We start from the raw sequence: 57,466 nt of genomic DNA on the forward strand, positions 1-57,466 counted from the left end.
GGACAGCGGCTTGGTCGTCAGCATCGCTCTGAGAACCTTATCGAATTCCTTCGCTTCTACGGCCTTAACCTTCATCGCTTCATCCTAACCGCCCCACTGCACATGCGTGTTCGGGATGATCATTCCACTAAGCAACTGACGCGTTGCCGGTAACCCAGACTAACGACCTTCCGCATCCCTTTCGCGAATCGTCTGGGCCAGGTGGCAGGCCAATTGGTACGATTCCTGATTAAGGATCAATCGTGGACAACTTCCTGAGGTTGGAAAACCGCCATACCGGCGAGGTGTTAGTGATGCGCCGCATGCGCGACGCTCAGGGACAAACTGTTCTAACCCTCGATGGCACCTTGCCGCCGGGAACGAGCGGCCCACCACTGCACGTGCATTTCCATGAAAACGAGGAAGGCATCGTGAAAGCAGGTACGCTCGGCGCTCAAATCGGGAACGACAAGTTCGTTGTACCTGCCGGGGGAACCGTAGTCCTGCCCGCAGGCCGCCCTCATCGATGGTGGAATGCGGGCGACGATCTGCTGGTGTTTAGCGGCCACGTAGTTCCGGTGGACTTGGATCGCTATCTCCAGGCGGTGTTCGCTGTTCTGAACGCCTCTGATGGCAGGCCACCGATCTTTTATTTAGCCCATGTGCTCTGGCGCCATCGCGACACACAATTGCTTTTAATTCCTCCGCCACCCATGCAACGAATCCTCTTGCCTGTCGTGTTGATCATTGGACGCATTCTGGGCAAATATAGCGGCTCGAGCTTGCCGGGTTCGCCCGAGTCGTGCCCAGGGGCGCCGCTTGTTGATGGGGAAGCATAAATCGGCGCAGGTGTGAGGGTTCAGAGACCAAAGAACAGAAACCAGGAATCGCAAAATTCACACTTGACTTTCACCGACAATCCACTACCATACGGTTGTGGATAGATTGGGTACAACGTTTGCGGCTCTGTCTGACCCAACCCGGCGGGCGATGATCGAACGACTCTCCCGTGGTCCTGCCTCTGTGCATGGATTGACGGAACCGTTTGCACTTTCGCAGCAGATGATTTCAAAACATATTGCTTACCTGGTCCGCGCCCGGATTGTGATCAAGACGAAGCGTGGACGAGAAAGTGTGTGCACGCTCAGGCCGGAGGCGATAAAGACAGTCAGCGACTGGGCGATTCGCTATCGCCGGTTCTGGGAAGAGAGTTTCGACAAGCTGGAAGTGGTAGTCAACGAAATGAAAAGAAACGGAGGTCAGAGATGACAAAAGACGCGGTTAACGAGATAGAGCGGATGGTTATCACAAGAGTTTTTGATGCCCCACGCGAGTTGGTTTGGAAGGCGTGGACAGACCCGAAATATGTAATGCAGTGGTGGGGCCCGAAGGGCTTTACTTCGCCTGTTTGCAAAATGGATGTTCGCGTTGGAGGAAAGTCTCTCCTCTGCATGAAGGCGCCGGATGGGTACGAGGGCTGGAATGCGATTGAATACCACGAGATTGTTCCGTGCGAGAAGATCGTTTCCTCCATGTACTTCTCCGACTCGGAGGGAAACAAGATTGAGCCTGCGGAATTAGGACTAGAAGATGAGGCCATCGAGGGTGCGTACGATGTGACCCTCTTTGAGGATCTCGGAAACGGCCAAACCAAGCTCACCCACATTGGCAATGAACCCATGGAGAGCGCGAAGAACAGCGGTCAATTCGAGGGCTGGAACGAGACACTCGAGAAAGTTGCCGCAGTTGTTGCGGAGCTGGCGCAGGCGAAATAAGAAGTTGAAGTTTTGATTCGCGAAACTCAATCATGGAGAAAGAAATGAAAAGAATCCCGTTTCTCGCTATCGTCCTGCTGGCATTCGCATTTCCCGCGCATGCCCAGGACGCGATGAAGAAAGATGCAGCCATCAAACCTGCCGATCCGGAATTGAAAGTCGTGCTCGATTCCTGGAATGAGATTGGCCGCAAGCTGACGGCGATGGCCGAAGATTTTCCCGAGGACAAATACGACTTCAAGCCGACACCCGCGCAGCGGAGCTTCGCCGAGCAGTTGCTGCACGCGGCGGGCTCATGCTACTACTTCACGAATCCTGTGATGGGGCTGAAGCTTCCCGCGGCAGAAGATCCGAAGCGCGACCAATACAAGTCCAAGGCCGACATCATTGCGTTCGTCAAGAAATCCTTCGCCGACGGCGCAACCGCCCTCCAGTCGAAAGGCGAAAAGGGCCTGACGACGGAGGTTGTTTATTTCCCAGGGCAGAAATCGCGCGTTCTCGACATAGCAAACGGCATCATCGAACATAGCGGTGAACACTACGGCCAGCTCGTTGTGTACTACCGCCTCGCAGGTCTTGTGCCGCCGGAGTCGCGGCCCAGGAAGTAAAGCCCAAGAGACCAGATACCCCGTCCTCGTCGCGCGCCGTTTGCGCGAAAGGGCGGGGATTTTGGTTTTTGGGACCTTCAATATTCAATGCGGCGGGTGGCCCCGATGTCGAGGCGCTATCCAGTTGAGGGACCCCTTCGACAAGCTCAGGGCAGGCTCGGGCACCCTCGGCGTGGTTGAAAACGATCTTCGGGACCGGGGCCACCCGCCGAGTCCGCTTTCTTGCTATTTCGACTGACAAATAGGCCGCAAACCGCATCGGACCAGCTTTTAGCTATTGCTCCGTTTTGGGGAATGCGCTGCGGTCATTGCCTTAAGCGCGGCCAGTCGGTCGAACTGATTCGTCTGCTCCTGCTGGGACTTCGCAACTGCTGAGTCAATAAGATGCTGAATTGTGTCAGTCGCTAATGGGCTGTTCCGATGTTCTCCTACCGCAACCACGAACTCTCTTACTCGGTTAATGACCGACAATGCTTCCTCTTTCTTGTACCATCGACGCGTATGCGATAGCTCATTCCGCCATATATCCTTCATGTACTCGCAATGATCAGCGGCGTTTGAAAGGAACTGTAATTCTTCCTCTCGTTTGGGGCCGACTGGGCGCTGGCGAATTTTCTTAATCTTGTTTTGAATAGCCGAAATCACGTCCTGCCAAGTGCCATATCAATCGGACATGGGCGACGGTTTTTTGTGAGTTTGACCCGAAGATTGCGATTAGCAGCGAGCTTCCTTAATCCATATTCGGCCACACGCATGCAATGGAAGACGCAGGCTGTGTATTGACTCGCTGCGTAGCAGTTCCCAGCGGAAAGACTTTCCCGAAAAGCATTTACGGAATATTTGTCTTTGAAAGACTCACCAAATAAGCGGAAATTGTTGTAAAAGCCTGCCTCTTCGTCCGAAAAGAAGAGGAACTTCTTCTTTGAAAGATTGTGCGCGATTGCATCCAGAACCCCTTCGATTTGCGCAAGGATCACAGCTTCTCGTCTGTCCGCCGAGTGCTCCGCGAAAGACTTTGATAGTGCGTCAAGGTGGACCACCAATGTTGAATCTGTACCTAAATTTTCGCAGGCCGACTTCAGGCCACCGAAAATTTTGCCCAAGATCTCAAGAAAGTCGTCATTGCAAACTGATCTCCCAAGAGTATCCGCATTTTGCAGGGTCCCATGGCAGGTTTCAAGAGTCTTTATGCGCAACACGAGTTCAGAAACGCCAAATTCTTTCATGTTTTGCCCCAGACTCACATTATCGCTGAGCGTCAATCCCCTAAGAATCGTTCTGGGTGGATGGTGGACAACCAGTCAGTGGACAACCAGTGGACAACCAGTGACAACCAGTCAGTTACTTCTCAACAAACAGGATAGCCGCTGACGGACCCCACAGCGCCGAGCAGATTAGTGTGTTCCCGTGACAGGCCCAAGTAGCAGCAGGAAGCTGCAATGGGTGGCAGCATTCGTACCTTCGAGCACTGGACGAGCTAACCCTGGTGCTGGCTTTCGTACGTCTCGTCGAGCAGACCTCATGATCTCGCGATACCATTAGCCCTGATCGCGGGGGCGCTCAAACAAACCCTGAACACTGGCGGGTGGCCCCGGTCCCTCGCATTTGGGGACCGGGGAGGGCCGTCACCACCGACAGTAGATTTGAGTTGCCGCCCTATGCCTTCCCTTTCCATCCCAGCCAATCCAGAATCCACCGCCAGCTGCTATCGAGCGTGTGTGGCGACGGAGGCGGCGGCAAAGTTGCGGTTGGAAAGACAACCGGCTTGCCGCGATAGGTTTCGGCGAGTTGTTTGAAGACGCGGCCAGCGGGTTTCACTTTTCCGTCGTTGGTGAGCAGGCCGAGCGTGTACTCCAGCGGGTTGAAGTCGTACTTGCGATCGACATCGTGGCTATCCCAGTAGCTGAACCAGCTCACACCCTGCTCGATCGCCGCGTGCACGGCCTTGTCGAGCCACTCCGCCTGCTGCTCGTCGGTCAGTTCCTTGATGCAGGTGTTGAACTCGCCTGCCCACACCGGCTTCTGTTGCGTCCCCGCGTACGACCGGATCAGCGCCGCCATGGCCGCCAGCAGCTTCACGCTGGGCGGATCCATCGCACCGCCATACTTCACCGCGCCCGTCCAGAACGGATAGCAGTGCATCACCGGCATGACCTGGTCGGCGACAAGCGCCTTCGGAGAGAACGTGTCATCGGCGAACCATGGCTTGTGATCGACTCCGTTCACATGCAGCCTGCCGGGAAGCGTTGCGTTCATCTGCGCAAACATCCGCTTCATCCACGCGTCGCCCACCTCTAACTTCGCCTCCCAGCAGGTGTTGATCTCGTTGCCTTGATCGAAGCCGATGAGATTGTCGTGGCGGGAAAGCGTCCGCCCCAGCTCGCCAACGAAAAGTTCCTGCGCGGCCAGCGTCATCGGGTCCGTAAAAAACCCATCGGACTGCCGACGGAACGGCGGCAGAAAGTACCAGCCGCTCAGCTGTCCTGTAAATACGGTGACCAGCGCATCAAGGTGTCTCTCGCCCATCAGCGTGACGAGTTGATCGAGCCGCTCGAGATGCGCCGGACTGACCCACTTCGGATTGGGCTGGAAGAACGCCCAGATCAGCAGGATGCGCAGGTGATCCGCGCCCAGCGCAGCGATCGCATCAAGATCGCGCCTGATCGGATCGGAATCCCAGTCGTTCCAGCAGAACCACCAGTTATGCGAGGGCGTATAGTTGACGCCGAAACGATGACGCAGCGGATCGAGCCGAGTTGATGGATTGTCCGTGGCTGCCAACACGCGCGCAATCGAACTTCCTGGTCCCACCATCGCCGCCGTTGCCGCGGTGCTCGTTGCCATGAATTTTCGTCTGTCCAATTTGCCCGTCCTCTTAACGACAACAAAGCTAATTCCCGACGGTGAAGCACGTCCAGCAGACGCTCCGGCTCCAGGCGTCAAGCCCCTTGCACTCATTTTTCCGCTAAGTCCCTGAATCTACGCGCACGATTTTCGCTGTCCATTTGCAGGTTATTTCCCGCTTCCGGAGCACAATAACACTATGGCGAGTTTCCGCCCACAGCCGATCTCCTCCCGCAGTGGTGCCAGGTCGTCTGAGTGCTTTGCTATGAATTATCTACGGCTAAGTCTATTCGCTTGACGACTTTGCATCCACCTCCCTTCCGCAAGTCGCTGATTCCAGCGAAGTACTCGATAGAGGGGTAGGGAGGGGGGAGGGGGGGGGTAAAGGGCAACCAAATGGTTGCATATATCTTACCGGCTGTGATGCAGCACTCGATTGCCGGAATCTGTGCCCCGAAGAGTTCGCCGCCAGACGTCACTCTTTCGGAAACACCTCCGCGTACGATCCACAACCCCGCCGACCTAGAATGAGATGTGCGCAAAGTCCTCCGTTTTGTACTTCCGCTTGTAACCCTCGTTTCTACTGCCATTCTCGTGGGCTGTTCCTCCGCACCCGCGATTGACTTGCCAACGCCCGTGACCACCATTGGGCAGGCGACGCCGGTAAGCGTTCACGTCACCGATCCGCACGGCGTTCGCAGCGTCTCCGCGACCGTCGAGCAGAACGGCGCGAGTTATCCCGTCTGGCAGATGTCGCAGCCCTCCAAGGCAAAGGAAGCGACGTTCAATTTCACCGCCGGCGTCAAAACCACGCCGCAGCTCAAGGACGGCAAGGCAAAGCTCGTCGTCGAGGCGACGTCGAGTGGCATGCTGCACAAGTCATCACGCATTGAGCGCGACGTAACCGTGGTGACACAGCCGCCGACGATGAGCGTCGACTCGGAGCAGCACTATCTCTACATTGGCATGGCCGACTTGGCGACGTTCAATGTATCGGGAGCCTACACGTCGGCCGGAGTGCGCGTGGGCGACCAGTCGTACCGCGCGTGGCCCTTGCCGGGCGGCAAACCGGGCCTGTTCTCGCTATTCGCCTTTGCGTGGAATATGCCGCAGGGTACGATTCCGCTTGTCTTTGCCTCGAACGGCGCGGGCAACGATGTAACCAGCCCCATCACGGTCATCTTCCCCAAGAAGGAGCAGCCTCATTACACCGTCCATGACCTGCAGGTGAGCGAGGCTTTCATGCAGAAGGTGGTTGGCGAGCTTGATCCAAACGGCTCCGGCGACATGGTCACGCGCTTCGTCAGGATCAATACCGAGATGCGCAAGTCAAACAACAAGACGCTATCCGATTTACGCTTCAAAACAGCGGATCACTTCCTGTTTACGCAGACCTTTCAGCGCCAGCCGCACTCGCAGGCTGAGGCGAACTTTGCCGATCTGCGCAACTACATCTACCAGGGCAAGAAGATCGACCAGCAGGTCCACCTTGGCTACGACCTTGCCGTCACGCAGCATGTCGGCGTGGAGGCATCGAACGACGGTCGCGTCGTGTGGGCCGCGCCGCTAGGCATCTACGGCAACTGCATTGTGCTCGATCACGGCTATGGCCTGCAGACAATTTACGGCCACATGAGCCACATCGACGTCCACGAAGGCGACCTGGTGAAGCGGGGCCAGGTCATGGGCCAGAGCGGCATGACGGGCATGGCCGGCGGAGACCATATTCACTTCGCCATGCAGCTTGACGGCGTACAGATCGACCCCAAAGAGTGGTGGGACCCGCACTGGATCCAGGACCACATCACGAAGCGCATCGATGCAGGTATGGCGCCCGCCTCCGACGTGGCGACTAAGCCGGCGCAAAGGCGAAGACGCCCAGCCAAGTCCAGAAGGCGGCGATAACGGCTCTTGGGTTCGCGCCGACTTCGCCGCAAACCTGCCAGCGCCCGATGAGCGTGTTCATCGCTATGGCGGCATAAGCCTCGGGAATGCTATGCTTTCCCGCTATGAAGTCGAGGCCGTACTTTGCACTCGCTTGTTTTCTTGCCGCATCATTTGGAGCCGGATGTTCAACCTTCGCCCAGCAGCCTGATCCTGCGATTGCCACGCTGCAGGCTCGTCCATCGCCCGCATGGCTGAAGTCGGGAACCATCTATCAAATCTTCGTGCGCTCGTTTTCGCGCTCGGGCGATCTGAACGGAGTAACCGCACGCCTCGACGACCTGCACAAGCTGGGCGTGAACATCCTGTGGCTCATGCCCATCCACCCCGACGGCCAGGTAAAGAAGAAAGGCTCTCTGGGAAGTCCGTATGCGGTTCGCGACTACTACGCGATCGACCCCGCGCTCGGCACCAGGGAAGACCTGCATCGGCTGGTCGAGGAGGCGCACAAGCGGCAGATGAAAGTCATCATCGACGTGGTGGCCAATCACACCGCGTGGGACAGCGTCATGATGGCGCATCCCGAATACTACAAAAAGGATAAGGAAGGCCGCGTGACTTATCCCTACGACTGGACCGACGTCGCGGCGCTTGATTATTCCAATCCCAAGCTGCGCCGCTATATGACCGATGTACTCCTGTACTGGGTAAAGGACTTCGACCTGGACGGCTATCGCTGTGACGCCGCGGACGAGATTCCGACGGATTTCTGGGAAGAAGCGCGCAAGGAACTTGAGCAGGTAAAGCCGGACATCATGATGCTGGCCGAAGCATCGAAACCGGAACTGCTGCGCAGCGCATTCGATATCGATTACGCATGGCCCATGCTGCACACCGTCGACGACATCGCAATGAACGGCGAGCCTGCGACCAAAGTCCACGACATGATGGAGCAGCAGGACGCATTGTTTCCCAAGGGCGCGCTGCACATGCGCATGAGCGATGACCACGACGAGCTGCGGGCGGTAACGCGTTACGGGTTTCCCGGCGCAATTGCGGCGTCGGCGCTGATGTTCACGTTGAATGGAACGCCGTTGATCTACAACGGCATGGAGGTCGGCGATTCCACACAGTCGCGCGATCCGGCGCTCTTCGAGCCCCAGAAAATCTTCTGGGGCTCCGAGAAGTGGCATCCGGAGTATCCAAAGTTCTACGCATTCATGACAGCCTTACGCCGCGAACATGCAGCACTCCAGCAAGGCGCAACTATCTGGTTGCACAACACCGACGAGCAACATGTGGTTACGTATTTGCGTCGTGCGGGCTCTGAGGAGTTCCTGATCGCCGTGAACCTGTCGAATACGCCATTTCGCGGAAGCGTGGAAGCCGCCGGGAACTGGAAGGAGATCGAACTTCCAGTCTCGAAACCTGAATCTGAAGCCGTTCCGTTTATCTCGCTGAACGCGTTCGAGGCTCGCATCTTTCAAAAGCAAGCCCGGTAGGAAGAACTCATGACCACTTCACAAACCGAACCGGTGGGCGCGAAGACTGTCACATACTTCCGCAAGCCCGAGCGCAGCTTCTGGCAGATTTGGAACATGAGCTTCGGCTTCCTCGGCATCCAGTTTGGCTGGGGCTTGCAGATGGCCAATATGAGCGCCATCTACGAATACCTGGGCGCGCGAGCAGACCAGATTCCGATTCTCTGGCTCGCCGCGCCGCTGACAGGACTGCTGATTCAGCCGCTCATCGGCCACGCGAGCGACCATACGTGGGGGCGTCTGGGTCGCCGCCGTCCGTACTTCCTTGCCGGCGCGATCCTGAGCTCACTCATGCTTGTCTTCATGCCGAATGCATCGGCGCTGTGGATGGCCGCAGGCATGCTCTGGATTCTGGATGCCTCGATCAATGTGAGTATGGAACCGTTTCGCGCGTTTGTTGCCGACATTCTGCCGGAAGGCCAGCGCACCGCAGGCTTCGCTATGCAAAGTCTGTTCATCGGGCTCGGTGCATCGTTTTCATCGGCGTTGCCCTACATCCTCACGAACGTCTTCCACATGCAGCAGAAAGTGGGAGACACGCGCGCGGTGCCAACCGTCGTGCGCATTTCGTTCTACGTGGGCGCCGTGGCTTTCATCGGCGCAGTGCTTTGGACGATCGTCACCACCAAGGAATATCCGCCGCAGGATATGGAAGCGTTTCGCCGCGCGAAAGCTGAAAAGACAAGTCTCGCCGCGAGTGCGCGTGAGATATTCGCGGCCATCGCCGAAATGCCCGACACCATGCGCAAGCTCGGCCCCGTGCAACTGCTTACGTGGCTGGGGCTCTTCTGTATGTGGCTCTATTTTCCTGTCGCCGTGGCACACAATGTCTTCGGAGCCAACGATACGAGTTCGCCGCTCTACCAAGCAGGAGTCGAATGGGGCGGCAACTGTTTTGCCATTTACTCGATTGTCTGTTTCGCCTTCTCATTTGCGCTGCCTGGTCTGGCCCGCAAACTCGGGCGCAAGAACACGCACACTGTCTGCCTGATTTGTGGAGCGCTGAGCCTGATGTCGGTCGCTGTCATTCACAACAAATATGTACTGCTGCTGACCATGGTCGGCGTCGGCATCGCCTGGGCCAGCACTCTGTCGATGCCATATGCAGTGCTCGCGGCCTCACTACCGCCTGTCCGGACCGGCGTGTACATGGGCATCTTCAACTTCTTCATTGTGACGCCCGAAATTCTGGCTTCGCTGTTTTTCGGCTGGTTCATGATCCACATGCTGCACAACAATCGCATCTACGCCATCATTGCCGGGGGCGTTTTCATGCTGATTGCTGCCCTCCTGATGCAGCGTGTGCGTGATCCCCAGACCCTGAGCGTACAGGACATCTAAGGACCCTATTGCTTCAATCACCGTTACTCCTGCCGCATTCTCTATCGCGTCCGGACAGAGAAAGCAGCTTTCCGCACTCGGCGTTTACAGCGATGGCAGCTCACACGATGTGACCGGCCAGGTTACGTGGAATGCTCTCAGTACCTCTTATGCGACGGTAAACTCCACGGGTTTGGTGACGGGCGTCGCCGCTGGCAGCTCGACTATCACGGCAACGATTGGATCGACGACAGGTTCGGCAACTGCGACTGTAACCGCCGCGCAAGCTCGGGAGCCGTGACGTCAGTGCCTGCAACGCTGACGGTGACCGCGGCAGTGCTGACGGAGATCGACATCTCGCCGGATGGCCAATACATCCCGGCCGGCAGTCAGCTCCAGTTGGCAGTGACGGGCACGTATAGCGACAACACAACGCAGACCCTCACGAGCGCGACCTGGTCTTCTTCCGATTCGACTCTTGCTTCTGTAGATCCGAATACCGGTGTCGTAACGGGCGTTGCCAACAGCAACAACAACCCGGTCACGATTACGGCAAGCTACGGCGGAATGACCGATACCGCGACCGTGTACGTCACGGCAGCTGTGGCGGAGTCACTACAACTCACTCCAACCTCCGCCTCGATCGCAAGCGGAACCACGCAGCTATTCGAAGTAAATGAGGTCTACAGCGACGGAAGCATCCAGCCGGTGACGGCCGGGCTCTCGTGGCTCTCGTCTTCGCCTTCGGTTGCAGGAATCGATACGAACGGGCTTGCCACCGGTCTTGCTCCGGGTCAAGCAACGATTACTGTCGGCTATCAATCCATGACGGCCACCGCATCGCTGACCGTAACCTCTGCAACATTGGCAAATATCGTGGTCACACCGGTGACAACGGTAGTGGGCATCAACGGCAACGTTCAGTTCACAGCGACTGGCGCCTTTACGGATAACAGTACGCAGGATCTGACTGCGCAGGTTATCTGGAGTTCATCGAATGCCAGTTTCGCGTTGATCAACGGAGGTGGCCTGGCGAGCGGCTTGAGTGCCGGCGCAACCACAATTACTGCAACATCCGGCAGCCTAAGCGGTTCCGCCAGCTTGACCGTGACTACGGCAACGCTGGTCTCAATCGCCATCACACCTTCGAATCCGATTGCGCCACCGCGCTCGAGGATTCAGCTAACCGCGATTGGGACTTTTAGCGACGGTTCACAGCTTGTCCTCTCGGGCGTCTCATGGCATACCAGCTCAGCGAGGTATGCGATGGTAAACGGAAACGGCGTGCTGCGCACCAAGAAAGCCACCAAACAACCCGTGCCGGTGTACGCAAAGCTCAATGGCATCACGGGACAAACCACACTCACCATTACGTCAATGACGATTCAATCGCTGGTGGTTAATCCAGCCACTCCGACGATTGCCGTCGGCACCACGCAGCAGTTCTCATTGATTGGCACATTCAGCGATGGCGTGACGACGGTCGATCTTACGGCATCGGCTCGTTGGCAGACCTCGAACTACCAGGATGCGGTGATCAACCGGCAAGGTATTGCAACCGGTGTGGCAGCCGGCTCGGTGACGGTTACCGGCTCGATCAATGGTCAGACGGCTGCAACAGCCTCACTGACCATCTCGAATGCAACGATTCAGAACATTGCGGTGACGCCGGCGACGCCAACCATCGCACTCGGCGCTCTGCAGCAATTTGCTGCGAGCGGCTTGTTCAGCGATGGCTCGACGCAGGACATCACCTCGGTGGTGACCTGGTCTTCGTCGACTCCCACCGTTGCGGTGATCAATCAAAAGGGAGTTGCATCCAGCGCAAGCCACGGGCAGACGAACATCAACGCAACACTCAAAGGCGTGACCGGTTCAACTCTTCTGAACGTTAATTAAATCGCAAAGTGTACGAGTTCCCTGGATCGCGTCGCAGTGGAGAAAGGGCTCACCCGAACCGGGGTGGGCCTTTTCTGTTGTCGCGATCGGATAATTGGCGCAACTCTGCGGCAACAACATCCGATCAGGCAAGCGGTGAGCCTGAGACTGGAGTTGCGCTTCACGCTTTCTTTTGTTCTTTCCGGGACATCTGCAGATCGGCTGCAAGCGGACAGTGCGCGCAATCGGGAGTCTTTCTGCAGTACGCTTTGCCAACGGCGACTGTGAGCGCGTGGAAGTCATTAAAAAGCTGCGCGTAATTCGCGTCAGGGTCGAAGGCAAAGGCGCTGCGGGTAAGTTGGACGAGCGCCTCGTAACCCTTGCGATTCTTTCCTGGCGCAGGGTCAAGAAGGCCATGACGGACTGCGATGCGGCGCAGGTATTCGTCTGCGACCGGAACGGGATGGCCGAGCGCATAGAGCAGAATCGCATCGGCTGTCTCAGTACCAACGCCTGGCAGCGCGAGCAGCCGATCTCGCAAAGCTGCAGTCGGCGTATCGCCCAATTTATCGAGCGATCCTCCAAACTCTGCATCGAGCATGGCGATGAATGCCTTGATAGCCGGCGCTTTGCGGGTATAGAAGCCCGACGGACGGATCAAGTCTCGCAGATGTTCGATGGAGAGGGCGCGGAGTCCTTCGACGTTGAGCGCGCCTGCGTTCCGGAGATTGGCAAGAGACACTTCGACGGCTTTCCACGAGGTATTCTGCGTGAGGTAAGCGCCAAGGATAACTTCTATGGGCGTCTCAGCGGGCCACCAACGTTGTGGACCGTAGGCACGCTCAAGTTCATCGTGCATCCTGCGTAAGCGTCGCGCGGGATCGGTCGAGTGCCGACTCATCACTGTCTTCCATCCTTATCAGGAGAAGATTGCAGCTCCGCCTTCCACTCCAGAATGCGGGCGCGCGCGGCCGCAGTTTCGGCCTCCGGAATGTGTCCTGCCCGCTGGAGCGAAATCGACAAGGCGGTGTGGGCGAGTGGATCGTTTGGCGTCAAAGCGGTCAGAGCGAGGGCAGCGCCAATGGATTGCTCGAACCGGCCGGCATCGCGCAGGGCGCGGATGAGTCCGTGATGGGCTTCGGCGTAATTGGGATCAACCGTCATTGCCGCACGAAAGCTCTGAACGGCCTCGGCGGCGGAACCGGCTGCGAGCTGGTCAAGCCCACGTTGCGAGAAGGCTTCCGCTTCGTTTGAATTCATACTGGTCACGCATTCTTTAGGATAAATGTTGTGACCAGGCGATGCGATCAGCACCGCATGTCCGAGGAGCCCAACAATGAAGAGTCATACGGAATACATGACGTTCGAGACCAGAAAGCGCCGTGAGATGGTGCACATTACAGACCGGGTGGAAGAGATCGTCAAGCGCAGCGGGGTGAAGGATGGACTATGTTTTGTGTCTCCCATGCACATTACGGCTGCAGTCTATGTGAACGACCTTGAGAGCGGCTTGATTGAGGACATTGGGAAGTGGCTGGAAGAGTTGGCGCCAGCACGGCCCGACTACAAACACCACCAGACCGGTGAAGATAACGGCGACGCGCATCTCAAATCACTCCTGCTGCACCACGAGACGACGCTGCCGGTAACGAACGGCCGGCTCGATCTGGGCACGTGGCAGCGGGTGTTCTATGCGGAGTTCGACGGCCAGCGCCGCAAGCGAGTCATCGTAAAGATTCTCGGAATCACGTAATCAGCCGGCGACGGTGAGCTCTTCTTCCAGTTGCTGCTTCTGGTAGAGGCCAGCGTAGTAGCCATCCAACGCGAGCAACGCATCGTGGCGGCCAACTTCGACAATTATGCCGCGATCGAGCACCGCGATCTGGTCGGCATCGCGTACAGTCGATACTCGATGCGAAATAAGAATCGTCGTGGCAGTCGCGGTGTAGTTGCGCAGTCCACCCAGAATGCGTTCTTCGGTATAGGTGTCAACGCTCGCGAGCGCGTCGTCCAGGATCAGAATAGCGGGTCGCCGCAGCAGAGCGCGCGCAATTGCCAGACGCTGTTTCTGTCCGCCCGATAGCGTCATGCCGCGTTCCCCAACCATGGTCTCAAATCCCTGCGGAAATTCCTCAAACTCGCGCCGGATGTGCGCTGCCTCCGCCGCTTCGAGCAACTCTTCGGCAGAGATTGAAGGCACGCCAAAAGCCAGGTTTTCTCTGAGTGTTTCGCTGAAGAGAAATGTTTCTTGCGGTACGATGCCCATATTGCGCCGAAGTGTTTCCAGCGGATATGCGCGGATTGGGCGGCCATCGATAAGCAGAGAGCCCTCGGGGGCTTCGTAGAGTCGCGAAATCAAGTTGACCAGGCTGGTTTTGCCAGAACCTGTCGGTCCCACAATTGCGAAGCTCGAACCGGCAGGTATTTTCAGCGAGATATCGCGGAGTATCTGCGTATCGCCGTAGCTGAAGTTGAGATCGCGGAATTCTATATCGCCACGCAAGACGGCGTTGGCAGGAATCGCAGGATCGGCGGAGCTGTCATCGATGCCCGGGCGGGCACGCAGGATCTCATCGATACGCGCGACGGAGGCAGTTCCGCGCTGGAAGAGATTCACAACCCATCCCACCGCAATGATCGGCCAGATCAGCAGAATCATGTAGGTATTGAAGGCTACGAATTCGCCCGGCGTAATGCGATGTGCAATCACTTCGTGGCCGCCCACCAGGAGAGTAATGATCATGGCAATGCCGAGGATGAACTCCAGCGTCGGCCACAACATTCCCATGAGCTGAACGAGACCCTGGGCCCGCGCGATGTACTGGCGGTTCAGCTTCTCAAACAGGCTCATCTGCGACTGTTCGCGTCCGAATGCGCGCACCAGCCGCGCGCCTGAATAGTTTTCCTGCGCTTGCGAAGAGATTTCGGAGAAACTCTCCTGAATCTTCTCGAAGCGATCGTGGATCTTCCTTCCGAAGTACTGGACGAGAATGCTGGCGAGCGGCATGGGAGCCCATGCCACCAGGGTTAGCCATGGGCTGATGCGGAGCAGAAAGTAGAGCGCACCGACCGTGAAGAAAACCGTATTGGCGCTATACATCAATGCTGGACCGAGCAGCATGCGCACTGCATTCAGGTCGTTGGTCATCCGCGCCATGACATCGCCGGTGCGGTATTTCTGGTAGAAACTGGCGTCCTGGCGTTCCAATTGCAGGAAGAGGTCATTGCGTAGATCGAATTCGATCTCGCGGGAGATGCCGATCAAGATCCAGCGCTGAGCGTAGAGAAAGAGACCTTTGACGAGGTAGATGGCAACAAACACACAGGCGAGAAAAACAATGCGCTCGTGCGAGACACCGCGCTCCAATTCGTCAATGGTTTTCTTCAGAATCTGAGGCCCCTGCACGGCGGCCACATTCGTCGCGATGCACGCGAGAGTGCCCCAGAGGTATCCCCATCGATAGCGGCGCATGTAGCTGAGCAGCGGGCCCAGTTCTCGAAGCATATCCTATTGTACGAGGAATGATGGGTACCGCCGAATGGCCGGCGAGCGCCGCGAGACTCGACCTCAGGTGGGAGTTCTGAGCAGCAAATAGCCGCCGGTAAGGCCAAAAAGCACGTCCGGAGACCACGCCGCCAACGCTGCAGGCAAGTAATTCACATTTCCCAGAGCGCCAAACAGCCCGTTCACGACCCAATAGGCGAGAGCGACGGAAATGGCGACGGCAATTCCCGTGAGCGATCCGCGACGCCCCATCGAGAGCGCAAAAGGAATTGCCAGCACCGACATGACCACAGCAATCAGCGGATAGGCGAGCTTTTGCCACAGGGCTACCCTCAGCCGCATTGTGTCAAAGCCGCTTTGGCGAAGATCTCGTATGTAGCTGTTCAGCTGGCCAAAGTTCATTTCCTGGGACTGCCAGTTTTCTTTCTTGAAGTAGTCCGGGTCTTCGTGTATCTCGGCGAAACTCGTGTTGCCGAATTCGTTGTACCCCGGGCTATTGCCCTCGATGTCTCTCACCCAGCCATTGTGGAAGCGCCATGTTTCGGATTGCTCATCCCAGACCACGCGGGAAGCAAAAATTCTGCGGGAAAGAGCGAATGTGGTTGGATTGAACTCAAAGATCGAGAGGTTGGCGAATGCATTGTTGTACGAATCGAAGAATTGGTAATAGAAGATATGGCCCAGTTCGCCCGGGCGAGATTGTCCGAACATCCACTTTTCTTCGGGGTGCAAAAATGTTTGCGGCGGCCGGCCCTTGATTGTGCTGCGTAGAGCCTCCTGCCGGCGATTTGCCGAGGGCAGATAATAGTCGTCGAACAGGAACAAGCAAACGGCCAGCACCGCAGAGATCGATACGATCGGGATAATGAGACGGTAGAGACTGATCCCGGTGGCTTTCATGGCGACGATTTCGCTGTTGCGATTGAGAACCCCGAAGGTCACCAGCGCGGCGATCAGCACGGCAAGAGGTGTGATGGAATAGACCATGCTGGGAGCCAGGTTAAAAAGATAAGCGCCTACTGTCGCAAGTGCGACGTGATTGCGAACGATGTCGCCAACCAGCTCGAAGAATGTGAAGACCAGCATCAGCATGACGAAGCTGGCCAGCACAAGCATAAACATTCCAAAGAACTCACGCACAACGTAGGCATCGAGCAGCCGCGGGAACAGACCGCGCGAAACAAGGCGGACGGTGCGGGGCTGGAGTTTTTCGAGAAGCTCCGTCAGATGAGCCCCGTTTGATTTGATTGCAAGCCGAGGCTTGGGAGTGCGCGACGCGAGGCCTGCGATGGCGCTCAAGACACGCCCGCCGCTTGCCATCTGCCAGAGCAGGAAACTGCCGACTGCCGCGAAGAGGAGATTGGCCATCCACACACCGAGGAAGGGCGGGAGCTTCCCCTGGCGGCTGAGCGCTATACCCGTATACGAAAGGATGTAGTAGAGCAGGACCAGCAACACGGTAAAGACCAGTCCCGAGCTTTTTCCTCCGCGCCGCGAAATCACTCCGAGAGGAACGCCAACAAGCATCAGAACAAGGCACGCCGCCGGATAGGAAAATCTTGTGTACAACTCGAGAAGGAATCTTCTGCCATCAGGACCGTGTGTTCGCGCCTCGAGGGTCGACAGGGGCAGGGCGTAAATCGCAGTATCCATGCGGCCGAGGTGCGTTTCGCTTTGCGGACTGAGTGACAGGGGCAGATCCGTTTGCTTGAAAGTCGAGATGTTGTACTGCTGCGGCTGGCCGGCAACCGTCTCGTGGCGCGAACCATCGCGGAGTCTCATCATCAATTCCTGCGAAGAGTCGCTCACCACAGTCGCAGATTTGGCGGTGGTGATGATCGGATTCCCAGGATCGCTGACGTCGGCCATAAAGACCTGGTCCCAGTTGGAGGCCCCTGTTCCGCCTCTTACGTTCTGGACGTAGAGGACAGCATTGCGGAAATCTTCGTAGAATACGCGTGGCTGAATCTCAAACGAAGCCTGGGAGGTTTCCAGTTCCTGCTGCATATCGAGAATGGCCCGGTTCGCGCGGGGCGCCACAAAGACTGAATTCACCAGCCCCAGCAGCGTTCCGCCGATCGCGACAATCGAAGCGACGCGTACAAAGTACCCAATGCCCAGCCCGGACGCGCGCATGGCGATAATCTCGCTGTCAGCGGCCAGGCGGCTGAGCCCCAGCAGGATGCCGACAAGGACGGCCATCGGGATGGTGACCTTCAAGGTGTTAGGGAGGCTATAGACAAATATTTCCGCGATGCTGTCGAAGGTTGAACTGTTGCGAACTACTGCCTCAAGGATCTGGTTCAGATCGCGCATGAAGAGAATGAAGGTGAAGACCGCGCAACCGATCAATGCGTAGGAGAGGATTTCGCCGAGGATATACCGGGTGAGGATGCGCACGGTCAGGGCTCTAAGGCTAGTTTAGCTTGCCTTTGCGGCGGGCAGCGGGCGCGGCTGCCATCCCCTGAGCCGAAGACTGTTTGCCAGGACGCTTACGGAACTCATGGCCATCGCAGCTGCCGCGATCCAGGGGCTCAACAGGATGTGAAAGGCGGGATACAGCAATCCGGCGGCCAGGGGGATTCCGATCATGTTGTACGCTGCGGCCCACATCAGGTTCTGCCGCATAATGCCGACGGTAGACTTTGCCAGGTCGATTGCGGCGATCAGCGCCGATGGTTGCGCACGCAGGAGCAGAACGTCCCCGGCCTCCTGGGCGAGATCGGCGCCGCTGCCCATCGAGATGCCGGCGTCAGCCTGGGCCAGGGCTGCCGCATCGTTGATGCCGTCGCCGACCATGGCGACGCGAAGACCTTGTTGCTGCAGGGTGCGGATGCGCGCAAGTTTCCCTGCCGGATCCAGCCCCGCTTCAACTTCGCCGATGCCGGCCTGGTTGGCGATGGGCGCGGAAGCTGCGGCGGAGTCGCCGGTCAGCATCATCACGCGAAGACCGCTTTGCTGCAGTGCGGCGATGGCTCCGCCGGCATCAGGGCGCAGGGAGTCTTTCGCATCGAAACAGCCGATCGATTGATAATCGAGCGCGATCCAGAGGCGGGTAACTCCAGGCTTTGCAGGAGGAATGCTGTCGGGGAACCGAATCGCCGATTCCTGAAACAACGCCTCGTTTCCCAGGAGGCAGTTGTAGTCCTCTACGCGGGCGGCAACGCCGCGGCCGGGAATCACCACGACCTCTTCGGCAGGTTCCCACTTGATGGCGCGAGCCCGCGCGCAATCGACAACGGCATGGGCCAGGGGATGATTCGAGCGCTCCTCCGCAGCAGCAGCCATGCGCAAAAGGTCGTCCTCGCTGTATCCCTTGACCGGGCGGACCGCTTGAAGGACGGGTCGTCCGACGGTAAGGGTTCCGGTTTTGTCGAGGATGACGACGTTGAGGTTGGCAAGCCGCTCCAACGCCTCTCCGCCCTTGTAGAGCACCCCGAACTGCGCACCCCGGCCAACCGCCACCGTCAGAGCGGCCGGAACTGCGAGACCCATGGCGCAGGGGCATGCGATCACGAGCACGGAAACAGTGGTGGCCAGGGCCATCGAAACAGAATGCGTCGTAACCATCCAAACGGCAAAAGTGATAACGGATAGCGCGAGAACGATCGGTACGAAGATAGCGCTGGTGCGGTCGGCCAGCCGCTCCGTTGGCGCTCGCGACGACTGAGCCTGCTCTACCATCCGCGTTATTTGGGCGAGCACCGTATCTTCGCCCAGGGACTCGGCCTTGCATACAATGGCGCCGTCGTAATTGAGAGAGCCAGCCAAAACGCGCTCCCCAGCTTCTCGCGGCTGCGGAATCGCCTCGCCTGTCAGCATTGACTCATCTACGCTGGTGCGGCCTTCTGTAATCTTTGCGTCTACCGGAAATCGTTCGCCGGGAAGAACAAGCACGTTGTCACCGATGCGAACTTCTTCAAGCGGCACAAGGGTTTCGACGCCATTCACAATGCGGCGGGCTGTCGAGGGGCGCAGACGGCCCAAGGCATCGACGGCTGCCAAGGCGCGATGTTTGGCTCGCGCCTCGAGTGCTTTGCCAAGAAGCAGAAAGCCAAGGATCAGAAGAACTGCATCGTAGTAAACCTGGCGATCCGGTGCAGGATAAACCGTGGCGTACGCCGAGTAGGCGAATGCAACGCCGGTTCCCAGGCTCACAAGCGTGTTCATATTGGTGCCGCCGTGCGCCAGGCCACGAGCAGCCGCGACATAGATCCCACTTCCCGCCCATGCCATCAGGACCGCGGTAACGATGAGCAGCGACCAGCGCAGAACGTCCGGCGACGTCTGGTAGAGCCACGGCAGTATCCCCATCAACAGGTGATCCAATGAACCCATCTGCGTGCCAATGGGCATGGCCACCAGCATCGCGAGTGCGCCGACAACGAGGGTTGCCGCAGCTTTGATCTCGGCTCTTCCGTGCGAAGGATCCTTGCCACGTGGCGCGGTTGCTCCGCTGTGGGGAAGCACGGCGTCGTAACCGGCCTTGCGGATCGCGTCCACCAATCGCTCGGCCGATGCCTCGGCTGGGTCAAACTCCACGAGGGCACGATTCGCCATCAGGTCAACATGCGCCGACTTCACACCGGCCGTCTCTATGAGAGCGCTTTCGACATGGTGCTGACAGGACGCGCACGTCATTCCAATGACGGGTAATGTCAGCGACGCTGTCTCGGTCGAAACCATCGTGCGGCTTATTGCTCCAATCGTGCGCTGAAGCCGACCTTGGCGAGCGCAGCTATCGCGGCATCCACGGGCGGTGTCTCGTCGGACGACTTCAATCTGGCAGCCCCAATGCGTACCTCTTCAACTTCCACGCCCCCGATGGAATTCAAGGCCTGGGTTACGCGCCGGACGCATGAGCCGCAATGCATGCCATCGATGCGCAGTATGAACTCCGCCATCATGTTCTCCTGTTTGCTTTGATGATACTCGCAGCGAATCGATGCAGCCCCGCAAGAAGCAGAGCCGAACGGTTTTGGCTGGTTACGCAAGTGTTGAAGCGCGGTCTATGGTAGAAGCAGAGATGATGGCAAACGTCCTGCAGCGTGAATTCCCCCAGGCTCCGATTGTCGGAGTTGGCGCGGTCGTCGTGGACCGAGAGCGCGTCTTACTGGTGCAACGAGGCCACGAACCCTTGAAAGGGAAGTGGTCCCTGCCCGGCGGCATTCTGGAACTGGGAGAGTCGCTGGCCGAAGGCGTTGCTCGCGAGGTACTGGAGGAAACCGGCCTCGTCGTGGAAGCCATCGAATTGGTCGAAATCATTGATCGCGTCCAGCGAGTGGGCGGTCCGGACGGTGAGCGAGTGCAATATCACTACGTAATTGCCGACTACCTTTGCCGCGTGGTTGGGGGCTCTTTGCATGCGGCATCGGATGCGGATGCCGTGCGCTGGGTAGAACGGGCGGAGTGGAACAGCCACAGCGCGCTGGCACTCGATGCCATTACCGTGCGCGTAATTGAGGTTGGCTGGCAGCGAGCCAGAGAGTTGAATCGTGCCCAACAGGAGCAACGTTGAAGCAGAAACTTAAATGGATTGCTTTCGCTCTTCTCGTTCTGATTGCAACCCTGGGTTTGGAATTCTGGCGGCATCCTCTTGATTTCTTTTTTGAATTCTCGAAAGCGGAAATGCTTTTCGCCGGAGCGAAAAGCCGCTTTACGGTGGTCGATGGCTATCGCGTTCACTACTATGCGCTGGGACCGTCAGACGGTCCGGTCGTCGTCCTGGTGCATGGCCTTGGAGGCCGCGCCGAGGATTGGGAGAAACTCGCGCCGCAACTGGCAATGGCAGGGTATCGCGTATACCTGCCCGATCTTCCCGGTTATGGCCAAAGTGACAAGCCGACGGACTTTTCCTATTCAGTCAGCGATGAAGCGAAGATTGTCCTGGGCTTTGTTGACGCGCTCGGTTTGAAGCAGGTTGACCTCGGTGGCTGGTCGATGGGCGGCTGGATTGTGCAGCTTGTCGCCGCGGATCATCCGGAGCGGGTGCGCAGGCTGATATTGTTTGACAGCGCCGGTCTCTACGTGAAGCCCGACTGGGCCACAAGCCTGTTCACGCCCGGCACTGCCGCAGAGCTCGACAAACTAGACGCGCTGCTCATGCCTCATCCGCCCCACGTGCCTGGATTCGTCGCAAGAGATATTCTGCGCACATCTCGCAAACATGCGTGGATCGTCCATCGGGCGATGGACTCGATGCTGACCGGGCGCGACACAACAGATAAGTTGCTGCCCAGTCTCAAAATGCCGGTATTGATTGTGTGGGGCGAGGTTGATCAAATCACTCCGCTGAGCGAAGGCGAGAAGATACACCAGCTCATTCGTCAGTCGCAGTGGACCGTGATTTCCGGTTGCGGACATCTCGCGCCCAACGAATGCGCCGACAAGATCGGGCCTGTTGCGGTCGATTTCCTGAAGAGGTAGCTTCTGACGAAGCTCGCACCATGCAAAAAGGCCACTCCTTGAGAAGTGGCCCCTTTGCATGCGAAGCAAACCTGTTGAAGCAAATCTACACGCCGATGACCGCGCACAGCTCCTTGACGGCGGCCGCGCTCTTTTTCAGGGCAGCGTCCTCTTCGGGCGTGAGCTTGATTTCGATGATCTTTTCAAGGCCCGCGGCGCCGAGCTTGCAGGGAACGCCGATATAAAAGCCGTCAATGCCATATTCGCCCTGCAGGTAGGCCGCGCAGGGGAGAATCTTCTTCTTGTCCTTCAGAATCGCTTCCACCATTTCAACCGCAGCCGCGGAGGGAGCATAGTAGGCGCTGCCGGTCTTGAGGTATTTCACGATTTCAGCGCCGCCGTCGCGGGTCCTCTGCACAAGCTGCTCCAGCCGGTCGGGTGCAATGAGCTCTGTAATTGGAATGCCGGCAACCGTCGAATACCGCGCGAGAGGAACCATGGTGTCGCCATGGCCGCCGAGCACAAATGCCGTCACATTCTCCACGCTGACATTGAGTTCTTCCGCGATAAAGGTGCGAAAGCGGGCCGAGTCGAGCACCCCTGCCATACCGATGACGCGCTCGCGATTGAATCCTGCTTGGCGGAACGCTGTCTGCGCCATGGCATCCAGGGGATTTGAGACGATGATCAGAATGCATTCGGGCGACTGCGCAACCACTTTCGCAACCACGTCCGACATGATCTTGAAATTCGTGTGCAACAAGTCGTCGCGGCTCATGCCGGGTTTCCGCGGAATGCCGGCCGTGATCACAACGATGTCGGAGTTCGCCGTCGCAGCGTAATCATTGGATCCGGTGACGTGCACGTCGCGCTTCTCGATGGGCATGGCTTCCAGTAAATCCAGTGCCTTGCCTTGCGGCACGCCTTCCACAACATCAATCAGCACCACGTCGGCCAGCTCCTTGGCCGCAATCCAGTGTGCTGCCGTAGCGCCTACGTTGCCGGCGCCCACAATACTTACTTTTTTACGCATTTTTCTTTTCTCCACTTGGGCAATGTCCCTGTCCCTCGGGGGCTAAAGCCACGTTGCTTTATTGGATATCTGTGACACGCGACCCAGAGGGTACCCCGAGTCGTGCCCTTTCAAAACTGGTCATTGAAATCTAACAACTGAAATGTAACAAGCCAAAACTGACTTCCGAAGACTGACAACTGAAAACTGCTTCTACATGTTTCCGATGATGCGCGTTGCAAACTCGCTGGTGCCCACCTTGGTTGCGCCAGCCGTCTGCCGTTCAAAGTCGTAGGTTACGAACTTCTGCTGGATGGTCTTCTCCATTGCGCCTTCAATCATCTTGGCTGTTTCTTTCCAGCCTATGAAGTCGAGCATCATCACGCCGGAGAGAATCACCGACCCTGGATTGATGACATCCTTGTCGGCATACTTTGGAGCGGTGCCGTGCGTCGCTTCGAAAACCGCGTAACCGTCGCCGATGTTTGCACCGGGCGCGATGCCCAGCCCGCCTACCTGCGCCGCCGCCGCATCTGAAATGTAGTCGCCGTTCAGGTTGGTCGTCGCGAGAATGCTGTAGTCCGACGGGCGGATGATGATCTGCTGGAAGATGGAGTCGGCGATGCGATCGTTAATGAGAATTTTGTTCTTCCACGCGCCTTTGCCGTGTGTCTTCCCGATGGAATCGAGGACGCCCTTGATCTCAGCGCAGAGAGCATCGCGAAACGCCTGGTTGCCAAACTCGAGGCCGGGCTCGATCAATGCGGCGTTCTCTTCGACGGTGATGCTGGGGTTTGCATCGACGTTGCCGAGGATCCAGCTTTCCCGTTCGGTCACTGTCTGGTCGCGGAATTCTTCGACCGCAACCTCGTATCCCCACTCGCGGAATGCGCCTTCGGTGAACTTCTGGATATTGCCCTTGTGCACCAGCGTGACGGTCTTGCGACCCATCTCGAGCGCCTGGCGAATGGCATAGCGGACGAGGCGCTTGGTTCCGAAGATCGAGATTGGCTTGATGCCGACGCCCGAATCGGAGCGGATCTTTTTCTTCGTGCCCTTGAGCAGGTCGTCATTGATGAACTCGATGATGCGTCCCGCATCCGCACTGCCCTGTTTGAACTCAATGCCCGAGTACACGTCTTCGGTATTCTCGCGGAAGATAACGATGTCGACCTTTTCGGGATGCTTCACCGGGCTGGGTACGCCCTGGTAGTACTTGACGGGCCGCACACAGGCGTACAGGTCGAGCAATTGGCGAAGCGCAACATTCAAGGACCGAATTCCTCCGCCCACGGGTGTCGTGAGTGGCCCCTTGATGGAGACACGCAGGTCCCGCGCAGCGCTGACGGAGTCGTCCGGCAGCCAGGTGTTGAACTGGCGAAAGGCCTTTTCTCCCGCGAAAATCTCGAACCATGCGATTTTGCGCTTGCCGCCGTAAGCCTTTTCGACCGCGGCATCAAAGACGCGCTGCGAGGCCTTCCAGATGTCGCGTCCGGTGCCGTCGCCTTCGATAAATGGAATGATGGGATTGTCGGGAACCTGATATTGGCCGTGGCTGTACTCGATGGGCTGGCCGTTCTGCGGCAATTCCAGCCCGTTGTAGGTCTTTTGCATTTGTTTTCTGGAGTTCCTTCCCTCGATACGCTGTAAGGAAGGCTAACACCTGCAAATTATGCGTGGCAATGTGACCGGAGTCGCGCAAAGAGACGCAAAATCGCGCCCAAGCGTATTTCCGCATCCGCTCTGCGAGCGTGCTCGAATGTGTACTACTGCACCGGCGCGTTCCTGAAGTCGTCCGCATCGAGCCGCGGAATGCCGAAATGTCCACGCAGGTGCATCAGGTCTACCGGGCTCAGATTGCCGGCCACCGTGACCAGCGTCAGGCTTCTCGGAGTTTCGGCCAGCACCACCGCCCCGCGCACATTCGCACCATCCAGAACGACCCACACGTCGGTCGTTCCGTTATGCAGTGGGCCACCGTGGTCCGATGTCGTCACCAGATGCTTCCATCCCCGCAGGTGATACGAAGCGCGAATTGCCTCGACCGCGCTTTCATCGGGGATTCCGGCTTCGTTGAAGCGCATGGTGTGGACACTCACGCCGTCAAGCTTGTTGATCGCCTGTCGCGTCGGCGCATCCGAATCCGGAACCAGCCCCGCCGCCAGGCCAAGCATGGTCCGGTCGAGGGTGAAGCTTGACTTCACCGGCGCTTCCGAACTGAGTTGAGCTAGCGCCGGCGGTACCCATTCCAGCGGCACAGGATCTGCGTCGGGATTCGCTGTTCGAACCGGAGGAGGCCCGGAAGGAGCCATGTATTCCTGAGCTACAGCCAGTGCACAGCCCAGCGTCGCGCTGAGCACAGAAATGCCGAGAACCAAAGACAGCTTCATTCCTGTTCAAACGCTGCAGTCCGGGAAAAGTTCCGCTCAAACGGCAAAGAAGCTCAAATCGCCGTGGGAAGAACGGCATTTCGGCACTCAACCGTAACGTTCCCGGCTCCCGGGGCATGAACGAGGGATTAAATCGTCACCCGCACTGCACTTACGCGTCAATTTGCGATAAACTCAGGCGGGAACAGCTGCAAATTCAGTCATCGCCAACTGACGGAGGATACATAGAAATTGGGAAAAAACATGGTCCCGAAGAAGCTTTTTTTCACCAAGGGCGTAGGCAAACACAAGGAACGTTTGACCTCGTTTGAGTTGGCCCTTCGGGATGCCGGCATTGCTTCGCAGAACCTGGTGCGCGTCTCGTCCATTTTTCCGCCTCGCTGCAAAGTTGTTTCACGCAAGGAAGGCCTCAAATACCTCGATCATGGTGAGGTCGTTTTCGCCGTCATCGCCGAGAATTCAACTCGCGAACCGCACCGCCTTGTCGTTTCAAGCATTGGTGTTGCCATTCCGGCAGATCGCGACACTTACGGTTATCTCAGTGAGCATCACAGCTTCGGGGAAACCGAAGAGCAGGCGGGCGAGTACGCGGAAGAGTTGGCCGCCGAGATGCTGGCCACTACGCTCGACGTGGATTTTGACCCGGATAAGAGTTGGGACGAGAAGAAAGAGATCTACCGCATCTCCAACAAGATTGTGCGCACCAGCAATGTGACGCAGTCGGCCGTTGGCGATAAGCGTGGCCTGTGGACAACGACCATTGCAGCCGCAGTCCTGATTCTTGAAGAGTAGGCATTGTATGCGGCGGAATTGAGGCCAATCCCGCGAGGCGGGGTTGGCCTTGTCGCGTGGAGTACTAAAAAGAATTGCCACAGAGGAATCATCGTAACCATGGAAAATGCTCGCAAATACAAAGTCGGCCTGGTGCAGATGCGGATGGGCCCCGATCCCGACGTAAATCTTGAGTCGGCAATCGTGCACATCCGTGATGCGGCGAAACGAGGGGCAAACATCGTCTGCCTGCCCGAGCTTTTTCGTGCTCAGTATTTCTGCCAGCGCGAAGACATCAAGTTGTTCGATCTGGCAGAGCCGATTCCAGGTCCGACGACGACGAGACTCGCCGAAGTTGCAATGGAAAACCGGGTAGTGATCGTCGCTTCGCTGTTCGAGCGCCGCGCCCCCGGCCTTTACCACAACACCGCCGTCACGCTCGGGCACCACGGAAGCATCATTAGCGTCTACCGCAAGATGCACATTCCCGACGATCCGCTCTACTACGAGAAGTTCTATTTCGCGCCGGGCGATCTCGGTTTCAAGGCTGTCGATACGGCGTTTGGTCGTGTTGGGACCCTCGTCTGCTGGGACCAGTGGTATCCCGAAGGCGCTCGCCTTACAGCTTTGCAAGGCGCCGAAGTGCTGTTTTATCCGACGGCCATCGGCTGGCACCCGGCAGAGAAAGAAGAGTTCGGCGCGGCGCAATATGACGCGTGGCAGACGATCCAGCGCGGCCACGCCATCGCCAACGGAGTCTACGTGGCCGGTGTGAATCGCGTGGGGCACGAGACCGGCGACATTCGCGGCAATCGCGCCAGCGGGCCAGGCCTGGAGTTCTGGGGCGGCAGCTTTCTTGCCGATCCCTTTGGCCGCATCATTGCAAAGGCTTCGCACGAGGAGGAGGAAATCCTGATCGGCGAGGTCGACCTTGCGCTGCTTGAAGACACGCGGCGCAACTGGCCTTTCCTGCGCGACCGCCGCATTGACGCCTATGCGCCCATCACCAGCCGCTTTCTCGATCCTGGTTTCGGAGACGGCAAGTAAGAATGTCTACCCAGACTCCGCGCGAACTTGGCTACCGCATGCCTGCCGAATGGGAGCCGCACGAGGCGACCTGGCTGGCTTGGCCTCACAATCCGGAGGACTGGCCGGGGAAGTTTCAGGCGATTCCATGGCTCTATGCGGAGATCGTCCGCCTGCTTGCGGCACACGAACGGGTTCATCTGCTGGTGCAGGATGAGAAGGAGCAACATCGCGCGACGGGCATTCTTAAGCGTGCCCACGTCAACCTTGACAACGTCAGCTTTCATCAATGGCCGACAGACCGCGTCTGGACACGGGACTCTGGGCCGATCTTTGTCCGCAATTCTCAAGGTCAGGTCGCAATGACGAACTGGGGCTTCAACGCGTGGGCCAAGTATCCGGACTGGCATCTTGACGACCAGGTTCCCGATCGCGTGGCTGAGTTGCTCGGACTGCCGCAATGGCAGCCAAGTATCGACCTTGCGGGTGAGCAGCGCAGGCTCGTCCTCGAAGGCGGGTCCATTGATACCAACGGCCAGGGCATCCTGCTGACGACCGAAGAGTGCCTGCTCAGCGAAGTCCAGCAGCGCAATCCCGGGGTGAGCCGCGAACGGCTCGAGAGCGCATTCCGCGACTACCTCGGCATCGAGCAGGTGGTCTGGCTGGGACGGGGAATCGCCGGCGACGACACGCACGGGCACGTGGACGACATCACGCGCTTTGTCGGGCCGGTGACGATCGTGACCGCCGTCGAACCGAACACGAAGGACGCCAACCACGAACCATTGGCCGAAAATCTCGCACGTCTCAAAGCCGCACGCACTGCCGAAGGCAAGCAATTCACGCTCGTTGAGTTGCCGCTTCCGCGTCCTGTCGTTTTTCGCGATCAGCGCCTTCCAGCCAGCTACGCCAACTTCTACGTCGCAAATGGATTGGTTTTGGTTCCTACGTTTCACGATCCCAACGACCGCGTCGCGCTTGGCATTCTTGCAGAACTTTTTCCCGATCGCGAGGTGATCGGTATTTATGCTGTCGATCTCGTGTGGGGGCTGGGGACGCTGCACTGTATGACACAGCAACAACCTGCAGCCACGCCGCTCAAGCATCGATAGGGGTCCGCCCGCCCTTGTCGCCGAGGCAGCAGCTACGGATGCGCTGGTAACTGCCAGGGAACAATTCGGCGGGACGAGCGGATTATTTTGCCGTACCATTCTAGGCATGATTTCCGACCTCGAAGCGATGCGAGAAGCCCTCTCCGAAGCGCGCAAAGCCAATGCGGCCGGTGAAGTGCCGATTGGCGCCGTGATCGTTTCTCGAGGCGAGATGGTCGCGCGGGGACAGAACTCTGTGATTCGCACCAGCGACCCCACCGCCCACGCCGAGATCGTCGCGATACGTCAGGCTGCGCGCACCTTCGGCAATTACCGCCTCAACGGCACCACGCTCTTTGTCACGCTGGAGCCATGCGCCATGTGCGCGGGGGCCATGATTCACGCGCGTCTCGACCGGCTGGTGTACGCGGCCGCCGACCCGAAAGCGGGAGCATGCGGATCGGTACTCTCGGTGATCAACCACCCGCAACTCAACCACGAGATGCTGGTGCAGCATGGAGTGCTTGGCGAACAATCCGCTGAATTACTGCGCAGCTTTTTTCGGGACCGGCGCTAGGGGCAGTTTCTGAGACGGTGCACTGGACCGGTTCGCAGGTTTCGATGGAAGCGGTTGCGGGAAGTGACCGCGAGTAAGGCGATATGCAACCGAATGGTTGCGCGAAATAATTTTTGGCGGCCTTTTGAGCAAAGTCTTCTTGTCAAAGAGGTTACGGAGGGGCCTCTCCTTTAAGTCCTCTGTCAATTGAACTTAACATGCAAAGTGTTCTTGGCAAATGACTTAGGGGTTACTTTTCGTCCCTGGCTGCCGATTTTGTCCCGCATCCCGGGATCGACGCGCGCATTCCACATTGCCTGCATGCGGATCACATTCGACCTTGAATTCATTATGCGCCGAGGATGGTTAATTACCGGCAATATCTCGGAGAAGAATTGTGTTTTTAAAATCAACCGGTTAGCGTGGAACGAGGTCGCGAGGAGCTTGACATCGGCGTGAAGGTTATCGGGTTGGCAGTCTCGCCAATTCTCAGGCAAAGAGACACCCATCGGACTCAACTCCGGGTCAATGCCTTTATCCGTTCTTTCTCTGAGGGCCACTTCTCCGCGAGCTCGGCATAGCTTGCGTTGTGATAGTCGGCGTAGTTGAAACCGGGCACCACCGTGCATCCCAGCAGCGCCCATTTACCGTTCCCGATCAGTCGCATTCCCTGCCAGACCCCTGCCGGAACGAGGACCTGAACGTGCTGCCCGGCTTCCATATCCGATCCAAGAGTGAAAAGCGCAGAGCGCCCATCGGGGTAGAGCTGCAGCATCTCCACGGGATCGCCGAGGTAGAAATGAAACATCTCGTCCGAGTCGAGCACGTGCATTTCTGAAAACGTGCCCGCTTCCAGCAGGTAATAGATCGCGGTGCCTTGCGGACGGGTTCCGCGTGGAAGCTCTACGTTGGCCGCCGAGGTAAAGGTGCGCCGGAAATAGCCGCCTTCCACCGGATGGGGAGCCAGATTGAGCAGGGTTTTTATTTGGTCAGCCGTCACACAAAAGATCGTACTCGAGAAAGTAGAATCGAGGTATGAAGGTTCAGGTCTACACCGCTGCCTGGTGCAGGGATTGCCGGGCAGCAAAGCAGTTTCTTGAAACGCACGGGATCGAATACACAGAGATTAATGTCGATCTAGATCCGGCCGCCTCAGCCGAGGTTGTGCGGCACGTGGGCAAGCGGGCTATCCCCCAACTGGTCATCGACGGCGAGTGGTTTCAGCCTTACAAACCGGGCCGCGGACTGCTGTACGACGAGCTGCACAAACGCTTCGGGATTCCCCGCGGCTAGAGCTGGTTGCATAAACCATCTTGAACAGCTAGAAGAAACTCCTCAGGGGCTAAAGCCCAAGCTTTTAAGCGCCCCTGGCGGCACGGCTAAAGCCGTGCCCTTTCAAAGACCTATCTATACAACCAGTTCTAGACAGCTTGCCCGGCATCACGGCGTTAGGATGTGCGAGAGGTGCAATCAAAATAGGGAGCGAGAAACAAAAAGCAGATTCTTCGCTCACCACCCCCAAACGGAAGTACGTTTGGGGCCCCTTTCACTCAGAATGACACCTCTTTATGTATGAGGCGTAAGTAGAATGACGCCCCTTTATGTATGAGGCGTAAGAAGAATGACACCTCTTTGTGTATGAGGCGTAAGTAGAAGCGACTCCCGGGGAGACAGGTTGCAGGCGCTTGGACCTCGTACAATCAAGAGTTGGCGACGGCCATCAGCGGTGGCCATTTAGAGGAGCCTGCCTTTGATCAAGCGCTATACCCGCCCCTTGATGGGCCGCATCTGGACCGAGGACAACAAGTACCTCTGCTGGCTCCAGGTAGAATCGGCGGCCAGTTCCGTGCTTGCCGAGGATGGCGTCATTCCGCAGCGGGCCGCGGACGCAATTGCGAATAAGGCCAGCGCTTCGGCGGAACGCATTCATGAGATCGAAGCGGAAGTGAAGCACGACGTTATCGCCTTCACCACGGCGGTCGCTGAAAGCCTCAAGGCGCATGGGCTCGGGGAGCAGTCCCGCTGGCTGCACTACGGGCTCACCTCAAACGACGTCGTGGACACTGCGCAGGCGCTGCAGGTGAAAGAGGCGTCGGAACTGATCAAGAAGGGGATTGAAGCGCTTCTCGCTGTTCTGAAACGCCGGGCCATTGAGTTCAAGCACACCCCCACGATCGGGCGGACGCACGGCATCCACGCCGAACCTACGACCTTCGGTCTCAAGCTGCTGAACTGGTATGCCGAGATGCAGCGCAACCTCGTGCGCTTCGAGGCCGCGGCAGAAGATATGCGTGTCGGCAAGCTGTCTGGAGCTGTGGGTACCTTCGGCCACCTGAAGCCGGAGCACGAAGAGCGCATCTGCGCGCGGCTCGGCCTGAGACCGGCGCCGGTAGCAACGCAGGTGATCCAGCGCGATCGACACGCGGCGTTCATCGGCACTTTAGCCATCATCGGCAGCACGCTCGACAAGATTGCTGTCGAAGTGCGGCATCTGCAGCGCACCGAGGTTCGCGAGGCGCAGGAGTACTTCAGCGAAAAGCAGAAGGGCTCCTCGGCCATGCCGCACAAGAAGAACCCGATTACTTCGGAGCAAATCAGCGGGCTGGCGCGTGTGCTGCGGTCGAATTCGCAGGCGGCGCTGGAGAATATCGCGCTCTGGCACGAGCGCGACATCTCGCACTCTTCGGTTGAGCGCATTATTTTTCCCGACTCCACGATTCTGGCTGATTATTTGCTGGCGAAGACGACGGATTTGATTGACCGCCTGCTGGTTTACCCCGAGCGCATGAAGAAGAATCTGGAATCGACGGGCGGTCTCATCTTTTCAGGACAGTTACTGCTTGATCTGGCGGAGGCCGGCATGCTGCGCGAAGAGGCTTATCGGCTCGTGCAGAGCTATGCGATGCGCGCCTGGAAGGACGACCTTGTCTTCCGGGATGAAGTGGCGAAGGAACCGGCGATCACGACGCTGCTCTCGACGGAGAAGCTGGCAGAGACGTTCGATTACACGCGGCAGTTGGGGAATGTGGATGCGATCTTCAAGCGGGTACTCGGGGAGTAGTGGGCGGGTCAGAGAGATGCGCCGTAGGCGCAGTGTTTGCTAGCCCCGCGCTTCGCGTGGGGTAGGAATTTCAGTTGTAGAATTAGGGTCCCGTAGGGACGGTGTACCATGGCGCACACGTACGCGAACATTTTCATTCATTGTGTTTTCAGCACCAAAGATCGCCGTTCCCTTATTCCTGCCGCCCGCAAAGCGGAACTCTATGCCTACATGGGCGGCATAGCACACGGCGAGGGCTTCTCGTTGATCGCCGCAGGTGGAACGGCGAACCATGTTCATTTGCTATTTATTTTGCCGGCGTCTCATTCCCTTGCCCATGCAGTTCAAAAGCTGAAAGGAAGTTCATCTCGATGGATGGGAGATGGCTTTTCCCGGCAGGAAGGGTATGGAGCATTCAGCGTCAGTTCATCGCAGGTTGAGATCGTAAAAGGATACATCCAGAATCAGGAGGAGCATCATCGCAAGCGCGATTTTGAGCAGGAATTTGTCGCCCTTCTGCGCAATTGTGGAATCGCATACGACGAGCGCTACGTTTTCGGGTGATAGGAAGCAGAGCCGTCCCTACGGGACTGATTCAATCGAACGGACGCGAACCCCACCCCACGCTGAAGCGCGGGGCTAACAAACATTACGCCTACGGCGCATTAGATTCGGGTTGGCAACCTCATTGCTATTTGAATCGGGATGGAGCATCCGAAATGGGGCTCGCGGAGTAATCGACATGAATGAAATTTCAGATTCGGCGGCTGAACGGGTGCATCGGGAGGAATCGGCATGAACCAGATACCGGATACGTCGGCTGAACGGGTGCTCGGGGAGTAATCATGAACCAGATACCGGATACGGCGGCTGAATGGGTGCTTGGGGAGGACCAGGCGTGAACCAGATTCCGGATCACGCGGCTGAGCGGGTGTTGGGCACGATTCAGGAAGTGATCGACTCGGCCGATGAGGAGCTCGAACAGGCGGAGCAGTCGATGAAGGCGCTGGTGGAGGAGTTTCCCGAGGCGTCGGTGGTGCACAGTTATTACGGGTGGGTGCTGTCGCGCCAGGGGAAGCATGGCGAGGCGATCGAGCATGGGCGCGTGGCGGTGCGGCTGTCGCCGGAGTCGGAAATATCATCGGTCATGTTGTTTCGGTTGCTGTGGAGCGCGGGCGAGCATCAGCAGGCATTTGATGAGAGGAAGCGGCTGCAGAAGCGCGGGCAGTCTGAGGCGTACGAGTTGTTGATGCAGGAGTGGAACGAAGGGAAGCTGGAGGACTACGAGGGCGAGGGGAACTGAGGAGCCGGGGCCGGGCATGACTCCTGATCTGATATTGTCTCTCGACAGGAGAGGTCGATGAGGATCATTGCTTGTCTGCTGATTGCGTGCGCGGGGATGATGGCGCATGGCCAACAACGGGGCCCTACGTCAAACCAGCCCAACCCGCTGGACAAGCTCGCATTCATGGAGGGCGATTGGAGCGGCAAGCAGGAGTTCAACAATCAGGGCGGGCCCGCAATGGTGGGCGATGCCAGCGACCGCATTGAAGAATGTATTGCCGCGCGATACGTCTGCGAGATGCTTTCGACTACGCTGCCCGGTGGCAAACCTACAGACACGCGTCACTTCATTTCTTTCGACAAGCAATCGAGCAAATACACGGCGTGGTGGTTTAACGACACATCCACTCATCCCACCGAATTGACCGGCGAAGTTGCCGGAAAGAAACTTGTCCTGCTGAGTGGCGCTTCCGGTCCGGGGCCGGTGCTGCGCGCAACCTATGAAAGCCCGAGCGCCAATACGCTTACGTTCCTGCTTGAAATGAAACAAGGTGACAACTGGGCAAAACTTTTTCTCACCACCTACTCAAAGAAAGCCCCTGCGCAGCCGTGACGCGGCGCGGAATTCGGGGAAGGTAACTTGCACGTGGAAGCCGTAAATCTGACCGTTGCCATCACCGGGGCATCCGGCGCCGTTTTATGCCGTGCATTGCTCCGTGCCCTCGAAGCGGATGGACGCGTGGCGCGGGTTCATTTTGTTGCATCGGAGAATTCGCTGCGCGTGATTGCCGAAGAACTCGGCGTCTCCGGGCGTACCGGCCTGCTTGAAAAGCTGCTTGACGCTTCGACCACTAAAATCACGCAGCATTCCGACACGGACATTGGCGCTGCGATCGCCAGCGGAAGCTATCCCTCGCACGGCATGATTGTGCTTCCCTGCTCCATGGGCACGCTGGCTGCCATCGCCAACGGGCTTGCGAATTCGCTTATCGCGCGCGCCGCGGATGTCACGCTGAAGGAGCGGCGACCGCTGCTGCTCTGCGTGCGCGAGACGCCGTTCAACCGCATCCACCTGCGCAACATGACGCTTGCTGCCGAAGCAGGGGCGGTCATCTTTCCTGTGATTCCCGCGTTCTACAACAAGCCGGTGGATTCCACCGAGATGGCGCGGCAGTTCGCGTTTCGCGTGCTGGCGCACATTGGATTGTCGCAGCCGGGAGCCTACGTCTGGAAGGCGGATGAGTAGCGAGCCTTCGGGTGCGTTGCTTTCCCACCCAAGCGCGATGAGACTGCGCTTGGATGGGGCACCGGCCTTTGTGTGGAAGGCCGATGAGTAGAGCGCATGCAGGGTCCGAATCGCCCTTCTCAGTGACAATCTGCTTACAAATTCACGTTTGACAGCGCGATACGCATTCCGCGATACTGCCTTCAATGCTGAACTCAGCGCAACTCGGGATTGAGGTCATGGCCATGTGCATGTGTTGCGCATGCGGGTCGATCCGTGTGGCTTCTGAGCGGCGAATGCGCTAGTCGCAACCGATCAAGAACCAGGCGGCCCGGATCCAAAACAGGATTCGGGCTTTTGCATTTCCGGTTTAGGTGCGGCTCCCCGAGAGCTCTTCCGTCGCACCTCAAACGATACGAAATCGAAGGAGATCACGATGTCTGAAGAGAAGAAGCAACACCTCGCCACGCTCGCCGTCCACGCGGGCCAGTCCCCCGACCCCACTACCGGCTCCCGCGCCGTCCCCATCTACCAGACCACGTCGTACCTGTTTCAGGACGCCGATCACGCCGGGCGGCTGTTTGCGCTGAAAGAATTCGGCAATATCTACACGCGCATCATGAACCCGACGACGGACGTGCTTGAGAAGCGCGTAGCGGCACTGGAGGGTGGCGCCGCGGGTTTGGCGACGGCATCCGGCCAGGCCGCCGAGACCCTCATCATCACCACGCTCGCCGCAGCAGGCGACGAGATTGTCTCGACGACGTCTCTCTATGGCGGTACCTACAACCTCTTCCACTACACGCTGCCGCGTCTTGGCATCAACGTGCGCTTTGTGGACGCGGACGATTTCGACGGGCTGCGCGCCGCGATTAACGCGAAGACCAAGGCGGTCTACACCGAGACGCTCGGCAATCCCAAGCTCGACATTGCCGACATCGAGAAACTCGCGGCAATCGCCCACGGAAGCGGCATACCGTTCGTCATCGACAACACCTGCGCCTCGCCCGCGCTGGTCCGTCCGATCGAGTGGGGTGCGGACATTGTCGTCAATTCCGCCACCAAGTTTCTGGGTGGTCATGGCACTACCATCGGCGGCGTCATCGTGGACGGGGGCAAATTCGACTGGGCCGCCTCTGGCCGTTTCAAGGAGTTCACCGAGCCGGACCCCTCCTATCATGGTCTTTCCTACACTGAGGCATTTGGGCCACTGGCATTCATTCTCAAAGCGCGTGTCCAGGGATTGCGCGATACCGGCGCCGCGCTCTCGCCGCACAGCGCCTTTCTGCTGCTGCAGGGCATTGAGACGCTCCACCTCCGCATCGAGCGTCACTCTCAGAATGCGCTGGCCGTTGCGCATCATCTTGAGCAGCATCCCGGCGTGGATTGGGTCAACTATCCCGGCCTCGAGTCCAGTCCTTATTTCGCACGTGCGAAGAAGTACATGCCGACCGGCCAGAGCGCGCTGATCACGTTCGGTATCAAGGGTGGATACGAGGCAGGCAAGAAGTTCATTGATTCGTTGGAACTTCTTTCGCTTGTCGCCAACATCGGCGATGCCAAGTCGCTTGTGATTCATCCCGCCTCGACCACCCACCAGCAGCTTTCCGTGGAAGAGCAGGCCGCGACGGGAGTGACTCCCGAGCTTGTGCGCCTCTCTGTCGGCATCGAGGACATTCGCGACATCATTGCCGACCTCGACCAGGCCATCGAGACGGCGAACGGGCATGCCGGCGCCGGTGCTGCCACAAGCAAGGTTCATACGGCACAATGAGTGTCATGAACGAAGCCGTAACCGGGTCGGGCCCTGCTTCGACCCGGCCGCCTGCTCTTGAACCCACGTATGAAGGCGACTTCGTGCTGGACCAGCACCTGATGCTCGAGAGCGGGCGCATGCTGGCCCAACCCACGCTGCACTACGCCGTGTATGGCCGGCTGAATGCTGCGCGCGACAACGCCGTCCTCATCTGCCATGCACTGTCGGGTTCGGCGCGTGTGGGCGACTGGTGGCCGGAGATCTTCGCACCCGGCGCGGTCTTGTCGCTGGAGCACGATTTTGTAATCTGCATCAACATCCTGGGCTCCTGTTACGGCTCCACGGGACCCGGCACCGTGGATCCCGAAACCGGCCTGGTGTATGGCCCCGATTTCCCCCTGGTCTCGATTCGAGACAATGTCCGTGCACAGGCCCATCTGCTCGATTCCCTCGGGATTCGACGGCTCCGGCTCGTCCTGGGCGGATCGATTGGCGGCATGCAGGCGCTGGAATGGGCGATCCACGATCCACAACGGGTCGAGCGTGCGGCCATTATTGGGGTAGCTCCTTTATCCGCCATGGGATTAGCCCTGAATCATCTGCAGCGTCAGGCCATCCAGAACGACCCGGACTGGGACGGTGGCTACTATCTGCCGCAGCGCCAGCCACGTCTTGGCCTCTCGCTCGCCCGGCAGATTGGGATGCTCAGCTACAAGTCCGCCGGGCTTTTCGACGAACGCTTCGCCCGCAAACCCAATCGCAACGGCGAAGACCCGTGGAGCCTCGACAACCAGGGAGGAGGCCTGATTGGCGGCCGCTTCGACATTGGCGGCTACCTGGATCTCCAGGGAGAACGCTTCATTCAGCGCTTCGATGCCAATGCCTACCTCGCCATCTTGCGCACCATGGATACGTGGGACCCTCTCAATGACGGCGCCACCCCGGCAGAGGCCTTTGGCGGTATTCGCGCCCGCCTCACCTTCATCGGGATAAGCTCCGACTGGCTGTTTCCGGCCGAGTCAGTCCGCAGCTTCGCAGAGATCATTCGCTCGGCCGGTGTGCCCGCGGAGTATCGCGAAATGACCAGTTCCCACGGTCACGACGCTTTTCTTGCGGAACAGGCCGAACTGGTTCAACTTCTGCAGTAACTCGCTCTGGCATGCCGGACGATCCTCTGATAAGCTCAGGAAACACTTTTCCGCGATGCGGTGTCTAAGCGATTATGCGATTGGCTGTGGGGGCGGCCAACGGTACCCCACAGGGAGGCAGAACGATTCCCTTACGGCTTCGAGCTAGTGGATTTTCTCAGATTGCGTGGGCGCCTTGGTTCCCGAATGAGCCGCCGACCTCAAAAGTGCGTCGGCAGCCCGAACGCATCGGTTTTTATCGAATCAGGTGCCTTGTCACAATGGGCAGGGCTTTCTATAATCCTCCCAATACCGCATTGGACATCGTGGGAGTGTCTAGCCGCCAAATTTTGCTGAATCGCCCCTCAAGACGGATAGACGAAACCGCGAGCGAGTGCTTAAGTAACGAATCCACTTCCGCATCTCCCAGGAGCACTGAATGAAGAAGTTTGTCTTTGCATCTGTGATGGCGCTGGCGAGCTTGAGCCTCGTTTACGCACCCACGCTGCGCGCGCAGGATCAACAGGGCGGCACAATTCAGATCAAGGATCCCGCCGAGTACAACGCCTATTCCATGGCCACAACACAGTCTGACCCCAAGGCCAAGGCGGCAGCTATTGAGGACTTCCTGACCAAGTACCCGCAAAGCGTCGTCAAGAAGACACTGCTTGACACGCTGATCGATACCTATCAGGGATTGCAAGAACCTGACCAGACGCTCAGTGCGGCCTCGCGGATGCTGCAGATCGACCCGGATAACCTGAAGGCCATCTACTACTCGGCTAACATCAAGAAGGGCCAATGTGCGAAAACCTCAGACCAGCAAACTTGCGATGATGCGATTGCTCTTGCTCAAAAGGGATTGAACGCAAAAGCGCCTGCAGGTATGCCGCCGGATGAGTTCAAGAAGCAGACGGACGTGCTAGCGCCATTTTTTCACTCGGTGATTGCCGCGGCGGATGCGGCGAAGAAGGACCCGGCGGGCGCTGTTGAGGAATACCACAAGGAATTGATGTTGTATCCCGTCGAAGCTACGACAAAACCAGGCCAGCCGGGTCTCGGTGATACCCTTCAACTGGCGCTGGCATACGTGAAATTGGCGCTTGTCGACGCGCAGGCGGCGAGAGACGCCGATACCAAGGCCAAGGCGACTCCCGGCGATGCAACGTTGGCCGCGGCAGCCAAGGCCGCCAACGACAAGGCGGGACAGGATTATGTGCAGGCCGTCTGGTTCTTTGCCCGCGCCTGGAACTTTGCCCCTGCCAACTTCAAGGGCCAGATTGAGCCGCAGCTTGACTATTACTACAAGAAGTACCATGGCGATCTGACCGGCTTGAACGACGTAAAGACCCAGGCTGCCTCCACACTCTTTCCGCCTGCAACGTTTAACATCACTCCGGCGAAGACGCCTCAGGAACAGATCCACGATCTGCTCGCTACCACTCCCGACCTCAACACCCTGGCCCTTGCCGACAAGGAAACCGTGCTCGCGGTTGGCAGCAAGGAAGATGCCGACAAGCTCTGGGCTCTTCTGCAAGGCAAGCAAACGCCTGTCCCCGGCATTGTGATCGAATCGAGCGCCAGCCAGGTGAAGGTTGCCGTAACCCAGGACGCGAAAGATGCTAAGGCGGCCGACTTCATCGTCAACATGAAGGAACCGATTCCGGAAAAGGAAATTCCGGCAGTTGGTTCTGAGCTCAAACTGCTGAAGGATGGCGGCCCGGAACTGGACGGAACCTACGATACCTACACGCAGGTTCCCGCCTCGTCAACCGCTGCTGCGAGTGCGCAGATCGTGCTGAAAGATGCCATTCTGCAGAGCGCAAAGAAGGCCCCGGTGCACAAGCCGGCTGCCGGACACCGCCCTGTGCGCAAACCGCAGTAGTTCGTCGGTGCTCCTGAAAAAGCCGGGGCGGCCCTTGATGGGCCGCCCTAGCTGTCTGTGGCTGTGATGCCGTGCGTACACCGATGGTACCCTTGAGACAGCATGGTGCCGTTCCCCATTTCCCTTAAAACCCTGGCAGCCGCCGTGCTTGCGGTTGTCTGCGTCTCTCTCTTTGTCTTTCCGGCGCAAAGCCAGGGACAAGAGAATTCAAAGCATCAAAGAATTGTGCCGGATCCGGTTGAGCCCAGGCCGTTCTCAACGGTTGCGGTTCGAAAGACTCCCCTCTACACCGTCGCTTTTCGATCTCCAGATCAGTTTTCCGAGCAGGATCGGCTCCTGCTTGCCGATTCCGAATCGTCCATCGCCGAACATGCCGGATTTGCCGGCCTCGCATTTTCGCAAAGCAATTGGAAAACCCGACAGATTGTCTGTCCGACGTTCCCGAATCATCTGTTTGTGCAATACACGCGCAACAACGGCGCGGGCGATGTCTCGGTGTTCTCCGCATCGATTCCGCGCAATGGCAACGGCCGGGTCCGCGTGGTTCCGATCCTCAAGCGCGGGTATTCGCTCTTTTCTCCGGCGCCGATCAACGCACTGACGATCTCGGCTTTCAATCACATCCGCGCCGAAGATCCAGAGACCGCAAACTCCGACTGGCTTGGAAATGCTCTTTGCTATGCCGCACTGGCGGGCGCAAGGCCCGAGATCCTGGCTGCGAGCGCGGAGCCTGCCGTGCATAAGCCCATTCCCGCGCTCACCGCGGCGATGGATGTCCAGATGCAGGCGCGCGGAATCGAAGTAATCCGCTTTGACGATGCCGCAGCGCGTCCCCATGCGATGGAGTGGCAAATGACCTTTACGCACCAGGGAAAGCTGATCAAGGCTACGCACAGGCCGGCAGCGATGATGGCGGTGAGACCCGCATCGCAAAAGGATGCGGTCGCGCGGACATGGCCGGTGCCGCAGGGTGGGCAGAACTAGCCTGGAGTCATATGGCGGAAACCGGAAACCATGGGGGCAAGAAGCAGATTCTTCGCTCACCACCCCCGAACCTACCCCCAAGAGCTGCCGCTCTTCGGGGCCCCTGAAACGTTCGGGGCCCCGTTCGCTCAGAATGACAGCGCTGTTTTGGTAGGGAATTTTCAGAGTCACGATACCCAACACGCCAGCGCTCCACCATGGTTCGCCGCGCTTAGGCCTTCTTACTCGCCGAGCATGATTCTTTGAATTGCAGAGGCGCGGCCGGTTAAGGGATCGCACGTGATGAGCGCTGCGCACATCTTGGGATTACCCTTGGCGGCCTCGAATTTTCCCGGCATTCCTGTGAGGAACCTGTGCAGGACGAGGTCCTTCTCGACGCCGATGACGCTGTCGTAGGGGCCGCTCATACCTACGTCGGTCTGATAGGCGGTGCCGCCGGGGAGAACGCGCTCATCGGCCGTGGGTATGTGGGTGTGCGTACCGAGGACCGCCGTGACGCGTCCGTCGAGATGCCAGCCCATGGCGACTTTTTCGCTGGTAGCTTCACCGTGAAAATCCACCACGATGACTTTGGCCTTGATTTTGACGATGAGGTCGTTGGCTGCGTTGAAGGGGTCGTTGGTGCCGCTCATGAAGACCTTGCCCATCAGGTCGACGACAGCGTAAGACACTCCGCTCTCTGTGACGCCCTCGAAGACGCCGTACCCGGGCAGGCCGGGTTGCATGTTGGCGGGGCGCAGCACGCGTCGTGGGCGTTCCTGGCTGTTGGCTGGGGCTGAATTCAAATAATCCAGAAGCTCGCGCTTGTCCCACACATGGTTGCCGGTGGTGAGCACGTCGGCGCCCATGTCAAACAACTCTTCAGCGATTTGCGGCGTCACGCCGAAGCCGCCCGCGGCGTTCTCAGCGTTGATGATCGTGAGTTCGACGTTGTGCGCTTCGCGCACGTGGCCGATGTGCTCGCGCACGATCCTGCGCCCCGCGCTGCCGAAAATGTCACCGACAAAAAGAATCTTCAAAAATACAACTCCTCGTGTAGTGAATCTGAATTCGTGGAAGGCAAGAAGGACGAAAAGCAGATTCTTCGCTCACCACCCCCGAACCTACCCCCAAGAGCTGTCGCTCTTCGGGGCCCCTGAAACGTTCGGGGACCCTTTCGCTCAGAATGACACCCTCAAGAAAGAGCGGCATTCAGTTCGCTCAGAATGACACAGCCGATGATCAGGAGCCAGGTGGCGGCAGATTCTCCGGATCCTTGGTTCCTGACTCCTGCTCTTTGCGCATGAGCGGGAACAGGATTACATCGCGAATGGACTTTGAGCCGGTCAGCAACATGGTTAGGCGGTCGATGCCGATGCCTTCGCCGCCGGTGGGGGGCAGGCCGTAGGCGAGGGCGCGTACGTAGTCTTCGTCCATCTGGTGGGCTTCTTCGTCGCCGCGATCGCGCTCCTTGAGCTGGTCTTCGAAGCGCTTGTGCTGTTCGACCGGGTCGTTGAGTTCGCTGAAGGCGTTGCCTAACTCGAATCCGCCGGCGAAGAATTCGAAACGCTCTACCAGGTCTGGATTGTCCGGCTTCTGTTTCGAGAGCGGGGAAACCACTGTTGGGTAGTCGTAAATGATGGTTGGCTGAATCAGGAAGGGCTCCACGAGGAGTTCGAAAAGTTCATACGTGGCCTTTCCTAAGTAGTTCGCCCCTCTTTCTTGGAGCCTTTGGAAAATGATCAGAACGATTGCTGAATGATTCAGTGCTATCTGACTATCCACGTCAGAGGCCTTCTTCGCATCGCGGGCGGCCGCGAGCCTGGAAGCAAGCCTTCCTGCATCGGTGAATTCATCTTTGCTCGGCGAGTTCCCAAAATAGTCTGGCCAATATTGAATGATCGCCTCGGTCATCGTCAGCCGCGTCCATTTTCCAAGGTCGATCGTGTTGCCGTTGAACTCCACTACTGTCGTCCCGTTCACTTCTCGCGCCACAAACTCCACGAGGTCTTCAGTTAGCTGCATCATGTCGTGGTAGTTGGCGTAGGCCTGGTAGAACTCCAGCATGGTGAACTCGGGATTGTGCTGCGTGCTTACGCCTTCGTTGCGGAAGTTGCGATTGATTTCGTAGACGCGATCGAGGCCGCCTACTACCAGGCGCTTCAGGTAGAGCTCGGGCGCGATGCGCAGAAACAGGTCCATATCGAGTGCGTTGTGATGCGTCTTGAATGGCCGCGCATTGGCTCCGCCGGCGATGGTCTGCATCATCGGGGTTTCGACTTCAAGATAGCCGCGGCTGTCAAAGAACGTTCGCAGTGCGCGAAGCACCTTGGCGCGCTTTACAAAAACTTCGCGCGCTTCGAGATTTGAGAACAGGTCGACGTACCGCTGGCGATAGCGCAACTCCACGTCGGCGAGGCCGTGAAACTTCTCCGGCAGTGCCAGCATCGCTTTTGCCAGAAACGTCAGCCGCTCCACGTGTATGCTCAACTCGCCGGTGCGCGTGCGAAAGAGATACCCGCTGACGCCGACGTGGTCGCCCAGATCGAGCAGCTTGTAGAGGGCCCAGCCCTGCTCGCCGACAGCGTCCATGCGCACGTAAATCTGCAGGCGTTCACCGCCCTGCTGCAGCGTTGCAAAGCCTGCCTTGCCCATGACGCGAATCGCCATGATGCGGCCGGCGATGGCCACCGTCGTGCGGTCCGCCTCCAGCGCTTCCGCCGTCGCCTCGCCCCAGGTTGCGCGAATCTGCGGAATCGTATGCGAGGCGGGGAACTGGTTGGGATACGCGGCCTGGCCCAGCTTTTCAATCTCGACCAGTTTGGCCTTGCGCAAGTCAAAAAGATTGCGCTCAAATTCCGAATCGAACACGGTGTTTACCTTCGTGTGAATCAATGAGTTCTAGTGTTATGTCCCATAGATAACTGGCATAAGTCTGGGAGTGCAAAAAAGCAGATGCTTCGCTCACCACCCCCGAACCTGCCCCCAAGAGCTGTCGCTCTTCGGGGCCCCTGAAAGGTTCGGGGACCCGTTCGCTCAGAATGACATCGCCAACTTTGGCGATAACTTCAGGGACAGGATACTAGAGCTCAGTATATAGTTCGCGTCATCGCGCCGCGCGGCATGCATCGTGTATAACCACGAAGGATGCCGTTCAATCGCCCACTCCCGAAATCGCAGCAGCGCTCAACGTTCAGGAGCAGCATCGCATCGCTTGCCGAAGCGGAAAAGATGATGCAGGTGGCCGTGCTGCTGCCGTCGTCTGCGTTCGTGGGGTGGCTGATTGGGGCGGGACTCGACAAACTGTTTCATCAGACGTGGATCACGCTGGTCGGCATTCTCTTCGGCGGGATTTCCGGCATCGTTTACGTGGTTCGCATGGTGGTTACCGCGGGCGCGGAGAAGGGCGCGGGTAAAGGCCCAAACTCGGACGATTCAGGGCCGGGAACAGGTACGGGGAAATGAACGAAACGACTCCCGCGATCGCCAATCTCTCCGACGAAGCCCTGCAAGCATTGTTGAAGAGTGCGATCTATAAAACGCTCATCCTGGGAGGTTTGGCGTCCCTGATACTTTGGGTTGCCAGCGGCTGGGGAAGCGGCGCGCTGCTTGCTTCCGGAGCACTCGTTTCCGCCGCCAGCATCTTCGAGTGGAGACGCCTGGTGAGGATCATCAATTCCCGAATGAAGAATCAGGCTGCCCCGCGCGGTGTAGGCCTTTCGATCGCATTCATTCTGTTGCGGCTGCTCGTCTTCGGGGCGGTCATCTATGGTAGCCTTAGATGTTTCCGGGGTTCGCCCATAGCTCTTGTCTGCGGCCTGAGCCTGGCAGTCATTACGCTCACGTGGGAAGCGCTCAAGTTATTGCGCGGCTGACTTTTGATCCCTGTCTGGCCGCTGGGTTTTTCCGGAATCAGAAAGTTATTCGTCTTCATGGAAGAAGCACTCGGAATTACAAGCCTGCTGAACCGGCTGTTTGCCGGGCCGGTCGACGCATTGCTGCACATGGTCGGCGTTCATCCTGCAAATCCAGCTGCCCCCATCAACGACACCTTTGCGATCGAGTTGCTGGTGGTCCTGGGGTTCATCGTGCTCTTCGTCTGGATTCGCGCGAGCCTTTCCGTGGAAAAGCCGCCGGTTCAGCAGCACATTGCCGAACTCCTCCACGAGTTCATCGGCGGAGAAGCCCATACGATCATCGGCCATGGGTACGAACGGTTTCAGGCCTTTGTCTGCTGTCTCTTCCTCTTCATCCTGACGTGCAATCTTCTTGGTCTCATTCCAGGCATCGCGCCGCCTACAAGCTCGGCGGTCGTGCCTTTCGGACTGGCAGTGAGCGTTTTCATCTACTACAACTTCTATGGCGTGAAAGACAAGGGGATCATCGGATATCTGAAGCACTTCGCCGGACCGGTGTGGTGGATCGCGTGGCTGCTTTTCCCGATCGAGGTGATTTCAAACCTGGCGCGCATGATGTCGCTCACCATCCGTCTCTGGGCCAATATGTTCGCCGGCGATCTGGTCACACTCGTCTTCTTCTCGCTGATTCCATTTGCGATTCCAATCGTCTTTCTTTTGCTGCACGTGCTGGTTTCGCTGGTGCAGGCGCTGGTGTTTACGTACCTGCCCATGATTTACCTGGGCGAGGCAACGCGCCAAGAGCACCATTGATATTCCGCAGGAGAACAGGGATTTCCGCCGGGGAAAGCTTCCGCTCCGGGTTAACGGAAAGGCCGCAAGCGTGAGGGGACCAGCACGGTGAGTCTCAACCACCCACTGGCGGCTAATTTTAGAGAAGCTGGAGAAATATGCGTAAATTGCAAAACGTTCTGATGGTGCTGTCGCTGCTGTGCTTCGCAGTGCCGGCCTTCGCTGACGGGGGTTCTGCCGCCGTCGACCTGGCTCCCATTGGCATCGGCATTGGTATCGCCCTGGCCGCTGGACTGTGCGGTATCGGACAGGGAAGAGCTGTCGGTTCTGCCGTCGAGTCGGTGGCGCGCAACCCGGGAGCAGCCGGAACCATTCAACTTCTGATGATTCTCGGACTTGCCTTCATCGAGTCGCTCACCCTGTTCACCTTCGCCATGATCTTCATCCGCATCGTCCCCCACAAGTAAGGCGGATCGCGATCCAATCATGCGGCCTCGACTCAGTCGGGGCCGCTTTATTGTTGGCCTGCATTGCCCTTCCCCCTGGGGGATCCGGCATCCATCATCTGGATCGCCTGCCGATAGGTCAATCCCACGGGGAGCGGCGCGAACTGGCTTTCATCTTCGGTGGTATCGAAGACCTTGTTCTTGAACACCACGCGGCCGCTCATCGACATCTGGAAATGCACGATGCGCCACTGATGTTCACCCACATTCGCCTGCTCGATCACGATCCATCCGCCCTTGTTCAGTCGGCCCAGAATGCCCCAGCCAAAGTCCACGTCCTGCTGCAAGTGGCCCTCGAGCCGTGCCACGCGCTCGTGTTCGATGTCAATCCAGAGCTCGCCCGACATTTGCGTCAGGGCCTGCATCTCGAGATCGGGTGGATCGAACTTAGGATTCGGCGTAAAGGTGAATTTCTCCACCTTGCCGACCGGCCCCTCGCCCGTGCCCGCGAAGTGATAGAGAAATGCGGTTGGGAGAGCGCGCAACACCTTTATCGCCCGCGCCGTGTCCGCATCCTCTGACTGCTTGCGATGGCGCTGTCTGCCCGGATCGCTTATCAGCCCGTCAAGTCGGGCCTGTTCCTTCTGTTGGTCTGCCCGGCTCAGGGGAGCGTCATTCACGGCGATCAGATGAGCCACTGCTCCGTCTCTGGTTTCGAAGATGTCTTTGGTCGAAGCAAAGCGGGGACTGGCCTTGTGCAGGCGGTAACGCATGGGGTGTAGCGCGTCGCTTGCGGCCCTGACTTCATTCGCGAGCGCTCGCTGCACGAGCACATCATCCTCGTGCCCGGCCCCCTTTTGGCCCGCCGCAGCCAGGAGAAGGATCAGCATCGACATCGCGATGGGGCGCACTGTACCCAGGGTATCGTCCTCCTTTTCCGGTCGGTTGGGTGTTTCTTTAGTTTTGGACGCTGGTCTGGAGCCAGAGTTTCTTAAATTGAAGGGTTCCGCCCCGATGCTATAGTTCGAAAAGGGACTTTTGCTTCTTCCTGGGCGTTTGAGCCGCATGGTTCGGGCAGCCGTATGGCCCGGTCGCGAAGGTTTCACTCATAACTCGACGCCAGAATGGTGTCGGTCGTATTCAAATAGTTTTGGAAGGGAATTGATCCATGGCAACCGAAAATGGTTCTGCTCGGATTGGCAAGTCCGTCGTGATCCGTGGCGAAGTGAAGGGCGGGGAAGACCTGATCATCGATGGGCGCGTCGAAGGAACGGTCACGCTGACGGAGAGCCGCTTGACCATCGGTCCCAGCGCAAACGTTGCAGCAGATCTTACGGCGCGCGACATCCTGATCCAGGGGGCGGTGCAGGGCAACATCGTGGCCAGCGGTCGCGTGGAGCTGCGCTCCGGATGCGTGGTGGAAGGCGATATGCGCGCGCTGCGCCTTGCCGTGGAAGACAATGCCGTATTCCGCGGAAAAGTCGATCTCACGCAAGGCGCCAAAGCGCCTGAGGCCGTCCCCTCAACGAACGCATAGCCTCGCCGTGCGAATGGACGCCGTTGTGTTGAACGCGTCTCATGACAAGGGGATCTCACAGTGATTCGCCATTGGTTCGACAAAAAGGAAGGCGCCCATTCCACCGGCTCCGGCGCCAGCGGTCCTCGCATTCCGCGTCATTCGGGAGGTTGGGCGGCGTTGCGCAAACGGCTGCAGGCTGAACCGGGTCTGCGCATCATCGACTCCGGCGCCACCTCGCCCACCAATATCAATTACCTCACCAGCCTTGGTCACAGCGTGTTTATGACCGATTTGGCGACGGAGGCCTGCACCGGCTCATGGAAAAAGGGTGTCGATGAAGATGACAAGCCGATCTACGACATCGAAGGATATTTGAAACAGACTCTCAACTTCGGCGGGAAGATGTACGACATCGTGCTGCTGTGGACGGCTCTCGATTACATACCGGAACCGTTCGTGCCTGCGGTGGTGAAACATCTTTACGCATCGTTGAATCCGGGCGGCCAGGTTCTCGCGTTCTTTCACACGCGGAAAAGTCCGGACGAGTCGGCCCATTGCCGCTTCCATATCACCGCGGGCGACACCGTTGAAATGCAGCTTGCCCAGCCGTTTCCGATTCAGCGAGCATTTACCAATCGAATCATTCAGGACCTGTTCAACCAGTGGTCGGGCTTTCGCCAGTTTCTGGCCAAGGACAGCATTTCAGAAGTCATCATCACGCGGTAAGCCGTGTTCTCCGGCGACAGGTCCACGTCGCTGGGGCGATAAATGGCAATCCATCTGCGCACAGGCGCATCCAATCATCGGTCCTGTTTCTGAAGCAATCCCCATCTGGAGCGAATATGACCTCACTGAAAGGCACGCGCATCACGTGGCTTGGACACGCCACGGTACTCGTTCAAACCGCCAGGGGCACCAACATCCTGATCGATCCATTTATCGAGCACAATCCCAAATACCCCAGGAATTTCAAGCTTCCGGAAAAGATTCATTACGTGCTGCTGACGCATGGTCACGGGGACCACATGTCCGATGCCGTACCCGTCGCAAAAAAGCACAAATCCAACGTCGTCGCAATCTATGAACTCGCCGCCTTCGTCAACAAAGAGGGAGCCGAGAACATCACAGGAATGAATATTGGCGGGACCGTTCAACTGGAAGATGTTGCGGTCACGATGGTCGAGGCCAAGCACTCTTCCGGTGTCGAGGGCAAGAACGGGACGCAATACGCAGGCGTTGCCGCCGGTTTCGTGCTCACCATTTCCGATGGCCCCGTGCTCTACCACGCCGGAGACACCACCGTCTTCAGCGACATGAAACTGATCAAGGATCTTTATCATCCGGAAATTGCAATGCTGCCCATTGGCGGCTTCTACACCATGGGACCAAAGGAAGCCGCATTCGCTGCCCAATTCCTTGCGCCGAAGGCCATCCTGCCCATTCACTTCGGAACGTTTCCGCCGCTTATCGGAACCCCCGACGAGCTTGATGCTCTGCTCAAGGGATCGATTGAAGTTCTCCGGATTGCGCCCGGCGAGTCGATCTAAGCGATCAACACAACGCCACGGGCTGGAAGTCGCTTCAAGCCCCTTCGCCGATCGAGCTATGTGCCACCCGCCGCTCTTCTCTGCCTCTCCAACGGCGCTTCGCCGGAGGCTGGCCGGGGCCAGAGGCTCCTCAGGCAGACGACGCGGTCCGGGAAGGAATGGAACTCGGCTGGATCGACAGCTCTGGCACAAAGGCGAACGATTTTATACGAATAAATACTGTATGCAGCATGCGGTACAGTATTTGCGTGCGAAACTGCGGGGGTGGGAAGATCATTTCATGGTTCGCAGGCGTCTGCCAACTCGAGAGGAGATTCGGAGATGAGGCGGTCGATCGCGAGGCGCATCTTCATCGGTCGTTTGAGCATGTATCTGCCGGTTTGCCTGCTTGCAACGATGCTCAGCGGCTGCCACAACAGCCAGCGCGTTAGCCTGACCGTCTCGGCGGCGGCGAGTCTCCAGGGCGCTCTGGGCGAGGTCGAAGCCGCGTATTTCGCAGGCCATCCCAAGGTGGATTTTCGCAACAACTTCGGATCCTCCGGAACGTTGGCTCGCGAGATTGAGCAAGGCGCCCCGGTCGATGTGTTTCTGTCGGCCGCAGCGAAACCGATGGACGATTTAGCGAGCAAGGGATTGATTTCGGCAAAAACGCGGGAAGACATCCTGCACAATTCGCTGGTTCTGATTGCGCCGCCCGATTCAAAGATGCAGGGACTCGCCAGCCTCGCCGGTGGATCCACCAAGCTCATCGCTATTGGAGATCCGGCGAGTGTGCCTGCGGGGCAGTATGCGCAGCAAACGCTGAATGCTCTTGACTTGAACGACCAGGTGAAGGGAAAGCTGGTTTTAGGCAAAGACGTTCGCCAGGTGCTGACCTACGTGGAAACAGGCAACGCGGACGCCGGCTTCGTGTATGCGACCGATGCGCGCATCTCCGGGAGGGTTCGCGTGGTCGCTACGGTGCCGGAGTCAGCGCATGAGCCAATCGTCTACCCAGCGGCGGTGGTAAAGACGAGCGCGAATCAGGAGGCAGCGCGTACATTTGTCGAGTTTCTAGGCAGCCCGGAGGCCAAAGCAATCTTCACCAAAAATGGATATACACTGGCGACACCGTGATCCTGTCAATCGATGCGTCGCCGCTGATTATTTCGCTGGCCACGACGTGTGCTGCAACCATAGCCACGTTTTTTCTGGGAATGGCGGCGGCGCGGATCATGTACGACGTGCGCGGCGGCCTTCGCGCATGGGTCGATGGTCTCCTTACGCTTCCTTTAGTGCTTCCACCCACCGTTGTGGGATTCTTTCTTCTGCTGATCTTCGGGAGGCGCAGCTTTATTGGCCGCGCGCTCGAGCACGTGGGACTCACGATCGCATTTTCGTGGCCGGCAACGGTCATCGCCGCCACCGTGATCGCCTTTCCGCTGATGTACCGCACCACGCTTGGAGCGTTTGAGCAGGTAAACCCTACGCTGCTGCAGGCGGCGCGCACGCTGGGAGCAAGCGAGTGGGCGGTTTTTCGCCGCGTGTTGCTGCCGCTTGCGGGGCCAGGCGTGATCGCAGGCACTGTGCTGGCCTTTGCGCGCGCTCTGGGTGAGTTCGGCGCGACGTTGATGCTGGCGGGCAACATCCCAGGACGTACGCAGACCATGCCGATCGCAATATTCTCATCGGTTGAAGCGGGTAATATGCATACGGCATACCTATGGGTCTGCCTGATCGTGATCTTTTCGCTCGCGATCATCCGCCTGCTGAATGTGCAGAGGAAGATGCGGGTGATTGAGCGAACGGAGACGGAAACGCCCGGCACGGATCTCTCCGAGGCAGTGCTTCCTCCCGTTCTTTCTCATCGCAAGCGAGAGCCGGCGGGAGCGCTGGAGGTCGAGGTGGAGCGGAACCTCGAAAACTTCACCTTACGCATCGCGCTAAGCGCCGGCCAAGGATCCGTGGGACTGCTGGGACCGTCGGGCTCAGGGAAATCGATGACGCTGCGCATGATCGCCGGTGTCTCAACGCCTGACAGCGGGCGGATTGTTCTCAACGGCCGGGTTCTCTTTGACAGCACGACCGGACAGAATATTCCGGCGGCTGGCCGGAGGGTAGGCCTCGTGTTTCAGGATTACGCCTTGTTCCCGCATCTGACCGTAGCGGAGAACGTCGGCTTCGGCCTGGCTCGCTTTCCCAGGCAAGAGAGGGAGGCACGCATTTGGAAGCAGCTCGAACAAATGGGAATCGCCGCGTTGGCGAATCGGTATCCCAGCCAGATATCGGGCGGCCAGCGGCAGCGGGTTGCGATTGCGCGATGCATGGCCATGGAGCCGAATGCGCTCTTGCTGGATGAGCCCTTCGCAGCGCTCGATCCGCACCTGCGCAGGCGGACCGAAGAGCAGCTGCGTGCCACGCTGGCGGGGTTCAGTGGGGCGGTGGTCTTTGTCACGCACGATATGGAGGAGGCCTTTCGATTCTGTTCCGACCTGCAGGTGCTGGATAACGGCCGCGTGATCGCAAGCGGGCCCAAGCACAAGCTTTTTGAGCGGCCTCGCACGGTGGCGGCAGCGCGGCTTACGGGCTGCAAGAACATTGCGACCGCCAGGCGTCTCGCCGCAGACTGCATTCAGGTGGATGCGTGGGAGTGCCGGCTGCGGACGGCGATCGAAGTTCCAGAAACCCTTTCCCATGTCGGATTTCGTTCGCATCAATTGTCTTTTCAAAAAGCCGGCGGCGGCGAAAACACATTTCCATGCTGGCTGGTCAGCACGAGCGAAGCTCCGCATGAGATGACCCTCTATCTGAGGCTGAATAGCGAGCCGGTACCGGGGCAGACGCCTCATTTGCAGGCCGATGTCGCAAAAGATGTTTGGCGGACGCTCAGTTCACAGCCGCAGCCTTGGAGTATCACGCTCGATCAGGGGCGGTTGCTGCTTCTCGAAGGCTAAAAATCCCCTTGGAGTTTGTTGAAATCGGCCGTCCGCATGGTCTGGAGATCGCGGTTTGCCGGCCGCCAGAAGACGAGACCGGACTCGACGATGGTCCAATTCTGGGTCCGCTCCTGGGTCCACTCCTGGGTCCACTCCTGTCGAGTCCTGTCGAGTCAGGGCGCACCGCGAGAAGACTGCAGGGGCAAACTCACTGTATTCAAGAGTAAAGAATCTCGGCTACACTAAATGCCAAGTATTCCAAGCCCAGGATACACACTCCCACGAATGCCTGACCGAAAGCGAATTTGGCGTGTTGTTGTCCCGCTGGCAGTTCTTGTGCTGGTGCTGGGCACGACATTTGGCATTGTCTGGCATCATCACGACAATTCTTCTCCCGAGACCTGTCCGTTATGCCACCTGACCATCGCGCCTTCGCTGGCAGGAGTTCGAGCTTGCACGCTGGTTCTTGTGGGTGCCGGACCTAAAGTTCAATACGCAGGTTTCATCGCTCAGGCCAACTCACCGAACATTCCTGCCCGCGCTCCCCCCGCATAAGTCTTTGCATGCCTTCCTGTGCCTCTTCGGCACACCCAATCAGTGCAAGAACTCAGCGAAGGAGGGCAGATTGCCTATGCGTCTGCGGCGCACGTGTTGTTCTATCTTATTTATCCCACTTATCTTGTTTCAGACCGCAGGTGCGCAAGCGCCTCCTGCTCAAACAGGGTCGCCGCCTGCACCCCAGGCAAATACGCTGGCGCAAAGTCCCGGCGCCGCCACAATTTCGCTCGATGAAGCGATTCAGCTGGCCTTGCAGCACAACCACAGTCTTCTGGCCGCGCGAACCACGATTCAGCAAAACAAAGCGGAAGAGATCACTGCTAATCTTCGCCCGGACCCCGTTCTTCTTGGCGACTCCCAGTTTCTGCCTATCTTTCAGCCAAGCCAGTTCAGCTCCGATTACCTCGACAATTCCGCTCAGTTTGACCTGGGAATCAGCTACCTGTTCGAACGTGGGAAGAAGCGGCAACACCGGCTGCAGGCGGCCAGGGATGTTACCGCTGTCTCGCGGTCCCAGGTTGCCGACAACGAACGCACCGTTTCCTTTAACGTTGCTTCGCAGTTCATCAATGTCGAGCTTGCCGAGTCAACGCTGGAGTTGGCAACCCAGGATCTCAAGAGCTTTCAGAACACCGTAGAGATCGCCGAAGCGCGCTATAAGGCAGGCGATATTGGCGAAGGCGACCTGCTGAAAATCAAGCTTCAGATGCTTCAATTCCAGACCGATGTATCGCAGGCACAACTCGCCAGGGTGCAGGGACTGTCGGATCTGCGCCAACTGCTCGGCTATGAGTCTGTGAGCCCCGACTACGACATTACGGGTTCATTCGACTACCAGCCAGTCAAAGGGATCCTTGAGGATTTCCAGACAAAGGCTCTGCAGAATCGGCCCGACCTGCAGGCGGCGCGACTGGGAGTGAACGCCGCTGACAGCCAGCTTGCTTTGCAGAAATCCATCGGCAAGCGAGACGTTACCGGGCAAGCCAGCTACACACACCTGGCCTACACCAACAACGTTTCCTTGTTCGGTCAGATTCAGCTGCCGATCTTCGATCGAAACCAGGGTGAGATCGCACGTGCCGGCTATGCCATTACGCAGGCCCAGCAGCAGGAAATGTTCGCAAGCGGACAGGTGTTGACAGACGTACGGGACGCATTCGAAGGTCTGCGCGCCAACGAGAAAATCGTTGACCTCTATCGGTCGGGCTATCTCGACCAGGCGCAGCAATCCCGCGACATTACCGAATACGCGTACAGACACGGCGCGGCGAGCCTGCTTGATTTTCTCGATGCAGAGCGTAGTTACCGGTCCACGCAACTCAGCTACCGGCAGGCGCTCGCGTCGTACCTGCTGGCGCTTGAGCAGCTTCGCGAAGCCGTAGGAACCAGGAGCTTACCATGAAGATTCCGCAGATCGTTCGATACAGGTTCCAATACGCGCTCGCGCTCGCAGTTGTCGCACAACTCGCGGCGTGTCATACGAAGGATAGCGAAGAGGCGAGCCGGATGACGTCGTTCTCCGCTCAGAGTTCCAAATCGGCGACTCCCCAGCTTTTTACGATTCCGCCAGACCAGATGTCGCACGTGCAGGTGGTCACGATTGAGCCAACGACCATGAAGCGCACGCTTCGACTCACAGGCACTGTGGCTTACAACGCTTTCAACACGACGCCAGTCATCTCTCAAGTCGGCGGACCGGTGAGCAGAATACTCGTCGTTCCGGGTGACTATGTTACCGCGGGGCAACCCATGCTTGAAGTCAGCAGTCCGGACTATTCGCAACTGCTGGACGCGTATTTGAAGGCGGCTGATTCGAACCGTCTTGCGACGAAGAACTACACACGTGCGCAGGACCTCTATCAGCATCACGCTATCGCCGAACGCGATCTTGAGCAGGCTGAATCCGACCGCAACCAGGCGCAGGCTGACCTGAATGCCGCTGAGCAGGGGATGAGAATTGTTGGGATCAAGAATCCTGCCGCTCTTGCGAATGCCCCATCGTCGGCACAGATTCCCGTGCTTGCGCCGATCAGTGGCGAGGTGGTGGAGCGCCTGGTTTCACCTGGGCAGGTTGTGCAGGCCGGTCAAACACAGGCATTCACCATTTCGAATCTGCATACAGTGTGGGTTCTCGCCAATGTGTATCAGGCAGACATTGCCTACGTCCGCAACGGCGACGATGTTATTGTGCAAACCGATGCATATCCAGGCAGCTTCCACGGAAGGATTTCCTACGTCGCACCGGCAGTCGACCCGAATACGAGAACGCTGCAAGCGCGCATCATCGTCGACAATCCGGATGAAAAGTTGAAAAGAGATATGTATTGCACCGTCACCGTAGCTGCCGGTTCTGTTGCGCACGTCGTTGCGGTGCCGAACGCTTCAGTGCTGCGCGACGATAACAACAACCCGTTTGTCTACGTTGCCACGGGTGCAAACGAGTTTGGCAGGCGCGAGGTGGAACTGGGCGATAGCCAGGATGACAAGGTCCAGATTCTCAAGGGCGTTTCCATTGGAGAGAGGGTTGTCGCCGACGGCAGCTTGTTTCTTCAGTTTGCCAATTCGCTGCAACACTGAGGGGGCTGCCAGGGATGATTCATCTCATCATTCAATTTGCGCTGCGACAACGGATGCTGGTCCTGATGGTGGTGGCTCTCATCGCCATTGGCGGAGCTGTTTCGTTCTATTACATGCCGGTGGATGCATATCCCGACCTCTCTCCGCCAATGGTGGAAGTGATTACGCAGTGGCCCGGGCATGCCGCCGAAGAGGTCGAACGCCTGGTCACGATCCCCACCGAAGTCGAGATGAACGGCGTTCCTAAAATGGCGGTGATGCGCTCGATTTCGCTCTATGGGCTTTCAGACGTCATCATGACGTTTGACGAGAGTACCGATGACTATTTTGCGCGCGAGCTCGTGTTTCAGAGGCTGAGTGAAGTCACGTATCCCCAGGGAGTGGCGCCCACACTTTCTCCTCTCGCGAGTCCGTCAGGCCTCGTGTATCGCTATGTGCTCGAGAGTCCCGACCGCACTCCCCAGGAACTGAAGACCTTTGAAGACTGGGTGGTGCAACGCGAATACAAACAGGTACCGGGTGTTGCAGACGATTCCGGCTTCGGCGGGACCGTGATGCAATATCAGGTTCTTCTCGATCCGGCAAAACTCTATTCGTACCACATCACGGTCCCGGCCGTGATTCAGCAGCTCTCAGTCAATAATTCAAACGCGGGAGGCGGTTTTTATTCGCAAGGCGGTCAGTTTTATTACGTACGCGGGATCGGGCTGATTCGCGACACGTCCGATATTGGCAACGTCGTCGTCGGCTCGCAGAATGGCGTTCCGGTGCGGGTCAAGGATATTGGCCAAGTCACCATAGGATATGCGCCGCGCCTGGGTGAATTCGGTTTTAACAAAACCGATGATGCCGTCGAGGGCGTCATCATGATGAGGCGCGGCGAACAGACGCAGAATGTGCTGCAAGGCGTAGAAGCAAAGACCCGGCAGCTTAATGAGCAGATCCTGCCCCCCGACGTAAAAGTGCGGCCCTACTACGATCGCAGCGACCTTGTTCAGCTCACCATCGACACCGTCGAGCACAACATGCTGCTCGGGATGGCGCTTGTGCTCATTGTTCTGATGGCCTTTCTGGTCAGCGTTCGAGCAGCGGTCATCGTGGCCCTTACCATTCCCCTGTCTCTGCTTTTCTCTTTCATCTTCCTGCATGCTCGAGGAATTCCCGCCAACCTGCTTTCAATCGGCGCGATTGACTTCGGAATTCTGATTGACGGCACCCTGGTGATGGTTGAGAACATCTTCCGCGAACTGGGTGAGCGCGAAGGCCAGAGCTACGATCTGCAACAGGTCATACGATTAGCTGCCAAAGACGTCGATCGACCGATCTTCTATTCCGTTGCAGTTATTATTGCCGGTTATCTGCCGATCTACGCGCTCAGCGGGCCTTCAGGAAAACTCTTCAAGCCGATGGCCGATACCGTGGCCATCGCACTGGTCGGCGCGTTGATTCTGACGCTCACTTTTGTCCCCGTCATGTGTGCCTACTGGTTCAAGAAGGGCGTTCACGAACGTGTGAACAAGCCGTTTAACTGGGTGCGCGATCGATATGCGGTCCAATTGGAGTGGTGTCTCGATCATCCGAAAACGACGATGCTTGGCGCCACGCTCATCTTTGCCGTGTCGCTGATTCTTGTGCCTTTCATTGGCGGCGAGTTTATGCCGCATCTCGACGAGGGCGCGCTCTGGGTGCGAGCGACCATGCCGTACACGGTCTCGTATGAGACGGCAAGCAAGTTTTCTCCCCAGGTGCGCCAGATCCTGTTGCAGTATCCGATGGTTACAGACGTGGGCTCAGAACTGGGTCGTCCCGACGACGGAACCGATCCAACGGGATTCTTCAACGACGAATTTTATGTTGGCCTGAAGCCCTATAGCGACTCCTCATGGAAGAAAGGCCGGATACATACGAAGGCGGAGTTGACAGAGGACATTCAGCGGCAGCTACAGGCATTTCCCGGAGTCATCTTCAACTACACGCAGCCGGCTGAAGACGCAGTAGACGAGGCTTTGACGGGTTTGAAAAGCGCGCTTGCCATAAAAATCTACGGCCCCGATCTGAACGTTCTGCAAAGCAGGGCTCTTGAGATCAAACGCAGGCTCGCCGAGGTGCCTGGATTTGCAGAGCTGACTGTTGTGCGCGAACTCGGTCAGCCCAGCTTGCTGATCGATGTCGATCGCGACAAGATTGCGCGTTACGGCATCAACGTGGCAGACGTGGAGGCAGTGGTTCAGGCAGCGGTCGGCGGGCAGGCAGCTACGCAAGTTATTCAGGGCGAGAAACTGTTCGATCTTGTGGTGCGCATGAAGCCGGAGTTCAGACAGAATGCGGAGCAGATCGGCGCCCTGCTCGTTGGCACGCCTTCAGGCCAGCAGATTCCGTTGAGCGAGCTTGCGAATATTCATGAAGCCGGCGGGGCCTCATTTATCTATCGCGAAAATAACTCACGCTATATCGGCGTGCAGTTCAGCGTCGAAGGCCGGGATCTGCAGAGCGCTGTAGCAGCCGGTCAGCGTTCCATTGCGGACATTCAGAAGTCCCTTCCGCCGGGGTATCGGCTTACATGGGGCGGCGAATACAGCGAATTGATCGAGGCGCAACACGAGCTCTATTACATCGGTCCGATGGCTGTGCTCATTATCTTCATGATTCTGTTTGCGCTGTACGGCAACTTCAAATTCCCGCTGACGATTGCCCTTGGCGTCATCCTGACCGTGCCGGTGGGCGCGCTGCTCGCGCTCAAGATGACCAGCACATTGTTCAGCGCGTCGTCGGCGCTTGGCATGCTCGCATTGATGGGCGTTTCCGTAGAGACTGCAGTGATCCTCGTGTCGTACATCAACAAGTTGCGCCTTGAGGGGAAAGACATTCGCACGGCGACTCGGGAAGCCTCACTTCTGCGATTGCGTCCGATCATGATGACCGCCCTCGTTGCTTGCCTGGGGCTGTTGCCCGCCGCGCTTTCGACCGGCATCGGTTCTGACACACAGAAGCCGTTTGCGATCGTAATCGTTGCTGGCCTCATTTCACGGCTCTTTCTGGGTTTCTTTGTGAATCCAGTTTTATACGAGATGGTCGCTCACGATGGAGACGTGCTGCAGGTTTGATCTCAAACCCATCGGGCACGGCAGACCGTGTGCGTCCGCAATGCCCGATGAGCCTCGAAATATCTACTCCTTATCCGGCCCAGATTTTGGTTCTGGATTCACTGCCGGAATGTTCCGGTCGCGTACGAGCTTATTGAACTCCGGAATTCCCTTGGTATCGATTTCATGCAGATGATCGACCTCCGTCTGCAGCTTTTCGGAAAGTTGATCAAAGACCTCTTTCGACTGGGACGTCGGTGCAATATCCGTCATATCCACGCCGCCGCCTACCGAAGCTATCTTGTTG

The 57,466-nt window shown here is 58.0% G+C and carries 56 protein-coding genes (1 of these 56 cut by a window edge); 39 read left to right on the top strand and 17 right to left on the bottom strand.

From position 1 onward, the window contains the following. The first annotated feature begins 242 nt into the window (after positions 1-242). From WCA10_RS08745 to WCA10_RS08760, 4 genes are all read left to right on the top strand, one after another. Positions 243-818 (top strand): cupin domain-containing protein, encoded by a 576-nt coding sequence (locus WCA10_RS08745; protein WP_472822123.1) that lies wholly within the window; start codon positions 243-245, stop codon positions 816-818. 151 nt (positions 819-969) lie between these two features. Next, on the top strand, positions 970-1,248 hold the full coding sequence (locus WCA10_RS08750) for an ArsR/SmtB family transcription factor (protein ID WP_472822244.1): 279 nt from the start codon (positions 970-972) through the stop codon (positions 1,246-1,248). Further along, complete coding sequence (locus WCA10_RS08755; RefSeq protein WP_472822124.1) at positions 1,245-1,754, top strand: SRPBCC domain-containing protein; 510 nt, start codon at positions 1,245-1,247, stop codon at positions 1,752-1,754. The genes WCA10_RS08750 and WCA10_RS08755 overlap by 4 nt, the downstream gene beginning before the upstream one ends. Before the next feature lie 44 nt (positions 1,755-1,798). Then, complete coding sequence (locus WCA10_RS08760; protein WP_472822125.1) at positions 1,799-2,362, top strand: DinB family protein; 564 nt, start codon at positions 1,799-1,801, stop codon at positions 2,360-2,362. A 641-nt stretch (positions 2,363-3,003) separates the two neighbouring features. Here WCA10_RS08760 and WCA10_RS08765 read toward each other — a convergent pair. Both WCA10_RS08765 and WCA10_RS08770 read right to left on the bottom strand, forming a co-directional pair. Further along, a complete protein-coding gene (locus WCA10_RS08765) occupies positions 3,004-3,588 on the bottom strand; it encodes a hypothetical protein (protein WP_472822126.1) in 585 nt (194 codons plus the stop codon). Positions 3,589-4,018: 430 nt separating this feature from the next. Further along, entirely contained in the window at positions 4,019-5,206 is a 1,188-nt protein-coding gene (locus WCA10_RS08770; protein ID WP_472822127.1) for a glycoside hydrolase 5 family protein, read from the bottom strand. Between the two features lie 534 nt (positions 5,207-5,740). Between WCA10_RS08770 and WCA10_RS08775 the strand changes: the two genes are divergently transcribed. The 5 genes from WCA10_RS08775 to WCA10_RS08795 all read left to right on the top strand — a co-directional run bounded on the left by WCA10_RS08775 (position 5,741) and on the right by WCA10_RS08795 (position 11,850). After that, the gene (locus WCA10_RS08775) at positions 5,741-7,111 is read left to right on the top strand and encodes a M23 family metallopeptidase (RefSeq protein ID WP_472822128.1); all 1,371 of its coding nucleotides are present in this window, start codon (positions 5,741-5,743) and stop codon (positions 7,109-7,111) included. Between the two features lie 104 nt (positions 7,112-7,215). Then, positions 7,216-8,592, top strand: coding sequence for an alpha-amylase family glycosyl hydrolase (locus WCA10_RS08780; RefSeq protein WP_472822129.1), 1,377 nt, complete (start codon positions 7,216-7,218; stop codon positions 8,590-8,592). A gap of 9 nt (positions 8,593-8,601) precedes the next feature. Further along, positions 8,602-9,972, top strand: a complete 1,371-nt coding sequence (locus WCA10_RS08785; RefSeq protein WP_472822130.1) for an MFS transporter — start codon at positions 8,602-8,604, stop codon at positions 9,970-9,972. 43 nt (positions 9,973-10,015) lie between these two features. After that, the gene (locus tag WCA10_RS08790; RefSeq protein ID WP_472822245.1) at positions 10,016-10,252 is read left to right on the top strand and encodes an Ig-like domain-containing protein; all 237 of its coding nucleotides are present in this window, start codon (positions 10,016-10,018) and stop codon (positions 10,250-10,252) included. Between the two features lie 35 nt (positions 10,253-10,287). Further along, a complete protein-coding gene (locus WCA10_RS08795; RefSeq protein WP_472822246.1) occupies positions 10,288-11,850 on the top strand; it encodes an Ig-like domain-containing protein in 1,563 nt (520 codons plus the stop codon). 160 nt (positions 11,851-12,010) lie between these two features. Here the strand turns inward: WCA10_RS08795 and WCA10_RS08800 are convergent, their stop codons facing one another. After that, positions 12,011-12,730 (bottom strand): base excision DNA repair protein, encoded by a 720-nt coding sequence (locus WCA10_RS08800; protein WP_472822131.1) that lies wholly within the window; start codon positions 12,728-12,730, stop codon positions 12,011-12,013. Then, positions 12,730-13,089 (bottom strand): tetratricopeptide repeat protein, encoded by a 360-nt coding sequence (locus WCA10_RS08805; RefSeq protein WP_472822132.1) that lies wholly within the window; start codon positions 13,087-13,089, stop codon positions 12,730-12,732. The genes WCA10_RS08800 and WCA10_RS08805 overlap by 1 nt, the downstream gene beginning before the upstream one ends. 76 nt (positions 13,090-13,165) lie before the next feature. Here WCA10_RS08805 and WCA10_RS08810 point away from each other — a divergent pair, with 76 nt between their 5' ends. After that, positions 13,166-13,582, top strand: coding sequence for a secondary thiamine-phosphate synthase enzyme YjbQ (locus WCA10_RS08810; RefSeq protein ID WP_472822133.1), 417 nt, complete (start codon positions 13,166-13,168; stop codon positions 13,580-13,582). Here WCA10_RS08810 and WCA10_RS08815 read toward each other — a convergent pair whose 3' ends face one another. The 4 genes from WCA10_RS08815 to WCA10_RS08830 all read right to left on the bottom strand — a co-directional run bounded on the left by WCA10_RS08815 (position 13,583) and on the right by WCA10_RS08830 (position 20,241). Continuing rightward, positions 13,583-15,334: an ABC transporter ATP-binding protein gene (locus WCA10_RS08815; RefSeq protein ID WP_472822134.1), complete on the bottom strand. Its 1,752-nt coding sequence runs from the start codon at positions 15,332-15,334 to the stop codon at positions 13,583-13,585. 63 nt (positions 15,335-15,397) lie between these two features. Further along, positions 15,398-17,734 (bottom strand): LPS export ABC transporter permease LptF, encoded by a 2,337-nt coding sequence (lptF, locus tag WCA10_RS08820; protein WP_472822135.1) that lies wholly within the window; start codon positions 17,732-17,734, stop codon positions 15,398-15,400. A gap of 21 nt (positions 17,735-17,755) precedes the next feature. Next, positions 17,756-20,020: a heavy metal translocating P-type ATPase gene (locus WCA10_RS08825; RefSeq protein ID WP_472822136.1), complete on the bottom strand. Its 2,265-nt coding sequence runs from the start codon at positions 20,018-20,020 to the stop codon at positions 17,756-17,758. Positions 20,021-20,028: 8 nt separating this feature from the next. Further along, the gene (locus tag WCA10_RS08830; RefSeq protein ID WP_472822137.1) at positions 20,029-20,241 is read right to left on the bottom strand and encodes a heavy-metal-associated domain-containing protein; all 213 of its coding nucleotides are present in this window, start codon (positions 20,239-20,241) and stop codon (positions 20,029-20,031) included. 104 nt (positions 20,242-20,345) lie between these two features. On the opposite strand from WCA10_RS08830, the gene WCA10_RS08835 reads away from it, so the two are divergent. Beyond that, positions 20,346-20,852 (top strand): NUDIX hydrolase, encoded by a 507-nt coding sequence (locus tag WCA10_RS08835; protein ID WP_472822138.1) that lies wholly within the window; start codon positions 20,346-20,348, stop codon positions 20,850-20,852. Further along, positions 20,849-21,760 (top strand): alpha/beta fold hydrolase, encoded by a 912-nt coding sequence (locus tag WCA10_RS08840; RefSeq protein WP_472822139.1) that lies wholly within the window; start codon positions 20,849-20,851, stop codon positions 21,758-21,760. Before WCA10_RS08835 ends, WCA10_RS08840 begins: the two co-directional genes overlap by 4 nt. Positions 21,761-21,845: 85 nt before the next feature. Here the strand turns inward: WCA10_RS08840 and mdh are convergent, their stop codons facing one another. From mdh to WCA10_RS08855, 3 genes are all read right to left on the bottom strand, one after another. Further along, positions 21,846-22,772 carry a malate dehydrogenase gene (gene mdh / locus WCA10_RS08845; protein ID WP_472822140.1) on the bottom strand — a complete coding sequence of 309 codons (927 nt, stop codon included), beginning with the start codon at positions 22,770-22,772 and terminating at the stop codon, positions 21,846-21,848. A gap of 192 nt (positions 22,773-22,964) precedes the next feature. Beyond that, positions 22,965-24,365 carry an NADP-dependent isocitrate dehydrogenase gene (locus WCA10_RS08850; protein WP_472822141.1) on the bottom strand — a complete coding sequence of 467 codons (1,401 nt, stop codon included), beginning with the start codon at positions 24,363-24,365 and terminating at the stop codon, positions 22,965-22,967. Positions 24,366-24,517: 152 nt separating this feature from the next. Then, the gene (locus WCA10_RS08855; RefSeq protein ID WP_472822142.1) at positions 24,518-25,141 is read right to left on the bottom strand and encodes a DUF4252 domain-containing protein; all 624 of its coding nucleotides are present in this window, start codon (positions 25,139-25,141) and stop codon (positions 24,518-24,520) included. Positions 25,142-25,384: 243 nt separating this feature from the next. Here WCA10_RS08855 and WCA10_RS08860 point away from each other — a divergent pair, with 243 nt between their 5' ends. From WCA10_RS08860 to tadA, 4 genes are all read left to right on the top strand, one after another. Beyond that, a complete protein-coding gene (locus tag WCA10_RS08860; RefSeq protein WP_472812360.1) occupies positions 25,385-25,933 on the top strand; it encodes a pyruvoyl-dependent arginine decarboxylase in 549 nt (182 codons plus the stop codon). A 99-nt stretch (positions 25,934-26,032) separates the two neighbouring features. Next, the gene (locus tag WCA10_RS08865) at positions 26,033-26,959 is read left to right on the top strand and encodes a carbon-nitrogen hydrolase (RefSeq protein WP_472822143.1); all 927 of its coding nucleotides are present in this window, start codon (positions 26,033-26,035) and stop codon (positions 26,957-26,959) included. Between the two features lie 2 nt (positions 26,960-26,961). Further along, positions 26,962-28,050, top strand: coding sequence for an agmatine deiminase family protein (locus tag WCA10_RS08870; RefSeq protein ID WP_472822144.1), 1,089 nt, complete (start codon positions 26,962-26,964; stop codon positions 28,048-28,050). Positions 28,051-28,156: 106 nt separating this feature from the next. Then, on the top strand, positions 28,157-28,606 hold the full coding sequence (tadA, locus tag WCA10_RS08875; RefSeq protein WP_472822145.1) for a tRNA adenosine(34) deaminase TadA: 450 nt from the start codon (positions 28,157-28,159) through the stop codon (positions 28,604-28,606). Between the two features lie 182 nt (positions 28,607-28,788). Here the strand turns inward: tadA and WCA10_RS08880 are convergent, their stop codons facing one another. Both WCA10_RS08880 and WCA10_RS08885 read right to left on the bottom strand, forming a co-directional pair. After that, positions 28,789-29,094 (bottom strand): hypothetical protein, encoded by a 306-nt coding sequence (locus tag WCA10_RS08880; protein ID WP_472822146.1) that lies wholly within the window; start codon positions 29,092-29,094, stop codon positions 28,789-28,791. Positions 29,095-29,099: 5 nt separating this feature from the next. Further along, a complete protein-coding gene (locus WCA10_RS08885) occupies positions 29,100-29,585 on the bottom strand; it encodes a cupin domain-containing protein (RefSeq protein ID WP_472822147.1) in 486 nt (161 codons plus the stop codon). Positions 29,586-29,620: 35 nt separating this feature from the next. On the opposite strand from WCA10_RS08885, the gene WCA10_RS08890 reads away from it, so the two are divergent. From WCA10_RS08890 to WCA10_RS08935, 10 genes are all read left to right on the top strand, one after another. After that, positions 29,621-29,878, top strand: a complete 258-nt coding sequence (locus tag WCA10_RS08890) for a glutaredoxin family protein (RefSeq protein ID WP_472822148.1) — start codon at positions 29,621-29,623, stop codon at positions 29,876-29,878. A 457-nt stretch (positions 29,879-30,335) separates the two neighbouring features. Further along, positions 30,336-31,646, top strand: coding sequence for an adenylosuccinate lyase (gene purB / locus WCA10_RS08895; protein ID WP_472822149.1), 1,311 nt, complete (start codon positions 30,336-30,338; stop codon positions 31,644-31,646). A gap of 108 nt (positions 31,647-31,754) precedes the next feature. Next, positions 31,755-32,189: an IS200/IS605 family transposase gene (gene tnpA, locus WCA10_RS08900; protein ID WP_472822150.1), complete on the top strand. Its 435-nt coding sequence runs from the start codon at positions 31,755-31,757 to the stop codon at positions 32,187-32,189. A gap of 334 nt (positions 32,190-32,523) precedes the next feature. Continuing rightward, positions 32,524-32,928, top strand: a complete 405-nt coding sequence (locus WCA10_RS08905; protein ID WP_472822151.1) for a tetratricopeptide repeat protein — start codon at positions 32,524-32,526, stop codon at positions 32,926-32,928. Between the two features lie 57 nt (positions 32,929-32,985). Continuing rightward, positions 32,986-33,522: a DUF1579 family protein gene (locus tag WCA10_RS08910; RefSeq protein ID WP_472822152.1), complete on the top strand. Its 537-nt coding sequence runs from the start codon at positions 32,986-32,988 to the stop codon at positions 33,520-33,522. 33 nt (positions 33,523-33,555) lie between these two features. Next, positions 33,556-34,155 (top strand): UbiX family flavin prenyltransferase, encoded by a 600-nt coding sequence (locus WCA10_RS08915; protein ID WP_472822153.1) that lies wholly within the window; start codon positions 33,556-33,558, stop codon positions 34,153-34,155. Between the two features lie 415 nt (positions 34,156-34,570). Continuing rightward, the gene (locus WCA10_RS08920; RefSeq protein ID WP_472822154.1) at positions 34,571-35,908 is read left to right on the top strand and encodes a homocysteine synthase; all 1,338 of its coding nucleotides are present in this window, start codon (positions 34,571-34,573) and stop codon (positions 35,906-35,908) included. Positions 35,909-35,913: 5 nt separating this feature from the next. Next, entirely contained in the window at positions 35,914-37,038 is a 1,125-nt protein-coding gene (metX, locus tag WCA10_RS08925) for a homoserine O-acetyltransferase MetX (RefSeq protein ID WP_472822155.1), read from the top strand. Positions 37,039-37,456: 418 nt separating this feature from the next. Continuing rightward, entirely contained in the window at positions 37,457-38,902 is a 1,446-nt protein-coding gene (locus WCA10_RS08930) for a hypothetical protein (protein ID WP_472822156.1), read from the top strand. 102 nt (positions 38,903-39,004) lie between these two features. Next, complete coding sequence (locus WCA10_RS08935; protein WP_472822157.1) at positions 39,005-39,886, top strand: hypothetical protein; 882 nt, start codon at positions 39,005-39,007, stop codon at positions 39,884-39,886. Between the two features lie 221 nt (positions 39,887-40,107). Here the strand turns inward: WCA10_RS08935 and WCA10_RS08940 are convergent, their stop codons facing one another. Together WCA10_RS08940 and lysS are read right to left on the bottom strand one after the other, a co-directional pair. After that, the gene (locus tag WCA10_RS08940; RefSeq protein WP_472822158.1) at positions 40,108-40,905 is read right to left on the bottom strand and encodes a TIGR00282 family metallophosphoesterase; all 798 of its coding nucleotides are present in this window, start codon (positions 40,903-40,905) and stop codon (positions 40,108-40,110) included. Positions 40,906-41,107: 202 nt separating this feature from the next. Then, the gene (gene lysS / locus WCA10_RS08945; protein ID WP_472822159.1) at positions 41,108-42,736 is read right to left on the bottom strand and encodes a lysine--tRNA ligase; all 1,629 of its coding nucleotides are present in this window, start codon (positions 42,734-42,736) and stop codon (positions 41,108-41,110) included. Between the two features lie 276 nt (positions 42,737-43,012). On the opposite strand from lysS, the gene WCA10_RS08950 reads away from it, so the two are divergent. From WCA10_RS08950 to WCA10_RS08965, 4 genes are all read left to right on the top strand, one after another. Further along, the gene (locus WCA10_RS08950; protein ID WP_472822160.1) at positions 43,013-43,330 is read left to right on the top strand and encodes an AtpZ/AtpI family protein; all 318 of its coding nucleotides are present in this window, start codon (positions 43,013-43,015) and stop codon (positions 43,328-43,330) included. Further along, the gene (locus WCA10_RS08955; protein ID WP_472822161.1) at positions 43,327-43,740 is read left to right on the top strand and encodes a hypothetical protein; all 414 of its coding nucleotides are present in this window, start codon (positions 43,327-43,329) and stop codon (positions 43,738-43,740) included. Before WCA10_RS08950 ends, WCA10_RS08955 begins: the two co-directional genes overlap by 4 nt. A 57-nt stretch (positions 43,741-43,797) precedes the next feature. Next, positions 43,798-44,535 carry a F0F1 ATP synthase subunit A gene (gene atpB, locus WCA10_RS08960; RefSeq protein WP_472822162.1) on the top strand — a complete coding sequence of 246 codons (738 nt, stop codon included), beginning with the start codon at positions 43,798-43,800 and terminating at the stop codon, positions 44,533-44,535. Positions 44,536-44,672: 137 nt separating this feature from the next. Beyond that, the gene (locus WCA10_RS08965) at positions 44,673-44,981 is read left to right on the top strand and encodes an ATP synthase F0 subunit C (RefSeq protein ID WP_472822163.1); all 309 of its coding nucleotides are present in this window, start codon (positions 44,673-44,675) and stop codon (positions 44,979-44,981) included. Between the two features lie 47 nt (positions 44,982-45,028). Here WCA10_RS08965 and WCA10_RS08970 read toward each other — a convergent pair whose 3' ends face one another. Then, on the bottom strand, positions 45,029-45,850 hold the full coding sequence (locus WCA10_RS08970; protein WP_472822164.1) for a hypothetical protein: 822 nt from the start codon (positions 45,848-45,850) through the stop codon (positions 45,029-45,031). Positions 45,851-46,128: 278 nt separating this feature from the next. Here WCA10_RS08970 and WCA10_RS08975 point away from each other — a divergent pair, with 278 nt between their 5' ends. The 9 genes from WCA10_RS08975 (at position 46,129) to WCA10_RS09015 (ending at position 57,180) form a co-directional block, all read left to right on the top strand. Further along, complete coding sequence (locus tag WCA10_RS08975) at positions 46,129-46,497, top strand: bactofilin family protein (protein WP_472822165.1); 369 nt, start codon at positions 46,129-46,131, stop codon at positions 46,495-46,497. 60 nt (positions 46,498-46,557) lie between these two features. Next, entirely contained in the window at positions 46,558-47,205 is a 648-nt protein-coding gene (locus WCA10_RS08980; protein WP_472822166.1) for a methyltransferase domain-containing protein, read from the top strand. Positions 47,206-47,321: 116 nt separating this feature from the next. Continuing rightward, a complete protein-coding gene (locus WCA10_RS08985) occupies positions 47,322-48,026 on the top strand; it encodes a metal-dependent hydrolase (RefSeq protein WP_472822167.1) in 705 nt (234 codons plus the stop codon). Between the two features lie 321 nt (positions 48,027-48,347). Beyond that, the gene (gene modA, locus WCA10_RS08990) at positions 48,348-49,142 is read left to right on the top strand and encodes a molybdate ABC transporter substrate-binding protein (RefSeq protein WP_472822168.1); all 795 of its coding nucleotides are present in this window, start codon (positions 48,348-48,350) and stop codon (positions 49,140-49,142) included. After that, a complete protein-coding gene (gene modB, locus WCA10_RS08995) occupies positions 49,139-50,959 on the top strand; it encodes a molybdate ABC transporter permease subunit (RefSeq protein WP_472822169.1) in 1,821 nt (606 codons plus the stop codon). Before modA ends, modB begins: the two co-directional genes overlap by 4 nt. A gap of 267 nt (positions 50,960-51,226) precedes the next feature. Next, positions 51,227-51,496 carry a hypothetical protein gene (locus WCA10_RS09000; protein WP_472822170.1) on the top strand — a complete coding sequence of 90 codons (270 nt, stop codon included), beginning with the start codon at positions 51,227-51,229 and terminating at the stop codon, positions 51,494-51,496. Positions 51,497-51,572: 76 nt separating this feature from the next. After that, positions 51,573-52,901, top strand: coding sequence for a TolC family protein (locus WCA10_RS09005; protein WP_472822171.1), 1,329 nt, complete (start codon positions 51,573-51,575; stop codon positions 52,899-52,901). Next, entirely contained in the window at positions 52,898-54,076 is a 1,179-nt protein-coding gene (locus WCA10_RS09010) for an efflux RND transporter periplasmic adaptor subunit (protein ID WP_472822172.1), read from the top strand. Before WCA10_RS09005 ends, WCA10_RS09010 begins: the two co-directional genes overlap by 4 nt. A gap of 14 nt (positions 54,077-54,090) precedes the next feature. Next, a complete protein-coding gene (locus WCA10_RS09015) occupies positions 54,091-57,180 on the top strand; it encodes an efflux RND transporter permease subunit (RefSeq protein ID WP_472822173.1) in 3,090 nt (1,029 codons plus the stop codon). Positions 57,181-57,243: 63 nt separating this feature from the next. On the opposite strand, the gene WCA10_RS09020 is transcribed toward WCA10_RS09015, so the two are convergent. Next, positions 57,244-57,466 carry the 3' end of a WD40/YVTN/BNR-like repeat-containing protein gene (locus tag WCA10_RS09020; RefSeq protein ID WP_472822174.1) on the bottom strand. It continues 2,996 nt past the right edge of the window, so the window shows 223 of its 3,219 coding nt (coding positions 2,997-3,219); the start codon falls outside the window, past its right edge; it ends in the stop codon at positions 57,244-57,246.

The sequence above is a fragment of the Occallatibacter sp. genome (assembly GCF_049582745.1).
Taxonomy (GTDB): Bacteria; Acidobacteriota; Terriglobia; order Terriglobales; family Acidobacteriaceae; genus Telmatobacter.

Excerpts from the sequence above, each read along its gene's own strand:
- WCA10_RS08765 (WP_472822126.1), bottom strand. The coding sequence starts at position 3,588 with ATGAAAGAATTTGGCGTTTCTGAACTCGTGTTGCGCATAAAGACTCTT.
- WCA10_RS08835 (WP_472822138.1), top strand. The coding sequence starts at position 20,346 with ATGGTAGAAGCAGAGATGATGGCAAACGTCCTGCAGCGTGAATTCCCC.
- WCA10_RS08750 (WP_472822244.1), top strand. The coding sequence starts at position 970 with ATGATCGAACGACTCTCCCGTGGTCCTGCCTCTGTGCATGGATTGACG.
- WCA10_RS08815 (WP_472822134.1), bottom strand. The coding sequence starts at position 15,334 with ATGCTTCGAGAACTGGGCCCGCTGCTCAGCTACATGCGCCGCTATCGA.
- WCA10_RS08870 (WP_472822144.1), top strand. The coding sequence starts at position 26,962 with ATGTCTACCCAGACTCCGCGCGAACTTGGCTACCGCATGCCTGCCGAA.
- WCA10_RS08860 (WP_472812360.1), top strand. The coding sequence starts at position 25,385 with ATGGTCCCGAAGAAGCTTTTTTTCACCAAGGGCGTAGGCAAACACAAG.
- tadA (WP_472822145.1), top strand. The coding sequence starts at position 28,157 with ATGATTTCCGACCTCGAAGCGATGCGAGAAGCCCTCTCCGAAGCGCGC.
- WCA10_RS08965 (WP_472822163.1), top strand. The coding sequence starts at position 44,673 with ATGCGTAAATTGCAAAACGTTCTGATGGTGCTGTCGCTGCTGTGCTTC.
- WCA10_RS08865 (WP_472822143.1), top strand. The coding sequence starts at position 26,033 with ATGGAAAATGCTCGCAAATACAAAGTCGGCCTGGTGCAGATGCGGATG.
- metX (WP_472822155.1), top strand. The coding sequence starts at position 35,914 with ATGAACGAAGCCGTAACCGGGTCGGGCCCTGCTTCGACCCGGCCGCCT.
- WCA10_RS08770 (WP_472822127.1), bottom strand. The coding sequence starts at position 5,206 with ATGGCAACGAGCACCGCGGCAACGGCGGCGATGGTGGGACCAGGAAGT.
- WCA10_RS08920 (WP_472822154.1), top strand. The coding sequence starts at position 34,571 with ATGTCTGAAGAGAAGAAGCAACACCTCGCCACGCTCGCCGTCCACGCG.
- mdh (WP_472822140.1), bottom strand. The coding sequence starts at position 22,772 with ATGCGTAAAAAAGTAAGTATTGTGGGCGCCGGCAACGTAGGCGCTACG.
- WCA10_RS08800 (WP_472822131.1), bottom strand. The coding sequence starts at position 12,730 with ATGAGTCGGCACTCGACCGATCCCGCGCGACGCTTACGCAGGATGCAC.
- WCA10_RS08880 (WP_472822146.1), bottom strand. The coding sequence starts at position 29,094 with ATGGGTGTCTCTTTGCCTGAGAATTGGCGAGACTGCCAACCCGATAAC.
- WCA10_RS08955 (WP_472822161.1), top strand. The coding sequence starts at position 43,327 with ATGAACGAAACGACTCCCGCGATCGCCAATCTCTCCGACGAAGCCCTG.
- WCA10_RS08975 (WP_472822165.1), top strand. The coding sequence starts at position 46,129 with ATGGCAACCGAAAATGGTTCTGCTCGGATTGGCAAGTCCGTCGTGATC.
- WCA10_RS08850 (WP_472822141.1), bottom strand. The coding sequence starts at position 24,365 with ATGCAAAAGACCTACAACGGGCTGGAATTGCCGCAGAACGGCCAGCCC.
- tnpA (WP_472822150.1), top strand. The coding sequence starts at position 31,755 with ATGGCGCACACGTACGCGAACATTTTCATTCATTGTGTTTTCAGCACC.
- WCA10_RS09015 (WP_472822173.1), top strand. The coding sequence starts at position 54,091 with ATGATTCATCTCATCATTCAATTTGCGCTGCGACAACGGATGCTGGTC.
- WCA10_RS09010 (WP_472822172.1), top strand. The coding sequence starts at position 52,898 with ATGAAGATTCCGCAGATCGTTCGATACAGGTTCCAATACGCGCTCGCG.
- WCA10_RS08910 (WP_472822152.1), top strand. The coding sequence starts at position 32,986 with ATGAGGATCATTGCTTGTCTGCTGATTGCGTGCGCGGGGATGATGGCG.
- WCA10_RS09005 (WP_472822171.1), top strand. The coding sequence starts at position 51,573 with ATGCGTCTGCGGCGCACGTGTTGTTCTATCTTATTTATCCCACTTATC.
- WCA10_RS08755 (WP_472822124.1), top strand. The coding sequence starts at position 1,245 with ATGACAAAAGACGCGGTTAACGAGATAGAGCGGATGGTTATCACAAGA.
- WCA10_RS08890 (WP_472822148.1), top strand. The coding sequence starts at position 29,621 with ATGAAGGTTCAGGTCTACACCGCTGCCTGGTGCAGGGATTGCCGGGCA.
- WCA10_RS08830 (WP_472822137.1), bottom strand. The coding sequence starts at position 20,241 with ATGATGGCGGAGTTCATACTGCGCATCGATGGCATGCATTGCGGCTCA.
- WCA10_RS08930 (WP_472822156.1), top strand. The coding sequence starts at position 37,457 with ATGAAGAAGTTTGTCTTTGCATCTGTGATGGCGCTGGCGAGCTTGAGC.
- WCA10_RS09000 (WP_472822170.1), top strand. The coding sequence starts at position 51,227 with ATGCCTGACCGAAAGCGAATTTGGCGTGTTGTTGTCCCGCTGGCAGTT.
- WCA10_RS08970 (WP_472822164.1), bottom strand. The coding sequence starts at position 45,850 with ATGCTGATCCTTCTCCTGGCTGCGGCGGGCCAAAAGGGGGCCGGGCAC.
- modA (WP_472822168.1), top strand. The coding sequence starts at position 48,348 with ATGAGGCGGTCGATCGCGAGGCGCATCTTCATCGGTCGTTTGAGCATG.
- WCA10_RS08950 (WP_472822160.1), top strand. The coding sequence starts at position 43,013 with ATGCCGTTCAATCGCCCACTCCCGAAATCGCAGCAGCGCTCAACGTTC.
- WCA10_RS08805 (WP_472822132.1), bottom strand. The coding sequence starts at position 13,089 with ATGAATTCAAACGAAGCGGAAGCCTTCTCGCAACGTGGGCTTGACCAG.
- WCA10_RS08810 (WP_472822133.1), top strand. The coding sequence starts at position 13,166 with ATGAAGAGTCATACGGAATACATGACGTTCGAGACCAGAAAGCGCCGT.
- WCA10_RS08935 (WP_472822157.1), top strand. The coding sequence starts at position 39,005 with ATGGTGCCGTTCCCCATTTCCCTTAAAACCCTGGCAGCCGCCGTGCTT.
- WCA10_RS08825 (WP_472822136.1), bottom strand. The coding sequence starts at position 20,020 with ATGGTTTCGACCGAGACAGCGTCGCTGACATTACCCGTCATTGGAATG.
- WCA10_RS08785 (WP_472822130.1), top strand. The coding sequence starts at position 8,602 with ATGACCACTTCACAAACCGAACCGGTGGGCGCGAAGACTGTCACATAC.
- WCA10_RS08855 (WP_472822142.1), bottom strand. The coding sequence starts at position 25,141 with ATGAAGCTGTCTTTGGTTCTCGGCATTTCTGTGCTCAGCGCGACGCTG.
- atpB (WP_472822162.1), top strand. The coding sequence starts at position 43,798 with ATGGAAGAAGCACTCGGAATTACAAGCCTGCTGAACCGGCTGTTTGCC.
- WCA10_RS08780 (WP_472822129.1), top strand. The coding sequence starts at position 7,216 with ATGAAGTCGAGGCCGTACTTTGCACTCGCTTGTTTTCTTGCCGCATCA.
- WCA10_RS08760 (WP_472822125.1), top strand. The coding sequence starts at position 1,799 with ATGAAAAGAATCCCGTTTCTCGCTATCGTCCTGCTGGCATTCGCATTT.
- WCA10_RS08985 (WP_472822167.1), top strand. The coding sequence starts at position 47,322 with ATGACCTCACTGAAAGGCACGCGCATCACGTGGCTTGGACACGCCACG.